The organism is Clostridium thermopalmarium DSM 5974, assembly GCF_002995795.1.
Lineage (GTDB): Bacteria > Bacillota > Clostridia > Clostridiales > Clostridiaceae > Clostridium_H > Clostridium_H thermopalmarium.
On sequence record NZ_PVXN01000069.1, the window covers coordinates 1 to 57,671 of the forward strand.

Genomic DNA, 57,671 nt, shown 5'->3' on the forward strand with positions numbered 1-57,671 from the left:
TTCATTTTTAAACCCTAAATTTTTTCCAGTAAAAATCGGAATTTACATATTTCAATTATTATTCATCTAAACCATTACATATCAAGGGGCTACGCCCTATTTATTTTTTAATCTGCGAAACTTCTGTCTTAGTTTTATAAATAAAAATAATAAGTTTCTTAGATATTCTAAGAAACTTAAATAATGTTATATCCTGTATGTTCAATACATCTTTTAATTTTCTGTGGATTTGCTGGCGGATTATATTCTACCTCAACTGTTCCTCTTGCAATATCTACTGCTACTTCTTGAACTCCTTCTATTTTATCTAAAGCATTGCGCAGCTTTGTTCTACTTTCTGAATTCACAAGTCCTGAAACATTATAATGTACTGTTAACATATATTTTCTCTCCTTTTTACATATACTTTTTAATATTAGTATGGAATGAACATAATTTTTTTATCCAACCTTACTTTATATATTTCATCTCAAATCTCTTATCCATATGTTATAATACATAATGTTATATAAAGTTTCCTGGAGGAATTCTAAATGGAAAGAGTTATAATGCATGTAGATATGGATGCTTTTTTTGCTTCCATTGAAATTGTAGATAACCCAAACCTTAAAGGAAAACCCGTTATAGTAGGTGGAACTTCTGAGCGAGGTGTAGTTGCAACCTGTTCTTATGAAGCAAGAAAATACGGCGTAAGAAGTGCTATGCCCATTTACATGGCTAAATCCAAATGTCCTCATGGCATATTTTTACCTACAAGAATGTCTAGATATAAAGAGGTTTCGAAAGAAATATTTAAAATATTTTACACTTTAACCCCTTATGTAGAACCTGTCAGCATAGATGAAGCTTATTTAGATATTACACACTCTAAAATTCAGCCTCTAAAGGCAGCTAAATACATAAAAGAAGAAGTTAAAAGAACTACCCGTCTCACTTTATCTGTAGGTATATCTTTTAACAAATTTCTAGCTAAGATAGCTTCAGATTGGAATAAACCTAATGGACTTAAGATTATAACTAAAGATATGATACCAAAAATTCTATTTCCTTTACCTATTGATAAAGTTTATGGTCTTGGAAAAAAATCTGTAAAAAAACTTAATAATATAGGCGTATTTACTGTTGAAGAACTTTACAATCTTCCTCTTGATATTTTAGTTCAGTTTTTTGGAAAATACGGTATAGAGATATATGAAAGGATAAGAGGAATTGACAAAAGAAAAGTAGAAATTTCTAGGCAGAGAAAGTCCATAGGAAAAGAAACTACCCTAAAAAGAGATACTGATGATAAAGATGAACTTAAAGAATACATAAAAAACTTTTGTTCTTCTATCTCCAAAGATTTATCAAGCAAAAATGTTAGTGGAAAGACTATAACATTAAAAATAAAAACCTCATCTTTTAAAAATCATACAAAAAGCAGAACTCTATCTTCATACATATCAAGAGATGAGGATATTTATAAAGAAGCATGTGAAATATTGGATAGCATAGAACTAAGTGAACAAATCAGACTTATAGGAGTATCTATTTCTTCTCTAAAAGAAAACAAAATTAAGCAGATGACTCTATTCGATTACTAGATGCTATGAATTATTAATATAATTCTAGATTTACATCCTCTATAAATTCATTAAAATTCATAACCCTAGAAGGTCCAACAATGCTTTTAGCGCTATTTAATAAGCTTTTATCTTCTGTAACCAATATATAATCTTTGTTAGCTTGGCAAGCGTATATGAGGCTATAATCGTTTTTAGATATTTTATTATCATTGACCATATAAATATTTTTATTGGGATAATATTTTATAGCGCTGTTCTTTTCATAATTATAATCTGAGTTTTCTTTATTAGAATATCCTGTAGAAAGCCCATCAATATCTATATCTATTATATTTTCTAATAGCTCTATAAATCTGTTTGTAAGCACTCTATTGCCGTTAAATTCTCCAAATTCTTTTACAGATAATTCCTCCGCTATATATCTTGGAATCTTAAAGTCTACTTTCTCAGATTTATTCATATCATTCAAAAGATTAGGGCATATTTTCCATATCTTTATGACTATATTGGTATCTAATAAATACTTTTTGATTATCATTTTCTTATCTCCTCGTAAAAAATAAACACTTATTATACAACTTTATAGATATTTCATTTATTATTATACAACTTTTCTCAATAATATAGTTAACTAATTCTAAATTTACTATTCTAGAATAACAGAAACGCTCTCATCTCTTAATATAGATGAGAGCATTTTTTATCTCTGCTTAATTAGAATCCATTATTCTTTGATACTTCTTTTATCCAATAACCGCTCTTTTTAATAATTCTCTCTTGAGTTTTTAAATCTAACTGTACAAACCCATATCTATTTTTATAAGCATTAGTCCAAGACCAATTATCTATAAAGGTCCACATATGATATCCTTTCACATTACATCCTTCTTGAATTCCTTTATGAAGCCACTTTAAGTGCTCAGATATAAACTCTATTCTATAGTCATCTTCTATTCTGCCATTTCTTATAAATCTCTCTTCATTTTGAACTCCCATACCATTTTCAGAAACATACCATTCAATGTTTCCATAGTTATCTCTTATGTTTATTGCTATATCATATATTCCCTTTTCATAGATTTCCCATCCTCTATAAGGGTTCATCTTTCTTCCTGGCATTTCATAATTGTCAAAGAAATTGTCTGGCATAAGAGGTGATTCAGGATTTGGCATGCAGGCTTTAGCCTTTATCCTTCTTGGCTGATAGTAGTTTACTCCTAATAAATCTATTTTATTATTCTTTAATAATTCCTTATCTTCTTTTTCTACCTTTGGCATTAAATTATGCTTCTTTATTAATTCTACTAATTCATAAGGATATTCTCCTCTTACAGCAGGGTCTAAGAAACTCCTATTAAATAATAAATCAGCTATATTAGCAGCTTTTAAATCTGCTGGATTATTGCTTCTTGGATAAGAAGGTGTTAAATTTAATATTATCCCTATCTTTCCGTCTTTAATATTTGATTTTTTAAATTCTTCTACAGCTTTTGCATGAGCTATTACAGTATTATAAGCTACCTGAACAGCTCTATTAAAATCTACTACATTAGGATAATGAAAATCATATAAATATCCACCTTCAACTGGAACTACTGGTTCATTAAATGTAAACCACTTCTTAACTCTATCGCCGAATAACCGAAAGCAGATTTTTGCGTAATTAGAGTAAGCATCTACTACTTCTCTGCTCTCCCATCCGCCTTTTTGCTGCATTTCTAAAGGCATATCAAAATGAAACAAAGTTATAAAAGGTTCTATATTGTTTTTTAATAGTTCATTTATTACTTTATTATAGAAATCTATTGCCTTTTCATTTACTTTTCCAACTCCCCCAGGAATTAACCTAGACCAAGATATTGAAAATCTAAAACTATTATGCCCTAATTCCTTCATCATTTTTATATCTTCTTTATATCTATGATAAAAATCCGTTGTAGTATCAGGTCCTACTCCATCAAAAAATCTATTAGGTTCTTTTTCGTACCAATGATCCCATATATTTAATCCTTTTCCATCCTCCCTTGAAGCACCTTCCATTTGTGCGGCTGATGATGCGCTTCCCCACCAAAAGCCTTCTGGAAACCTATATTTAATTGTCATTTTATCTCCCCCCTAATTTTTTATAGAGTTCCACAATTTCTGCCGCTAAATCTCTAACAGTCATTGCTGTCATAAGATGATCTTGTGCATGTACTAGTAATATATTTACAGGATTTGATTTTCCATCTGCTTCTGCTTGTATTAATTGTGTTTGAAAATTATGAGCTTTACCTAATTCCTCTGTAGCTTGTTTAAGAAGTTCTTCAGCCCTTTCAAAATTTCCCTGTTTTGCTTCTTGTATAGCCTCCATAGCACTAGATCTTCCATTTCCTGAGAACAATATTAATTCAAATGCTATATTGTTTGTATCCATACTAATTCCTCCATTATTAGTGTTTTAACAATAACTAAATATTTTTCTATCGTTAATTTGAATATAATTTTATTATATTTAATTCGATGTTATAGTTTTAGAATTTTTATTTGCTCTTACTTCTAAGTTATTCTTTTCTGCTTCTTTTTCTGATTTATGATATTGTCTATCAATCATGATTATGAACGGCATCCATATTATAAGAACTATTGCTAAGTTAACTAATTGTAAAATACCACCTGCTATTGAGTTCGTAGCTAAAATACCACTAAAGAATATTGGTACTGTCCATGGTACATCTACTCCTGTTGTAGGTGGAACAAGGCCTGTTGCCATGGCAAAATAAGTTACTGCTGTTACAACCATTGGTGCTAAAATCCATGGTATTAAAATTGCTGGATTTAAAACTATTGGTAATCCAAAAATTACAGGCTCATTTACATTGAATATACCTGCTGGTCCTGCTAGCTTGCTTAATTCCTTTAATTGTTTGCTCTTTGCTAAAATAATTATTCCAACTATTACAGCTAATGTCATACCAGTTCCGCCCATGCCTACTGTAAATGTATCCATAAATTGTTTAGTTACAATGTGAGGCAACTTTTCAGCACCTGATTGGAAAGCCTGCAAGTTTTCCAAAGATAAAGCTCTCCAAATTGGTTCAAATACTGAATTTATTATAATTTGTCCATGTAATCCAAAGAACCATAGTAATTGTGTAAAGACTATTGCTATTAAAGTTGCTCCTAGTCCAGAACTAAGCTTCATAAGAGGTGCTTGTATTGATTGATATATAAAGTCATGAATATTTCCCCAAGGTGTAAATGTAAATATTATTCTAACAGCAAGGAAGAAAGTTAATGTTATAAATGCTGGAATAAGTGAACTAAAAGACCTTGAAACCGCATCTGGAACTCCTGCTGGCATCTTTATTGTCCAATTTTTTTGAACTATAATTCTATAAATTTCTACCGCTATGATTGATGATATAATTCCGACAAACATTCCTTTTGCACCTAGTCTATCTAAAGCAATTACCCCATCTACAACATCCTGTGCATTTTCTCCATACTGCATTGTAAAAGGAGTAAGTAGTAAAAATGCTGAAACCGCTACTGCAGCTCCATATACAGGTTCTACCTTATACTTCTTGCTTAAACTATATCCAAATCCAAAAACCACAAATAATGTCATAATAGACATTGTAGCATTGGATGCTGCTCCTAATAGATTTTTTAATTGATTTAATCTGCCTTCACCTAAAATTTTTTCCAAATATGGCAAATTAGATATAACTACAAATACCGACCCAAATATGATTAGAGGCAGTGTTAACATAAAGGCATCTCTTAATGCAGATAAGTATTTATTATTATTTAGTTTATCAGCTATAGGCATTAAATGTTTTTCTAAAAAATTCATAAACTTTTCCATAAAACAAATCCCCCTATAATTTTTATTTTCCAAGCATACTCATTGCTGTATTTAAAATGGCATTTCCATCACATCTGCCATAATCTAAAGGTTTAATTACATCAATCTTTACTCCAAACTCACTAGCTTTAGCTTCTAATTTTCCTTTTAAAAATCTCATTTGTGGTCCTATTAATAAGACATCTGCCTTTTTCATTTCTTCTTCAACTACATCTTGAGAAACAGCCCAAATTTTACAATCTATACCTCTTTGTTTAGCTGCTTCTTGCATTTTCTTTACTACTAAACTTGTTGACATTCCTGATGCACATGCTAATAAAATATTCATTAATGATTCCTCCTAAATATATATTTTTTCTCTTTATTTTTTTACACTTATTTGTAAAGCAATACATATGCCAAAACTTCTTCATATTACTTAATTATTTATAATTTTATATTGTTTTTGATAAAAATTCTTTGTAAACATATTCATAAACCTTTGATTTTACTGACTTAAAATATTTTTCTATAATAACAACATTTGTGTAATTTTTTGTATATTATTCCAATAATAAACTACAACCTTCGCAAATAATTTGTACTTTTTTCATACACATCGTTAATTTTTTATACACATTCTACATAATTGTTATGTGTATAAAAATTATTTATACACAATATCTAGTATAATAAATATATTTATACACATATAATCTAATAAATTTTCTCTTTAGATAGATTACCAAAATGAATTTATTACAAAAATAAACACTATTAATTTACTGTTCCATAAGAACAGCAATAATAGTGCTTATATTAATTTCTATATACTAAGAATTATCATCAACATATAAGATAACTCATCATCTGAAAATTTTATACTGTAGAAATTTTCAATTGTTGATAATGCCTCTTTTAACTCTATATATTCCTTTGAAAATGTTTCTATTATTTGATTTTTTCTAGAACACTCTGATGTTTTTTCTTTATTTATTAGTCTTACTATAGCACAAGCTAAATGTAGTATAAATCCTGAAATTTTATATAAATCTAAATCTCTAGTTATATTATTCCTAATGGAATCTATTAAGTTTATACACATAGGTTTAAACTCTGATATACTTATTTCCTTTATCTCATTTTCTAAATTGTCAAATATATCCCTATAAAAATCCTGTAGAGGGGTTACTCTACTTACTATATTTTTTAGCCTTGTATAATTGCTGTCCATAAATAATTCTGAAATTGGTATAAAAGGTATATCATAAATATTAGGATTTACGCTTCCAGCTACTGCAATTATTTTCTTTTTCTTTGACAATGTATTTATTGTATTATACATCTCCTTTTTATCGTTAGCAGATATCGCTATAACCTGTATATCTTTTTCACTTAAATTAATTTTTTCTTCTATCATATTTTTTAATTTAATAGCACTACCTTCGCCAGTTATACAAGTTGTTATTATTATATTATCCTTACTTGGAATATAGTTTTGCGTTAAACTATTGCTATAACTATTTAAAAAGCTTACCGATTGCTTTGCTTCTTCCCATATTTGATCTATATCATTATTAGTTAAGGCCTTTCTTGCACATTCTATAACTAAAAGAGTAGATACCATGCTAATAACCCTTATTTCTATGCCAGTTTCTTCGCTTATAAGTTCTCCAAACATTCCCAATGAACCCATGTCTACTAATAGTATTACTCCTTCATTTTGATGATTAGCAATTATTAAATTTTTAAGTTCGTTATATGCAACCTTTGGCTTTTTATCAAGGTTCATATCATAAGCATAAACATTGTTTGCTCCAACTAGCTTATTTGCTACTTCCGCCATAGAAGAGGCTGTACTTCTTCCATGCATAGCCACAACAATGATTGGTTTATTATTCATGCATCCATCTTCTATATCCTCTACACACAAAAACATAGATAAAAATCCAACTTCATCTGCAGGAATCTTTATATTAAATTCTTCCTCTAACTTATTTGCTAGAATTAAACCTAATCCATACTCCTCTCCATGTTTTTGTATTATCTCATTTAAATTATGATTAATTATTTTCTTACCTTGAAGTATTCTTTCTATACTAGAGCTCACATGAAGGCACAAACCGTAAAATACTTTTGTAGGAAAATTCCTCATAAGTTTTTTTGATGCTGTTTTCAAAAAATCCTCAATTATACAAATAATCTTATTATCCACAATCTTAGATAGCTCGTCCTTATTTATTTCTTGTTCAAATTTACCTATATATTTGTTAAAATAATTTTTTATATCAAAAGACATAATAAAGTTAATATCCGATTCTTCTACTCCTCGATTTTTTAATTCTTTAATCCTTTTTTCAATGATTTCATAAAAATTATCTGGCAATAAATCATATTCTGATTTTTTCTGTAATTTTGCACCCTTATGGTTAAATTTAAGTTTAGTATCTTCTTTAATAATTTCATCTACCTTATAAGAATACTGCTTGTACAGAACTAATCCTTGTCTTACATTGTTGGGAAAATCCGTGCTGTATACCTGCATTTTCTTTTCTCCTCTAGATACAAACTTTAAAAAAGCATTAGCGCACCCAAGCTGTATGTCACTTTTTAATTGACCTATATTACCAGGACAATTATATAACAGAAGACTTCTGATTGTATTTGTGGATACAGTAATCTCTCTTCCAATCCTTTTTGATTCTATTTTAAAAAAATTGCAAATCAATTCAAATCTTTCTTCTAAAGTTCTATCTTTCAACGCAGGTATATTTATAGTCATAGGAATTCTTCTAGTAAAAGTGGTTAACAAGGCACTGTCCACATTTTCTGTAGTAGCACATATTATAAGTACTTTACTAGTTTTCTTTTTTTCTATATCTCCTAGAGGAGTATAAAATCCCTTATCAATTAACATAAATAACATTTCTTGTCCCTCTGGAGGCAATCTGTGTACCTCATCTAAGAATAGAACTCCTCCGTTTGCTTTATCTACAAGTCCAATTCTATCCCTATCAGCTCCTGTAAAAGCTCCCTTTTTGCTCCCAAAGAGATGGGCCATCAAGAGTTGTTGGTTATTCGCATAATCAGCACAGTTAAATGACACAAATGGAGCATCATGAGAAATAACCCCTTTTTCTATTGCAAACCTATACATTAGTTCTGCAAACATAGTCTTTCCAACTCCTGTTGGACCTAACAATAAAGTGTGCAAACCATTAGGAGGATAAAGAATTGCTGCCTTGGCCTGCTGAACGCTCTTTTTCAAGCTTCCATTTACCCCAATTACTGTATCAAGACTAACGCTTGATGATACAATATTTTCATTCGCTTTAGATAAATTATCATTTTCTTTATTGGATAAAATAACTGTATATATTATAGGTTTTCCTTTTATCTTAAAAACCTTTCCCTCTTTGCACAATTTATTTAATATAGAACTTACATTAGTCCTTTGCATTGATAATCCTTCTGCAATTTCTTTAGTAGAAAGCCCTATGCTGTCCTTTTTCTCCAAAGATTTTTGTTCCTGGCACTTATCATATAAATACTTAAAAACCTTTTCTTTTGACTTGCTCACAGCATAATCACCTACCAACTTTTATATCAATAACTTACTAAATAACCTTGGGATTTATTATAACATATTTACTAATGTTTATACACTTATACACATATTGAAATAAAAAAAGATCTGCCATATTATTACTTATTAGCAGACCTCTACTCTATTTATTCATTACTTATTTTGCTATTTATATAATTTAAACTTGATCCTATGAAACCATTCTTCATATTTTTATCAAATAATATCAAGCTTTATTGACAAAAATTGCAAATTACTAAATTTAAGACTACCAGCACACTAATGTGTATACTTTTTCATTATCTGTTTTATCTTTCTTAAATGATTATCATAGTCACTTACAACAGCTTTTACTTCTTTTAATAGACTAGGATTCAAATTTTTATTTTCTTCTACAAACTTCTTTCCTTGATATATCCCCATTTCCATGGCACGCACTGCATGCTGGCATACTTCTAAATCTGTATTAACAGGTATTAACTTTATTTTCTCAAAAAACTCAGAAATAGTTCCCATAAATCCTAAAGTATCTGGAGCATCCTCCCCCATTTCTTCTATTCTATTAGTTATAGCTTCTTCATGTCTTTTAAAAGATTCTATAATCTCTTTTAGTTCCTTTTTTAGCTCTGCATCCTCGGCTTTGGCAAGATAATCCTTAAACGTACTTCCTCCCATATGAACTCCTTTTAAAAATTTGTTCATTTCCTTTGCATTACATTTTATATTTTCACTCATGATTCTCACCTCTAATTTATTATTTGCAGCGAATCTTTAATTATGTGAATATAAAATAGTTGCCCCATTGGATATGCTAATGCTCAACATTATTACGTATCAATTTCATGAACATTTCAGGAGTTACTATCCTTACTTTTGGATTCTGACTTAACCTGCTTACAACATCTTCAACATTATTAACATCTTTGCTCCAAACATGAACATAGACGAAAGTATATGCACTAGGTTTTTTTACATCTATTTCTCCCAAAGCAATTCTATCATTGATTGTTTTTATCAATTCATCTTCACTCTCAAAATTATTCCACAATAAATCCCTGCAAGAAACGACAGGCTTATTATTAGACCATATAATTTCTCCTTGAAATTTATCATGTCTGCTATAATCAAGGTAAAACAATCCATCTATGTTTGATTTTTCAGTAAACTTATCCCATAGCTTTACATCATGAAATGAATAATCATCAATTATTGACACATACTTTTCATTTACTTTTCCCATGTAATTATTTAGTTCATTAATGAATGGGCCCAGTTTACTTTTATCAAATTTGCTTGGAAAATATATCCATTTCCTGATGGTGGTACAATAAAATTGTTCTCTACTTTTTCATTGCTTATACTTTGGTAATACATTTGAAATACAGTAGGTGCTAAATAATATAATGATGGACTCATAGACCACCCTAATTTAAGCCCATCCCTATTAGGATTTCCAAACCATTTATAGTTAGAATAATTATTGCCTAGATTCCACTGCTGATTATCCCCATCTGACATTAAAAATGTCACATAATGCACATTGTCTTCTTTTTTAATAGATGGTAATGCTTTCTTTGGTATAGATTTTAAAGGGAATGCACTTAATGTGGTCAGATTATATGACCAATCTGCTGCAACTACAGATACGCCATATTTTGAAGCTGTACTAACATTAATAAATTCATCCGGTCCCCATCCTAAACATGCAGCATTGCCATTCATTGATGAAAATACCTTACTTCTGAAATCAGTTTTATTTACAATGTTTTCATAAAACACTAAAGATTTTGTCATAATAGCATAATCTCTTAAGGGAGCCGCCTTGTCAGGAGAAAGCTGAATGACCATGGAGTGATTTAACCCTTTGTTCCACAGATTTTCATATGCCCAGCTTTCGTCAGTATTTCTACAATCTCCTATGATTTTTTTTTATACCATAAAGTTTCACTTTATCCTCAATTGATTCTTCAACTACTATAGCATTGTTTAATGAAGCAAGAGAACAAGCATTATTTATTGAAGGATCTCTTGGTGATTTTCTCTTATAAAGGACATATCCATTTATATAGTTTTTGTAAATTCTGATTAACTCCCAAGGATCCGAAATCATTGTGTACGAGACATTATAATTATTTTTTAAATCCTCTAACCATATTTTATAATCTGGATGCGAATAGCTTATGGTGTATATTTGAGAAGAAGAGCGTCCATTCACTATTCCCTGAAGGCTTGAAATTAAGGTCTTTTCACTAGATTTCATAGAATCTAGTGAAACAACATATAGACTTTTTGGCATTACTGGATTTTTTATATAGCTAAAAGAAGTATTAGAGCTATTAATACGAAAAGCTGCTGAGTTGTCAGCAGCTTTTGTCCATTGGCTCCATTTTGTATCGAAATTATCTCCATTTGCTTTGCAATACTCATAGAATTTATTCAAGAAACCTATTCTTTCTTTGTTGTAGAATGATTGTACAGTACTTTCCTTATAATTTGCCAATGCTAGCTGTCTCTTTATAATATCCTCTGCACTAAGAGACTTGTAATTTTTCATCATGTCATACATGATCATAAAAGTAGAAGTTCTTCCTATGCCCTCTTTACAGTGAAAATGAAGCCAAGAGTCTTTTGGTTGATTTTTAATTATATCTACAAAGTAATCAACCATGTCATCCGTTGGTATTCCTCCATCTCTTACAGTTACCCTTTTATAAGATAAATCTTTTGACTTTACAAGCTTATCCTCATCTTGAACTTTTGTAGGCATTACAGTTAATTTAGGATGATTGTAAAAAGTAATAGGTTTATTTAATTTAATGCTGTTTAATTGTTGTGCTTCCTTTTTTAAAACCTGTTCTCTAGTTAGTCCCGCATTAGCATTATTTTTTTCATCTGCCCAACTCACTGCATATTCATTAATAAACCCATGTGACTCCTGCCTTAGATCTATTACTGTTATTGGCAATGAAGTTCCAATAGCATCAATCAACATAGGAAGGTTGTTTACCGAGAATTGCGAACTGCCTGAAATATTTAATTTATCAAGTCCTGTTAAATTTATGTCTTTATTGTTTTCTATAACCGCTAAGTTTGTAGTTTTGCGAAAATTCTTTGGCAGCGCATTTACATCATGTACTAAATCCACTACAAGATGTACATCTTTTTGAGTATCTACAGCTTGAGCTTCAATAGCTGCATTTGGCAAGAGTGATAATGAAATTGTCATTATCATAAGTAAAAATAATGCCACTTTTTTGATACTTTTACGCAAAATAATCCCTTCTTTCTATGCAAAAATAATTAAAGTGATTAATTATAGTATGACGTAACAAAATCGCATCTATTCAGGTTATCTATGGAATTACTTCCACATAGTTAAACTTTTCCCTAATAAAATGTTGACTTATAATAAAAATTAGTATTCCTAATTTCTATTTTCATTGCCAACTTCATGGTATATAAGTTTATCTTATGTTTTGTAGTATTTCTTAATAATAAGAAACTTGTCGATATTACCATATTAACTAATATCTATTGTTTGCAATGTTTTTGACTATAGCTTTTAATAAGAGTATAATTTCATTTCATCAAACATACAAAGGAGAGATGTCATATATGTTAAATAAAAAGGAAACAGCATTACTAGTAATTGATATGCAATACGGAGGTGGTGCTCCTGACGGTTCTCTGGTAAAAATGCTAAACGTTGATGTAACCAAACAAGAAGATATAGTAACTCCAATAATAAAATTAAAGGACTACTTTAATGAGAATGGAATGTTAGTTGTCAATATTAAAACCGAATATGAAGAAGACTTTAGTGACTGGAAAATGCTAGCTGAAAGATTTGAAGTAAAGAAGTACAAACACTTTGTTAAAGGCTCACTTGACGCAGAAATTATTCCTCCTTTAGCTCCGAGAGAAGGTGAAGAACTGGTAATCAAGCATAGATGGAATGCTTTTTTCAACACTAATCTAGATGAGTTACTTAAAAGTAAAAACATTAAAAATCTGATACTTGTTGGAGCTGCAACAGATGTTTGTGTATTTGAAACTTGCAGTTATGCTTTTTCTTTAAATTATAATTGTATCGTACCAATTGAGACCACGGCATCTTTTAATGCTGAAAGAAAGCAAATGGGACTTAAAATGCTTAAATTTGGAAGAGCACAGGTTGTCAACGTAGAAGAAGTATATAAGATGTTTGAATAGAATTTCACCATATAAAAACCAAGGCTAATTGATTAATCAGCCTTGGTTTTACTTTCTTAAAGATATAGGATAGAATTTATTAAACTATCTATCCTATATCTCATTTTTACTATATTTAAAATAATTGACCTACAATTTTTATATCACAGCAGTACTATACATGTGTTCTTCTTTTAATACCCCATTTTCCATAGATACGATTCTATCTGCTACTTGCTTTGCAAAAGCCATATCATGTGTAATAATTAAAACTGTCATAGACTTTTCAAAACTTAGCTTTTTTATAAGATTTGCAACTTCTCCACTTAACCCAGGATCTAAAGCAGAAGTAGGTTCATCAAAACATATAAGCTTTGGCTCCATAGCAAGAGCTCTTCCTATAGCAACTCTCTGCTTTTGTCCTCCTGATAATTCAAAAGGATAGTTTTTCTCCTTATCACTAAGTCCTAAAAATCCTAATATTTCTCTTCCTCTTTTTTCTGCTCTTTCTTTTTCAATACCTAATACCACCCTTGGTGCTTCTGTAATATTTTCTAAAACACTCATATGAGGAAATAAATTGAAGTTCTGAAATACTAGTCCAATATTTTTTCTTATCTCTATTTCTTCCTTCTTTGACACAACTTTTCCATTCTTGTATAGGTATTTACCATCTATCATAATAGAACCCTTATCAGGAGTAGTGAGGCCAGTTATGCATCTTAAAAGTGTTGTTTTTCCTCCACCAGAAGGACCAACTATAACAGTAATTTCTCCATTTTTAAGTTCAAGATTTACTCCCTTTAATACTTTATTATTATTAAAACTTTTTTCTAATCCTTCTACCTTAAGCATTATCATCCCTCCTAATCTCCTATTGATAATAACTATACCTATTTTCTATAAGTTTAAACAGTTGTGTAAATACTCCAATTAAAAGCAGATATACAACTCCTACTACAACTAGCGGTATCAAAGACGCCTGCGTATTTGATGCTATTTTACCAATCTTTAAAAGCTCGTCCAATCCTAAAACATAAACTAAAGCAGTGTCCTTTACCAAAGTTATAACTTCATTAGCCATAGCTGGCAATATTCTTTTAAAAGCCTGTGGAAGTATTATTCTAAAAAATGTATACTTCTGAGAAAATCCAAGGACCTTTGCTCCCTCATACTGCCCTTCATCTATTGAGGATATTCCTGCTCTGAATATCTCTGCAAAATAAGCTGCATAATTTAGAGTAAAAGCTATTATTGCCGCTGGAAATCTATCAAAGCTTATATTTATATTAGGTAATCCGAAGAATATAAATACTATTTGTAAAAGAAGAGGAGTTCCTCTCATAATCAATATATAAACCCCAGTTACCTTATTTAGTATTTTGTTTTTAGATAATCTTCCTATAGAAACCACTATTCCAAGAGGTATTGAAAACACTAAAGTTAGTATAAATACCTGTAAAGTTACTTTAAGTCCTTCAAAAACTTGGGGTAATAAGCTAATTATATTGTCCATGAAAATCCTCCTCTATAAAACTACTATTTAAAAATATCTTCCCCAAACCATTTTTCAGAAATAGCCTTAGCAGTGCCATCCTTTTTCATATCATCAAAAGCTTTATTAATGCTCTCTAATAGTTCCTTATCATCTTTTCTTAAACCAACACCATAAGCTTCGCTTCCAAAATCATCTTTTAATATTTTATATTTTTCTTTACCTTTTTTGTTTATATAGTATTTTGCTAAAATTTCATCTGCAACTACTGCATCAATTCTTTCTGCCTCTAAATCCATTAAAGCATCATTATTTGTGTCAAAAGTATAAATTTTTCCATCCTTAAAGCTTTTTAAAACCTCTGGCTCCTTATTTATAGCATCCACAGCACTTGATTGATTCTGAGCTCCAACCTTTGCTCCTTTTAACTCATCTTTGCTGTTTATTTTTGAATCTGCAAGAGTTATTATGATTTGTTTATTGTCTAAATAAGGTCTTGTAAAAGCTACCTTTTCTTTTCTTTCATCAGTTATGCTATACCCGTTCCATATCATATCTATTTTGCCTGAGTTAAGCTCTGATTCCTTCATAGACCAATCAATAGGCTGAAAAGTTATCTCTTTACCTATTCTTTTAGATACTTCTTTTGCAAGATCAATATCAAAGCCTGTAATCTCTCCATTCTCATCCTTAAATCCCATAGGAACAAAGGTATCATCAAATCCTAAAACCAGCTTTTCTTTTTCTGCTGCTGTGCTTGATTTATCTGTTTTGCTTCCACATCCTGTAAAACCTAACATTATTGCTCCAATAATTGATAATGTTATTATATTTTTAAATCCTTTTTTCATATTTAACTCCCCTTTTTAATTTCGTATTCTTCTTATTTCATACTTTAACACACTAAATCAATAAAGTCAATACATTTTGCTAAATCTTTTATAATAAAAATTTATCCTTTCTTTAAACTAAATATAGATATTGAAAACTGCTGAAGAATTTTCTCATACTATTCCCTTTTTGTTACTGTTATGCGTTATACTAATATAATAGATGTATTAAATAATTTTATTAAGAGGTGAAGACATGATTGAGCTTATAAATGTAAATAAAAGTTATAATAAAGTTTCAAAAGCAGTGGATAATGCTAACCTCTCAATTAATGATGGAGAGATTTTTGGATTCTTAGGTCCTAACGGTGCAGGTAAAACAACTACAATTAAAATGATTACTGGAATTTTAAAACCAGACTCTGGAAGTATAACTATCAACGGAATAAATATACAAGAAGAGCCTTTAAAAGCAAAGGAGCAATTCGGTTTTGTACCTGATAGTCCAGACATGTTTCTACGGTTAAAAGGGATAGAATATCTGAATTTTATGGCAGATGTCTACAATGTACCAAAGGAAGTAAGAAAAGATAGAATTGAAAGTTTATGTGAAAGATTTGAAATGACGTCAGCCCTTGGAGACCAGATTCAGACCTATTCTCACGGAATGAGACAGAAAATAGTCATAATGGGGGTTATGATTCACCAGCCACCTGTATGGATATTAGATGAACCTATGACAGGCCTTGATCCTAAATCATCCTATATACTAAAGCAGATGATGAGAGAACATGCGGACAGCGGTAAAACTGTTTTCTTTTCAACTCATGTTCTTGAAGTCGCAGAAAAACTATGTGATAGAGTTGCTATTATTAATAAAGGAAAAATTTTATTTTGTGGAAGCCTTGACGAACTTAAAGAACATGCTAAAGAAAATGAGTCCTTAGAAAAAATATTCTTGGAGATGACTGAAAATGAGTAAATTTATAGCTTTAACAAGAGTTCTATTAAAAAACAATGTAGAATCCTTTGGCAAAGGCGGTGGCAAATTCAAATTAAAAGGCATAGCTCTTATCATCTTTTTAATCTTGTGCTTCGCTCCATTATCTATATCTTTAGGGGCTTTTGTAAACACACTTTATGACATGTTATCACAAATAGATCAGCAGGGAGTTATCTTAGGACTTGGTTTTTCTATGTCCTGTTTAGCTATATTTTTCCTTGGAATATTCTATGTAATAGGTACATTCTATTTCTCCATGGATATAAATTATTTGCTGCCTCTTCCCCTTAGGCCATCAGAAATACTTTCTTCAAAGTTAGTAGTAGTACTTATTTATGAGTATCTAACACAAATTGTGATATTAGCTCCAATTATTATAGCCTATGGGATTAAAGATGGTGCAGGAATTTTGTACTATATATTTAGTATATTGATATTCTTAACCATACCTATAATACCTTTAATAATATCCTCCATACTGGTTATGGTAATTATGAGATTTACAAACCTAGCTAAGAATAAAGATAGATTTAATATGATTGGAGGAATAATTGCAATATTCATCGGTATTGGAATAAACATATTCATGCAAAGAACTGCATCGAATTTTACAAATCCAGAAAATATGCAAAGATTGTTTGAAGAAGGAAATAATTCTTTCATAGGCCTTGCTACGAAGTTGTTTCCAAGTGCAAAATTAGCTGCTGCAGCTTTAGCTGAAAACATTTCGAGCAGAGGATTTATAAATTTAGGACTATTCATTGTAATGACTGTGATTTCTTTAATAGTATTTATCCTTGTTGGAGAAGGTTTATATTTCAAAGGAGTTATAGGAACTTCTGAGGCTGCCTCTAAAAGAAAACAATTAAGTAATGATGAATTATACAAAGCAACAAAGCAAAATTCCATTCTTAAAGCTTATACAATAAAAGAACTTAAAATATTGTTCCGAACTCCAGCTTATTTTTTAAATTGCGTAGTTATAAACTTCTTTTGGCCTATAATTATAATTCTTCCTCTTGTTATTAATTCAGATAATATGGAAAGTTTAGAAATGATAAAAAGCTTTTTGAATACTCCTGACTACTTTTCAATTATCTTAGCTGGCTCTTCCCTTTTATTAGGTTTTGTTAGTAGTACCAATGGAGTTGCTTCTACTTCCATATCAAGGGAAGGGAAAAGCTTTTTTGTTAATAAATTTTTACCTATAAGCTATAAAAATCAAATAATAGCAAAGGTTTTATCAGGAATAATTATAAGTATAATTGGAATGGTTACTTTAATTTTTACAATTATAATAATAGCAAAACCATCTCCTTTGCTAATTATACTTATAACTATTATAGGTATGCTTGTAATATCCTTTGCAAATTTTATAGGTGTATTAATAGACTTATTCAATCCTAAATTAAATTGGGATAATGAACAAAAGGCAGTAAAACAAAATTTAAACTTGATCATAAGTTGGCCATTAATCTTAATACTGCCTGGAATTATTACATTAGTAGTATATAAACTGCATTTACCTATATCTGTAACAACTGTACTTTTAATATTAGTTTATATGGCTGCTAATGTAATTCTATATGAAGTTTTAATTAGTAAGGGAGCAAATCTATACAAAAATATAAAATAATTAATAAAAAGGCCAGAATAGCTCTATGCTCTAGAACTACTGGCCTTTAAAACTAGTCCTTTTCTATTTTAAAACATATTCAGCTAAAACGCTTTGCAGTTCATATATATTTAAACTCTTATTAAACTGCTTTTCTATAGGAACCTGAGAACCTGAAATCCATATCTTAAGTTCAGCATCCAAATCAAAATTTCCAGCTGTTTCTATACTAAAATGAGTAATATTTTTATATGGAATTGAATGATATTCTATCTTCTTACCTGTAACTCCTTGCTTATCTACTAATATAAGTCTCTTATTAGTGAATATGAACATATCACGAATAAGTTTATATGCCTTTTCAACTGATTCTGTTGAACTTAATATATTAGAATATTCCTTTTGCACTTCCTGAGTACTAACTTCTGAAGCATTACCCATTAATCCATCAAATAGTCCCATAAAAATCCTCCTAATTATTATTTTTTATTATGTGTATATTATACACATATAAGAAAACTGCATGCAATTTTATTAATCTGTTTGCCTGTGGTATTATATTAGAAATATTTTGCTCCATAAAATATTTCTATCTTGTAACATTATCCCCTCTCCATTATAATTAATAGGAGTAGACAGGGGGACTTTTGAATATGAAAATGATATTTTTTGATACAGAAACAACAGGCATAAGGCCAGGAAGCATATGTCAGCTTAGTTATATTCTAGTTGATACAAGTATAAAACCAACAAAAACCATTGGTAAAAATATATTCTTTACTGTAGAATATATAGAGCCAGAAGCAGAGCAGATTCACGGCTTTAGTGTTGAAAAACTATATGAGCTAAGTAATGGTAAATATTTTGAAGACCGTTTAGAGGAATTTTTAGATGATTTTCAAAATGCAGATATCTTAATTGGCCATAATGTTAATTTTGATATAAAATTTTTAAAATGTGAATTAGAGGGCTGCGGAGAATTTATAGAACCTAAGAATGTATTTTGTACTATGAATTATTACAGAAATATATGCAATCTAAAAAATAGCCGAAATGAAACTAAAGCTCCTAAACTTAAAGAAGCCATAGAATTTCTTAATATAAAAGAGTCTCATATAGATGCCTTGACCAAAAAGCTTTTTAATGAAACAGGAAACTTTCATGATGCTAGATTTGACACTACTGCTACATACTTACTTGTTACAGAAGGAATAAAAAAGGGATATATTCCTCCAAGATATTTTTCTAATATGGTTAATAAAAATCAATAAAAAATAGTCTTAAGTAATATGTATAAATGTTAATGACCACTGCACTTATTAAACAATGTAGTGGTCATTTTTACTTCATGTTTAAATTTAGTATTATGCTTTAAGTATCTTAATTTCTTAATCAAAATCAAAATCTCTTTCAACTTTTAATATACGCCCTGTAATTGCATCAACATGAACTTCATATACTCCTAATGAAGTACGTATATCAATTTCATAAACTAATATACCATTTTCATAGTCCAATTCCACTTTGATAACCTGACCAGGCACTCGCTGCAGAGCAATTTGAATAGCTGCCTCGCTGTTAATTCGATAACTTCTCCAGTAATTATCCCAAAAGCCATAATACAAATTATTGTAACTATTAAACATTAAGTAAACTCCTTATAAATATTAGTTCTACATTGTTACTATATTCATAAGTTACTAATATGTTACTAAATAATTATATTGATAATTTATACTTTAAACTCCGCTCTACTTCCTTTATTTGTAGTTCTTATTTCTAATCTTGTTTGTATTCTTTCTTTTAACTCTGCTACATGGGATATTATTCCAACCAATCTTCCATCATTTTGAAGCTCCATCAAACATTCAATAGCATTGTCTAAGGATTCTGGATCTAAAGTTCCAAAACCTTCATCTATAAACATAGTATCTAACTGTATTCCTCCTGTATTAGCTTGAACAACATCTGCAAGTCCTAGTGCCATAGATAAAGAAGCTTTAAAACTTTCTCCTCCAGACAAGGTTCCTATATCTCTTACCTTTCCTGTATAGTTATCAAAAACTTCTAATTCAAGACCTTGTCCTTTTCTCTTATCTCCCATATCTTCTTTTCTTAAAAGCTCAAACCTTCCTGAAGTCATCTTATTAAATCTTAAATTTGCTGCATCAATTATTCTTTCAAAATAAGAAGCTAATACATATCTTTCAAAACTTATTTTTTTAGAATTATCTCCATTGATTATATTTGAAAGTCTTCCAACTATCTTATACTTTTCCTCATCTTCTTTTATGCTCTTATTATGCTTATTACAATCTTCTAAAACCGTTTTATTATTTTTTATTCTTGCAAAGATTTCTTTTGCTTCTTTATCCAAGTTAGCCTTTACTTCATTCTCCTTTTTTAATTTTTCATTGATTTCAGATAAATCAATCCTGCTTAATCCTTCCACATCCTTTAATAAGGTCTCATATAAATTTCTACAGCTTAATAGATCAGAGTTAAATTTGTTTATCTCTTCTTCTAGTGCTTCAATTTTCTCCTCAGATAAAACACTATGTTTATAATCTAGATAATCCGTAAATCCTAAATCTAATACTCTTCTTTTGAACATCTCTAATGCCTCATTGCGTTCACTCTCTGCCCTTTCCTTCATCTCTCTTGTACTTTTTTCTATTCCTTTTGCATTATCTAATTTGCTCTTCGACGCATTAAAAATCTTTTCTGCATTTTCATACTCTTTTTTAATCAAAGACAACTTATTGTTTAAGCTTATAATCATGTCTTCTAGCTCTTTTGAAGTTTTTATCTCTCCATTAAACTCATTTTTTATTAAAGTTAGTGTACTATTGACTGCACTTAATTTTCCTTCTTCAACTACTAATTCCTCATTTTTTAGCTGTAGTTCTCTTCTAAGTTCCTCAGCATTTTTATATAAACTATTTTTCTCTTCCAATATATCTTTTTCTTTATTAATAAAAATATCTAATTCTCTTATCCTATTTTCTATGTCAATTAATGCATCTTTATTCTGTCTATATAAGTTCTTAACTTCATTATTAATCTTATCTAAATCTTCTTCACAAACTTCAATATTCAGTAATTCTCTTGAAAGAGGCCCTATGGAATTCTCCATAACAATCTTTAAAGAACTGTTTATCTCAGTAAGCCTAGATAAACATTTATCTCTTTTTTCTCTCCAAACTTCTAGAGTTTCTTTTTCTTTTTTTACCTTTTCTTCTCTAATATCATTATCTTCTATCTTAGCAAGTTTCGGATGATGAGTTGAACCACATACTGGACAAGGAGTTCCTTCTTCTAAATTTAATGCTAAAATTCCGGCTTGACTTTTTCTAAAAATATCTTCTAATTTTTCATAATTATTCTTTACTGATATAAATATTTTGTCTAATTCTTCAAAAGTTTTAACTTTTTCATCATGTTTATTTTTATATTTTATCCATCTACTAATGGAGTTATATAGTTCCTTTAGATTATTAAGCTTATTAAAAGTTTCTACTTTTTTAACCTCTAGTTTTCTTTTTTCATCCTTAGCTAAATTTATATTTTCTAAATTTTTATCTATTATTTTTAATCTTTCTTCATTTTTCAAAATATTAATATTTATATTTTCAATTCTTTCTTTTACTGCTTTAACCTTATTATTAAAGAACTCTACTTGTTTTTTAGTTTTCTCATACTCAGAAACCTTTTCTTTTAATTTTAACTTTTCATCTATATTCTTTATAATTTTATTCTTTTCTTCTTCTCTGCTTTGCTGTTTTACAAACTCCTGCTTTGCTTTCTCATAACTTTTTGTATACAATTCTAAATTCTTTTCTAACTCTTCAAGTCTTGACTTTAAATTTTTTAATTCCTCATTTTTTTCCTCATACTTTTCTTCAAAATTTCTTACAGTTATAGCCTTTTTTGCTCTATCTAACTGATTCTTTTTACTTTTATATTCTTCAATTTTTACTTCTAATTTATCTAATTCTTTTTTAACATTTTCAAGTTTATCAAACTTGCTATTAATAGCTTCTCCAAGATTTATCTCCTTTTGAAACTTTTTTATGTTTTGTGTGGTCTTTTCAATGTTTTCTTCTAAAACTTTTTGACTATGTATATCCCTCTCTATAGATTTTTTAAAGCTCTCCATAATAGTATCTATATTTATATTGTCAGCATTTATTATTCTAAACAGCTCATCATCCTCTTCTCCACATATAAAACTTCTTATTTTATTTAACCTATCTCTTTGTACTCTTTCAATAGAATTTTTTAATGCTTTTGCCTCTTCTCTTATTTCTCTTTGAATTCTCTCAAAAACTTCTGTTCCAAAAATTTTTCTAAATATTTCTTCTTTCTCATCACTCTTCGCATTTAAAAGTTTTTTAAATTCTCCTTGTGGTATCATGACCAACTGTTTAAACTGCTCAGTGGTTATTCCAAGTATATTTTCTACCTCTCTAGTCACTTCTTTAAACCCTGTTATAGTTTTATCTTTCGAAATTCTAATTTCAGCCATAGGCTTGCTTTCCACAAAGCCTTCCCCTCTTTGCTTCGGTCTTAAATAGCTTGGCGATCTTTTAACATAATAGTCCTTTCCCCTTAAACTAAACCAAAGTTCCACCTCTGTTGGAGTTTTAGAGTCTGCAAAATGACTTCTTAAAGACTTCCCTTCCCTATCACTGCCGTTTGCCTCTCCATATAGAGCGAAATTTATAGCGTCAAAAATTGTGGTTTTTCCAGCACCAGTATTACCGCATATAACAAACATATTTTTATCCTTCAAATTCTCTTCAAAATCCAATTCCTGTCTCTCCGCATATGGGCCAAAACCGCTTATTATAAGCTTTTTAACCTTCATTCTTCTTTTCCTCCTCTCTCTGCTTTTTCTATTATTTTTTTCATAAATTCTATCTCTTCTTCAGAGGATTTCTCCCCCATAATATCTTCATAAAAATCCTTAAATAAATCCAATTTAGATTTTTCCTTAATATTACTAGCAGCGGTTTTAGTATGAGATACATCTCTTATCCTTTCTTCTCTTGAAAGTTCCATAACATTAGGATACACGCTTCTCAATTTTGCCATAGGGTCTAAAAGTTCTCCCTTATCTGTAAGTATAACTTTTATATAATCTTCATTATTTTCTGGGCTGCAAGATCCATAATCTATAAGTTCTTTTAATTCTCCTTTTATTACTCTAAAATCTCTTTTAGGATTAAATTTATAAAAATCTATATGTACTTTCCCTTCTCCATCTAAATTTATAATAGTTATACCTTTCTTCTGCCTAGTCTCAGAAAAGGAGTATTTTAATAGAGAACCTGCATACCTTATCTTATCGCTTCCTACCTTTTGAGGTCCATGCAAATGTCCAAGGGCAGTATAGTTAAAATCTTCAAAATAGGCTGCATTTATTACTGCTGTACCTCCAATGGATAAAGGTTTTTCTGATTCACTTTCTTCTAAATCCATTGCTGCTTCATTTTCGCTGTTTATATATGTAACATATCCATGAGCAATTGCTACATTCCTTTCATTCTGATTAAAGTCTTCTTTAATATGTTCTAATATCACTCTCATGGCATCATCATGAGTTTTTATGTTTTTATCTCCATATAAATCTCTTGCTATAGGTGGGTCTATATATGGTATAGGATAGAAATTCACAGATCCATATTCATCATTTAAGGTAATCTTTTCTATATTCCTTTTTAATGTTCCTCTTATATAAAGCCCACTTTTCCTAAGGAGTTCACTTCCAAAATCTATCCTTTCATTGCTGTCATGATTTCCAGCTAAGGCTATAACTGGAGTTTTTAGCTCCATAACTATTTTATATAAAGCTTTATTAAGAAGCTCAATAGCTTGTATCGGAGGTACAGACCTATCATATAAATCTCCAGCTATTATAAGAACATCCGGCTTTTCCTCTTCAATCTTTTCATAAAGCTGCTCCATAACAAATTCTTGATCCTCAGTCATATAAAATCCATTAACTAATTTACCTATATGCCAATCTGCTGTATGAAAAATCTTCATATTATCCACCTCCAAATCCTTATTATGTCTATTTTATCATACCTAATTTATGCAAAACAGCCTTGCTCCATCTCCTCTTTATCATTCTAATTTAGTATACATAAAAAACGTAGATAGATTTCAATTTACAAAATCTATCTACGTTCTCTGTTTTTTGCTAAAAGTCCTCTCTTACAGCCTCTATCAAGTTTTCTCTTTTCATTCTTCTAAGTGGTGCCTGCACTGAGATATAGCCTATAATCATAGTGCCTGCTACTGTGATGAGTATTGAATCCAAAGGCAGCCTATAGCTTTGTTCCCTTACATAGTTCATATTCTTATAAATTGCATATGATAAAAATGTTCCTATTATAGAACCATATATACTTCCCTTAATACCATAAAGCATTCCCTCAAGGGTTATGATTTTTCTAAGCCCCTTTTGAGTAAGTCCAATACACTTTAAGGCTGCAAATTCTCTTCTTCTTAATATTATATTGGTAGTTAAAGTATTAATAATATTTACACTTCCTATTAAAGATACTACAATAACAAAGCCATATAATAAAATTTTTATCATTAATATAGAAGATTTTGATGTTCTGTTTTCTTCTATAATATTTATAAGCTGTAAGTCTTCTGAACTACTTATTATGGACTCAATATTCTTTTTAGCTGAATTCTCTAAATTTGTATCTTTTATCTTTATGTCTACTCTTGAAGGTATTATATCTTTAGAAGTTAATTTTTCAGCTACCTCTTTTGTAGTTATCATCTTAATTGCATTTCCGTATCCATTAAAATCAAAAGGATCGCCTTCAAGAACAGCTAAAACTTTCACCTTTTTTACTTGTCTCTTGCCAAACTCAATCTTCTCTTCTAAGCCTAATCCATCATCGTAACTCTGAATTGGTATTTCATCTCCAACCTTTAAATTTGCTATAGGTCCATAATAATATTTCTTAGTCTTTCTATTAAATATCTCATTTTTTCCTATTATAATTACTCCATTTTTATTATTTAAATCTTCAACATTTATGCTTCCTTCCTTCAAATACTTCTTTGCAACTTTAAGGGAGTTTTCATCATAAACTGATAATGAAGCATCTAAAAGTGTTTTATTTTCTCCATTATAGTTTGTATCTTCATATACATTCCCTATATCTTTTATTTTCTTTAATTCTTTACTCTTATCTATAACTGACTGAAAAAGATATTGATTATATACCTTATACACAGCCTCTGTTTCAGGCATATCTTCTATATTCTTTATAATCTCCTCATTAATCTTCTTTGGCTCAGTGCTGAAATCTCCATTTAATATTATTGAAAAATGTATATCTCTTGATTCATTCATTTTATCATAAACATTTAAAGACATATCCATAAAAGCCTTAAAGGTTATAAATAAAGTTACACTTATTATTATTGAAAATACTGTGGTTCTATACCTTTTTCTGTTTCTTTTTATATTCTTAGAAGCTAAAGCTCCTTCAAAACCAAAAATTTTCTCTATAATTAAACTCTTTCTTTTCTTTAACTTTTCCTTTGATATAGAATTTCTACTGCTAATGGCAACTAATGGGGATATTCTCCCTGCAAAAGTGGCTGGAAGTAAAGCAGATATATAAATGGAAAGCAATCCAATAACAGTGCTGATGATTAAAACATCTATGGTTATTGTTGGTTCTATAAACACTACTTCTCTCGTGCTTATGATTTTAAAGGCTAAATCTATTCCATATAAAGCAATAATTCCAAAACAAAGTCCTATAGGAATACCTATAATAGCAAGGAAAGTAGCCTCTCTTAGTATAATCTTTCTTATCTGTTTTTGAGTAGCTCCCACTGCCCTTAAAAGCCCAAACTGCTTAACTCTTTCCACTACACTTATCTGAAAAGCATTATATATTACCGCTATGGTTGCCACCATGACAATTGTAGTTATTATAACAAGTATGCCTAATAATCCTTTAGGCATTTCCTCCCCTAACATTGACAGCAAATAATCATTTCTCATTACAAATTTTTTATCTGATAGCTTTTCAAGTTCATCAATGTTTTTTCCTAAGTTTCTATTAACATTTAATTCTGCTAATAAAATTCTATCATTATCATTTATATTAGAACTATTTGTTATTATCTCTCCTGTTTTTGTAACTTGACTCTTATATGTATCTTTCAATATTCCAACCAAAGTATATTCTTTATTTAATATTTTTATACTATCTCCAAGCTTTCCATCCTTTTTAATCTTATCAAGAAACCAACCTTCTAAAACTAACTCTGTATCTTTTTCTGGAAATCTACCCTCTTTTAGAGAATAAGGTAAAAGCTCTGCCCCCTGACTTGTTATAAATACTTCTTTAGCTTTAAGATTGTCATTTATATCAATTTCTTTTCCTTCTGCATAGACACCACTTCTTAAAACATTAGGGTTGCTCTTAATTTTAGTGATAAGAGCATCATCAACCTTAGAATAAGCGATATGCCAGGATCCATAAGCATTTTTCATGTCCTCTATCTTTGCTTTCTGCATACTCTTCAAAAAGAATCCTATGGAGGATATTAAAGCTACTGATAATATAATTCCAATTAAGGTTAATATAGTTCTTTTTTTATTTCCTTTTATATACTTCCACGTTATGTGTTTATAGCTATTAATCATTATTCTCACCTCTAACCTACTTCAAGTATTTATCCGAAACTATGCTTCCGTCCTTAATCGTTATTATCCTGTCTGCACTAGAAGCTATGTTTACATCATGAGTAATCAATATTAATGTTTGGTTATATTTCTTTGCTGAAAACTTTAAAAGCTCGATAACTTCCTTTGAATTGCTACTATCTAAGTTTCCAGTTGGCTCATCTGCAAGTATTATAGAAGGCTTGTTAAGAAGTGCCCTTCCTATAGCTACTCTCTGCTGCTGTCCTCCTGAAAGTTCCGAAGGCAAATGATTCTTTCTATCTTCCAACCCTAAAATCTTTATTATCTCCTCTAAATACTTCCTATCCACTTTGTCATTATCAAGTAAAGCTGGTAAAGCTATATTCTCCTGCACATCTAATACAGGGAGCAGATTAAAAAACTGAAAAATAAATCCAATTTTTCTTCTTCTGAATATAGCAAGCTTTTCTTCCTTATATTGATAAATATCTTCCCCATCTATAATAACCTTTCCCTCTGTAGGTCTATCCAAACCTCCTAAAATATGGAGAAGAGTGCTCTTTCCAGAGCCTGAAGCTCCTACTACAGCTACAAATTCTCCTTTATTTACACTTAAGTCTATACCCTTTAGCGCCTCTACTTTATTTTCCTCTTTTCCATAAATCTTTTTTAAACCTTGAACTTTTAATATTTCCATTTTTCTACCTCCTAATACTATTCCTTATATTTAAGAAATTTATCTTATCAGTTCTTAACACTTATTCACTCATTCTTAATGGCCCCATTGCCGATAATAATATTCTAAGCCTCTTAAAACCAACTTTCCATGACAGTATCCTTACAAAGAAAAAACCTATCTTACAATTTAGTAAGATAGGTTTTTTATATTCTAAGTTAATATTTTAAAAAAGTTATTTTAAAAACCGTTCCTTCAGTAGCATTGCTGCTAACTTCAATATATCCTCCATGCCTTTCGATTATAGACTTAGCTAGGGATAATCCTATTCCAACAGAATCACTTTTTTGAGACTTTTTACCTTTGTAAAATCTTTTAAATATATAAGGTAAATCTTCTTCTGGAATAGTTTCTCCTGTATTGGATATAAATATTCTCGTGTATATAGGATTATCTTCTATATTAATCTCAACTTTTCCATCTTCACCAGCATGCTCTATTCCATTTTTAACTATATTAATTAAGGCTTCCTGCATCCATAAACTATCATGCTTTAAATATACTTCACCCTTTTGATAAAAATTCACATTAACCTTTGACTCTGATGCCCTACTTTGCAGTGCTTCAAGAGTTTCTTCTATAGTTTCATTTAAGCTCTGATTTTCTATTTCAAGTTCTATAGCATTAGCATCTATTTTAGCCATTTTTAACAAGTTTAAAATAAGCCAGCTCATACGATTAAGCTGATTTTCATTATTTCTTAAAAAGGTAACTTGCTGTTCCTTAGTTAATTTCTTATTCAAAAGAATTTCATTATATAAAATCATAGTAGATAGTGGTGTTTTTAATTGATGCGAAATATCCGATAATAAATCCACTAAAAAGCTTTTTTCCTTTTTAAGAGCAAAGATATTTCCTCTAATAACCTCTCCCATAGAGTTAAAGGCTATGCTTAATTTTGATAAATCTCCTTCTCTTTCTTCACTAAGCTTTAAATTATAGTCTCCCTCTACAATTCTCTTTGCGGCTGAACTAAAGCTTCTCATTTTTTCATAATAGTAACCATGCTGAAGATAGTTAAGAATAAAAAGCAGCACTGTAAGAATAATTCCACCACCTAATAGATTTAGCTTTATTTTCTTAAAGCTGCTCTTTATATAAGGAACTAGACTGGTATCCAGCTTTTCACTCAATCCATATTCTCTTAAAATTTCTCTTCCTGCTTTTTCTTCAGCTGCACTTACTTCTCTTGTTAAAAGAGGTACTATTTCTTTTTCAAGCTTAGGGTCTTTTTCCACAATTTTAGCTGTAACCTTAGAGAAAATCTCTATATAATCTTCCTTCAATCTTTCATTGTAACTTTTAACAGCAACATAATTATATAATAAAAAAATAAACATTATAAAAATAAGAACAGCAGAACTTTTCTTTATTTCTGGATTATTAAAATATCTTTTCATGATACTACTCCTTAACTACTTCTTTATTCCATTTGTAGCCCAGGCCCCGAACAGTTACAATGTATTCTGGATTTTTAGAATTATCTTCTATCTTTTCTCTTATCCTCTTTATATATACTGAAAGGGTATTTTCATCAAAGAAAACTTCCTTACTCTCTATTAGTTCTTTCAGTATTTCTTCTCTCTTTATCACAGCATTTCCTTTTGACATGAATATTAAAAGCAGCCTATATTCTTGTGCTGTAAGAGAAACTTCCTGTCCTTTCTTTTTAACCAAAGCCATAGAGGTATCTACGATAATATCTCCACTTATAAGCTTATTTCCAGAAGCTTCAGCCTTAGAGTTTCTTCTTAAAATCGCCCTTATTCGCAGCAGCAGCTCTTTTACTCTAAATGGTTTAGTTATATAGTCATCTCCACCCATTTCAAAACCAAGTACCACATTCACTTCTTCATCTAAGGCAGTTAAAAATATTACAGGAATATCGCTTTTGCTTCTTATATGTTTACAAAGATTGTATCCGCTGCCATCTGGCAGATTTACGTCTAATATTACTAAATCAAATTTATCTTTATTAAACATATATATGCCTTCTTCTAAAGTATAAGCAGTTATAACTTCATATCCTTCATCTTTTAAAGTAAATTCTATTCCCATTGATAAAGCCTTATCGTCTTCAACTAATAATAATCTATACATAATACCAAACCCTTATCTTATTTTTATAAAACCAATATTTCTTCTTATTTAATATAACATTAGCTTCAACATTTACGCTACTATTTATGATACCATTAGAGCGCCTATATTACGAGTGTGGTATACATATCTTCCTATAAATTTTTCACATGCTACTATAATTAATAAGACTTATCAACAAACTACTAAATATTATTTTCTTTACTCTATACTATACCCTTTTTTATATTTAATTACTGCATTATAATAATTATCAGAAGAGCATCCAAAGAAACCTACTATCGCCATTAAATAAAACTTTGGGTTCTCTGCTTAACTATATTTATTGAGGTGCAAATGATGAATAAGACAATAGGAATATTAGCTCATGTAGATGCTGGTAAAACAACCTTTGCAGAACAACTTTTATATCATACTAAAAGCATTAAAAATAGAGGAAGAGTTGACCATAAGACTTCCTTTTTAGACAGCCATAATATAGAAAAATCAAGAGGAATTACGGTCTTTTCAGATCAGGCTGTATTTGAATATAACTCTTCAACCTATTATTTAATAGATACACCTGGTCATGCAGACTTTTCTTCAGAGATGGAAAGAGCTCTTATAGTTATGGACTATGCCATTGTTATCATAAGCGGTGTTGAAGGAATTCAAGGTCATACAGAGACAGTATGGGAGCTTCTTGCAAAACACAAAATTCCAACTTTTTTCTTTATTAATAAAATAGACAGAGTTGGCGCGAATATAGATAGAGTTCTTGAAGAAATTAAAACTGATTTAACTAAAAATGTATGTTTTATTGCTGGATCTTTAAATAAAGAAGAAATGGACAGCGATCTTATAGAATTTCTAGCCGAAAGAGATAATATTCTCCTAGAAAAATATTTAGAAGAAGATTATGAAAAAGAGCTTTGGCTAAATTGTATGAAAAAAATGATTAAAGAAAATAAGATTTTTCCGTGTTTTAGTGGTTCAGCTCTTCAAGACATAGGTATAGATGAGTTTCTAGAAAATTTAGATACTCTCACTTATACAGAATACAATGATAAAGGAGATTTTTCCGGGGAAATATATAAGATACGTCACGATGAAAATAATAATAGAATAACCTATATAAAAGCATTAAGTGGTTCTCTAAAGGTTAAAGATGAACTTTCTTTAGGAGAAAACTCCGAGAAGATAAATCAAATAAGAATTTATAATGGAACTAAATTTACTACTGTAAGCAAAGTCTGTGCAGGACAGCTTTTTGCAGTTACAGGACTATCAAGCGCATCCATTGGTGATGGAGTTGGAACACTTAGAAAAAAATCAAAATATGATATGGTTCCAACCTTAAAGTCTAAAGTTATATTTGATACTTCTTTAAATACAAAAGAGGTTTTAAACTATTTTAAAATTTTAGAAGCAGAAGATCCTACATTAAATGTAATATGGGATGAAGCTCTCCAAGAAATACAAGTTCACATTATGGGTATTATTCAGCTTGAAGTTCTAAAGGAACTTGTAAAAGAAAGATTTAATTTATCTGTAGACTTCGGTCCTTGTGAAATTCTTTATAAAGAAACTATTTTAAAAGAGACTATTGGATATGGCCATTTTGAACCTCTAAAACACTATGCTGAAGTCCATCTAAAATTAGAGCCTGGTGAGAGAAACAGTGGAATTACTTTTGAAAGCATTTGCCATACTGATGATCTTCCTATTGGAACTCAAAATCTCATTAAAACTCATATTTTCGAAAGAGAGCATCATGGTATACTAACAGGTTCTCCTATAACAGATTTGAAAATTATTTTATTAACAGGCAGATACCACAATAAACACACCAGCGGTGGAGATTTTAGAGAAGCAACTTTTAGAGCTTTAAGACAAGGTCTAGAAAGCACGAAAAATATACTCCTTGAACCATATTATCGTTTCAAAATAGAAGTAGATCTAGATTCTATGGGACGTGTTTTATCCGATATACAAAGATTAAATGGTTCCTTTGATCCACCAGAAACAATTGATAATAAAGTTATTATAACTGGAAGAGGCCCTGTAGCAACCTTTATGAATTACAGTATGGAATTCGTATATTTTACTAAAGGCAAGGGGAAGCTTAACTTTGTTTTTGATGGATATGATAAATGTCACAATGAAGAGGATGTTATTAAAAAAATAGGATATAATAAAGATGCTGATATAGAATACACCTCTACTTCAATTTTCTGCTCAAAAGGACAATCCTTTTTAGTAAGTGGTGAAAACGCAGCTGCATATATGCATTGTTTAAAATAGTAACTTAAATAAAAATAAATTTCTTACCAATTCTTTAAATATTAAAGCCCCATGATGGATAAAAGAGTTTTTATCGCTCATTAGCCAAACATGGAGCTTTTTCTTTATTTTATATTATTTCATCAACTTACAAATATCATTAGTAAATTCTACAGGATCCTGTATAGATAATCCTTCAATAAGAAGTGCTTGGTTATATAATAAATTAGTATATAACTTTAATTTTTCCTTGTCATTTTCATAAGCATCTCTTAAAGATTTAAATACAGGATGATTTGGATTTATTTCCAAAATCTTATCCACCTTTATATTTCCATTGTTAGGGAAAGAATTTAATATCTTTTCCATTTCAATTGAAAGCTCACCGTCACTTGATAGACATACAGGATGATTCTTTAATTTTTTTGACACCCTAACTTCTTTAACCTTATCTGATAAAATATCTTTCATAGCATCAAATAAATCTTTGTTTTCCTTATTCTGTTCATCAGAATTTTTACTTTCTTCCGTTTCTATACCTAAATCACCGCTTGATACAGACTTAAATTCCTTTTCTTTATAATCCATAAGCATTTTTATTGCAAACTCATCCACGTCATCAGTGAAATATAGTATTTCATATCCCTTATCTAATAAAAGCTCTGTTTGTGGTAACTTTTCTATTCTCTCAATGGATTCTCCAACTGCATAATAAATATACTTCTGGTCCTCAGCCATTCTAGAAACATATTCTGCTAGAGTGACCATCTTCTTTTCCTTTGATGAATAGAACATCAATAAATCTTGAAGCACATCCTTATTTGCTCCAAAATCATTATAAACTCCAAACTTTAGTTGTCTTCCAAAAGCTTTATAGAAAGTTTCGTATTTATCTCTTTCATTTTTCAACATGTTTTCCAGTTCATTTTTTATCTTAGTTTTTATGTTCTTAGCTATGAGCTTAAGTTGTCTATCATGCTGCAATATTTCTCTAGATATATTAAGAGATAAATCTTCAGAATCTACTATACCTTTTACAAAGCTAAAATAGTCAGGTAATAAATCTCCACATTTATTCATAATTAGGACTCCGTTTGAATAAAGCTCTAATCCTTTTTCATATTCTTTTGTATAGAAGTTATATGGAGTTTTTTCTGGAATAAATAAGATAGCCTTATAGCTTATATTACCCTCTACACTAGTGTGGATATATTTTAATGGTTTATCAAATCCATAATGCTTTTCTGAGTAAAATTTATGATAGTCTTCCTCAGTAAGCTCATTTTTATTTTTTCTCCATATTGGAACCATGCTATTTATAACTTGTTCTTCTATGTACTCTTCATATTCATTTTCAGTGCCTTCTTTGAGCTTTGTTCCTTTTACATTCATCTTAATTGGATATCTAATGAAATCAGAGTACTTTTTGATTAAAGATTTTAATCTATATTCTTCTAAATATTCATCATAATTTTCGTCTTCTGTGTTTTCTTTAATTTTTAATATAATTTCTGTACCAAAGGAATCCTTTGTACAAGGTTCTATGGTATAGCCGTCTACCCCTTGAGATTCCCATTTATATGCTTCATCACTACCAAAAGACCTACTTATAACAGTAACAGTATCAGCTACCATAAATGCAGAATAAAAACCTACACCAAATTGTCCGATTATATCATATCCATCTTTAAGTTCATTTTCTTGCTTGAACTGTAAAGAACCACTCTTTGCTATAACTCCAAGATTATTCTCAAGTTCTTCCTTTGACATTCCAATACCTGTATCTATAATCTTTAATGTCCTACTTTCTTTATCAGGAACTATTTTAATGTAATAATCATCCTTATTAAAAGTTATAGATTCTTCTGTTAATGCCTTGTAATACATCTTATCAATAGCATCACTAGCATTAGAGATAAGCTCTCTTAAAAATATCTCTTTATGAGTGTAAATTGAGTTAATCATAAGGTCTAAAAGTCTTTTGGATTCAGCCTTAAATTCCTTCTTCTCCATGTAAACCGCTCCCCTTAAAATGAAAATTATTGTTAGCACTCTCATATTATGAGTGCTAACCCATAATTTTTATATAGCACATTTCAAATATTATGTCAACATCCTGTATCTTACTATTCAACGACTTCCAGAGCTTATTATCTTTTTCTTATGCCTTATTTTAGCAATTAATAATTATCGCTTATAGAATTATATTTTATAAGCGATAATATATTTTACCTTTTTTTATATGCTATATTTCTTTTGTCGCTTCCTTTAAGTATTCTAATTCTTCTCCATCTACATATGGGGAAAGCTTTTCAAATACATTTTTGTGATAACTATTTAACCAAGCTTTCTCTTCCTCAGTTAACAATTCAACCTTTATAGGTTCCTTATCTATAGGGCATAATGTTAGAGTTTCAAATTTCATGAACTGTCCACCGTATTCTGTGCTTTCATCCTCTTGAACAACAACAAGATTTTCTGTTCTTATACCGTGTTTACCAGCTTTATAAACTCCTGGCTCATTAGAAATAATCATTCCTTTTTCAAGCCTTACATTATTAGGAACACTAGATATTCTCTGAGGTCCTTCATGAACATTTAGGAAGAAACCTATTCCATGTCCTGTTCCATGTTTAAAGTCCATTCCTGCATTCCATAAAGGAATTCTAGCTATAATGTCTATATTAGAACCAGTAGTTCCATATAAAAATCTCTGCATAGTCAAATCTATCATTCCTTTAAGAACAAGAGTATAATCTAGCTTTTCTTCTTCACTTAAAGGTCCTACTGCTATAGTTCTTGTTATATCTGTTGTACCATCTAAGTATTGAGCTCCTGAATCCACTAGATAAAATCCCTTTGGCTCTATAGTTGCTTGATTTTCTTCTGTGGCACTATAATGAGGCATAGATGCATTAGCTCCATAAGCTGATATAGTTGAGAAGCTTAAATCAAAGAAGTTCTCTCCAGCTCTTCTTAATTCCTCTAGTTTATCTGCAGCCTCTATTTCTTTAATATTGCGTGATTTTATAGTCTTCTTTAACCAGTTTATAAATTTAACCATGGCTACGCCGTCTCTAACCATGGCCTTTTTTACATTTTCTATTTCTATATCATTTTTTATAGCCTTAAGCTTTGTAGTTATATCCATGTCTTCTATAGTCTTAACCTTTATAGAATTATATATCCATGTGTTAGTCTTTGACGGATCAAATAATATAGTTCCTTCTGTAATACCTTCTAAAAATTCAGTAACACTTTCATAAGGCCTTATTTCAACTTTCGCTTTCTCTATCTCAGCTCTAACATTTGAATCTATTTTATCTTCATCTATAAATAGATAGCACTTTCCTTTTGAAATTATTGAATAAGCAATTGTAAGAGGATTACATTCTACATCTCTTCCTCTTATATTTAAAAGCCATGCTATATCATCCAAACCAGATATAACATAGTGAGCTGCTCCCATAGATTTCATCTCATTAATTACTTCTTGAAGCTTATCTTCTCTTGATTTACCTGCATACTTTAAATCATGAACTATGACTTTAGTATGTGGCTTTTCAGGCCTATTTTCCCATATTATATTTATTAAATCCTCACCAGTTTCAAAAGAAATTCCACTGCCTTCCAATTCCTTTTTCAAACTTCTAAAATATTGTACTGATACTACTTTTCCATCAAAGCCTACTTTAGCTCCAAAAGGAAGGTTTTCCCTTAAAAACTTCTCAATAGTAGGAACACCTTTTTCGCCCATTCTAAACAAAGTAACTCCTGTATCTTTTAATTGATTTTCAGCTTGAATAAAATATCTTCCATCTGTCCATAGTCCAGCATCCTTTAAAGTTATAACCGCAGTTCCAGCAGAACCAGTAAAGCCAGTTATAAAAGCCCTAGCAGTATAATGCTCTGCCACATATTCACTTTGATGCGGATCCGAACTTGGTACTATGTACGCATCTATTCCTCTTTCTTTCATAAGACTTCTTAATTTTTCTATTCTTTCTCTTACTTCTATGATAATCACCCCATTTATTTATTCATTTATTTTATTATAGCACAATATGACAAATATAAACTTTGTTTTCTGATAAATAAAATTTATATCCATCATTATACATCTGCAAACTATCTACAATAAATACAACTAGTTTTCCATGTCTTTTACCAACATTTATAGCCGTTTCTACATCAGATGATAAATGTACATACTGTCTGCACTAAAGTTTAATTCAGTCAGAGTAATTTTTAATTAAGTTAGGAGCTCTATCCATTTTTTTAACATATAAATAAAACTAAGTAAATTGATGAAAATATATCAACTTACTCAGCTTTACTATATTTTGACTCACTTTATTATGCAGAGATTGGCTAAGTCTTAATTTAATATGTTTCATAATGCACAATTTCTTCTAAAGGCTTTCTATTTTTATCTACCTTCGTATTATCATCAGTTTCATATCCTATAGCCAATATATTTATAGCTTCTACATTATCTGGAAGATTAAATTCTCTTTTTATCATATCTGGATCAAAGGAACCTATCCACACTGAAGCAAGGCCAAGATCTGCTGCTTCAAGCATCATATGGTCTGTTACAATACTCACATCTATATCTAAAAAGTCCTTATTATCTTGTCTTCTCTTCCAAACCACATTGTGATCTCCACAAACAATGATAACAAGAGGTGCTCCATAAGTAGAAGCATTACATTTTTTTAACTTTTCCATACCTTCTTCTTTTTGTACAACTATTAATCTTTGAGGTTGAAAATTCACTGCCGTTGGAGCAAGTCTCCCTGCTTCAAGAATTTTAAGCAGCTTTTCTTCCTCCACCTTTCTAGTACTATACTTACGAACTGAGTGTCTTTTTCTTACTAACTCTAAAAATTCCATAATACCAATCCTCTCCTATTCTTTTTTAAATTTATTTCTATATATTCTCTAGCTCATTTATACTAATATTAGGATTTTTATATCTTCCTTTATTATGAGTACCTTTACCATATTCAATAGCTCTAACTGGACAAAGATTAATACATGCTAAACATTGAGTACAATCCTTTCCCCATATAGGCTTTTTATCAATCTTTATAGTTTTTGTATTACATACCCTTTCACATATGCCACAGCCAGTACATTTATCATTAACATAAAATTTTTTAGTATTGATTCCATACTTATTAAACATAGGATTTACAATGGAAGTTAGCACTCCTGGCATAAATCCCTTAACAACTTGAAATACTCCGACTTTTCTTTCCTTCACAATGTTATTTATATTTTTTAGGGTTTCTTCTGCTTCTAAAAGCTTTTTTTCTTCCACAGATTTTGAATCCACATCTCCAATAATAATGTAATTATTAGGCATCCTTAACGAAAACCCGCTGTCCAACTTCATATTCTTCTTTATCAAGTGCTTTTGGAGAATCCCTATGGTATTGCCAATGTTTTCTCCACAGGTTACTACGGCAAAAGTATAATTATTTTTATAATTATCAATTTTTAACCTTTCAATAAATTTTAAGACCATTTTAGGAGGTCCCCAAGCATACACTGGAAAAATAAAGCCTATAGTTTCATCTTCTCCTAAAGTATAGCTAAATTCTCCGTCTAGCTTATTCATTTCCTTAGCAATAGAAATCAATCTTTCATTGTTATACTCTCCAATACTTTTAGCTGCATCTAATGAATTGCCAGTTCCAGAAAAATAAAATATCATATTAGTTTCTCCTCCGCCCATTTATAAGCAAATTTTAAAATTAATATTTAACCTATATATTTTATGCCTTTTTTGAGCTTTATATTCTATGCTTTTTCTCTAAGACTTATTTTTAGCTTATATGGTTCCGTAAACATATCGTATGTAGAATTTTCGATTATGCAGTGCTTAACTGTAAATAAAAATCCATTATTAACTGGATAATCTACTTCTTTGCTGTTCAATATTACTAGGATTTCATCATTGGTTAGTTCTTTTTCCACATTATTCTCCGGACTCACTTTCCCATTTATGTCCTTAAATTCAAATATCACCTTCATTAGTTTTTCTCCCTCCATTAATCAACACAAATAATATTTTAAGAAACTTTCTTCTTATATTTCTTCATTCTTTTAATATCTCCTGCATTGAAATAGAATAACTTCGTTATACTTTTGCTGTAAAAAAAGCTGGCAAAATATGCACTACCCTGTTTTGCTGTTATAAAGAAATACTTCTGTAAGGCTTGTGTTTAAAAAAATTTTGGAATAGAATTTAATTGGAAAACAATAGAAACATGATAAAAAATTAGGGATGCTGTATATCTATGAATAATTATATTGTTATGCATATTTATTGCAGCATTTTCCATCTATTTTATATACAGTAGCTGTAAGATGATAAGGGGATGATAAAATGAGAAAAAAGATTGGTACATGGCTTGAATTGGCGTTTGTATATATAACAGCTTTAATTATTGCTGGATTTAGTAGAGCCATTGTATCGCTGGGAAAAGATATACCAACAAAAATGATAATTACATTACTTATATATATAGTTATGACGGCAATTCCGTTTCTAATTATTATTTTAAGAAAAATCCCTTTCACGCAATTAGGATATACAAAAGACAATATTGGAAAGCAGTTGAGGATTGGTTTTTTAATCTTTTGTATAACTATTTCCTTTGTTGTAATGCCGTTGTTTTTTGGAGTTAGCAATGAGGAGGTATTGAGTATTAAATATTCCTCTATTTTGGTATTGCTATTCTATTTTATTTATGATTTTTTATTTGTAGGGTTTGGAGAAGAATTTATCTTTAGAGGTTATTTTATACAAAGGTTAGCAACAGCAGAATCTGATTTATTTGCCATAATTTTTTCGTCATTATTATTTGGATTATGGCACTTTCCAAACGGACATGATGTTTTTCAAGTGATAATGACAACAATATTAGGACTGTTTTATGGATTTTCAAAATATAAAATAAAGAATTGCTCAACCATATCCGTATCGGTAGCCCACGGCTTACATGATGCGGCAATTGCATTGTTGAGTTATTTTCTCTTATGAAGATGAGATTTGCATTGTAGAAAGCGTTGAACAAGTATTAGAAGCTTTCCTAAATGCAAATCCTTTGCGGAATGTTTCATATAATAAAAATGCTGCGCATTTTTATACATAGTCTTTACTTAATAATGCCCTTACATAGCCCCTATCTTTTGTAGTGGAATCAATATAAAAATCATGTTTATAATAACAATAAATCAGCGATGAAGCCTTTGCCGCAGTATGGAGAAATAATTTTTTAACCCCAGCTTTTTTCATGGCTTCATCAACTGCATTCAGCATAACATTTCCAATTCCACGATTTTGAAATTTAGGTGATACTGCAAATCTGCTTAAATATGCAGTTTTATCTGGCAGAATATTAATTCTGACACTTCCTACAATCATTCCGTTTAAAGAAGCCACGAATACCTCTTTTGTTTGAATATCCATCTCTATATCTTTATAAGTTTCCTTAAGTGCTTCCAGGTTATCATTCTTAATTACATATTTACTATATTGTTTAAAAGCTTCTTTTGTTATTCTACTTATATCTTCAATATCTTCTAAACTAGCTTTTCTAACTTCTATGGACAACAGTACATTATCTTTTTTTGGTATATTGAATCCAGAATCATCAAATAGATCTAAAATTTTTATTTCTCTCGAAGAACAGTTCAAGTTTTTATTTCTTAAATTTTGCATAATGCCCCTCCCCCTATTTATTTACCCATAAATACATATTGATTTTACGAATATAAGGAAAGAATAAAATTAGTTATAATATGAATTCCATGAAAAATTGTATCTTCTGAAGCATTAAACTCTGAAGAATGCAGAGGATGTATCCCTTTATTATCCCCTTCAATACCAAGTCTAAAGTGCACAGATGGAACTTTTTCTGCAAAGAAAGAAAAATCTTCAGCAGCAAAAGTTTTCTCTGGAGTAATGACATTCTCCTCTCCAATAAGCGCTTTTGTGGTATCTATAAACCTCTTAGTAAAAGCTTCATCACTTACTAGTGGAGGATACTGAAAACTATAATTTACCTCAGAAGTACATCCATATTTTCTTGCGCATAAATATGCTGCTGATTTTATATTCTCGTAAATTTTATTTCTTAGATTGTTATCAAAAGTTCTTATAGTTCCTAGTACTTCGCAGTTATCTGCTATTACATTTGGAGCAGTTCCGCATTGTACTGAAGTAAAAGCAATAGTGTACGCTTCTAATGGATTAACTTCCATTTGAGACTTGAAATTTACAGTTTGAATAAAGTCCACAGCAGGATAAAGAGGATTCTTACAAAGAAAAGGCATAGCTGCATGCCCTCCTTTGCCTTTAAATGTTATTCTAAAATCATCTACTGAAGCCATAGACGCACCAGAAGAAACTTCTATAGTGCCACTCTTAACATTTGGCCACACATGAAATCCAATCATATTCTTAACTTTAGGATTTTCTAGTACACCTTCTTTAATCATAGGCAATGCCCCACCTTCATCCTCTTCCCCAGGCTGAAATATAAACTTTATACATTTATCAAAGCCTAATTTTTTAAGGACCAAAGCAGTTCCAGCAACTATAGCCATGTGATAATCATGACCGCAGACGTGAGACACTCCATTTACAGGCAGTGCGTCCATGTCAGCTCTAAGAGCTATACACTCATCCCCTTTATTAAAAACTGCAACCACACCAGTCTTTGCCATAACTTCAGTATGAATATCTAAATTCTTAAAAAAGTTCAGTATAATTTCTTGTGTTTTAAACTCTTTAAATGACAGCTCTGCATTATCATGAAGGTTTTCTCTAAGATTCTTTATTTCCTCCATATTTTCTTCAATTGCCTTTTTTATATTCAAGCTAACACCACCTTAGATAAGGAAAACCATCCTGTTAACCTCATTTATCACAACAGATTAATAGCTAAATTTATTTAAACATGCATTTCCTTCATAATATCCTCTAATATATTTAATGCGGCATTCATATCCTCTTTTGTTACATTAAGTGGAGGAAGAATTCTAACAACATCTTCTCCAGCAGTAACTACTAAAAGACCTTTTTTAAAGCACGCATTCATAAAAGCTTTAGGATCATCAACACTAATGCCTAAAAGCAGCCCCATACCTTTTATTTCATTTATTACTTTGTATTTCTCTTTTAGTGCTGATAATTTTTCTTTTAAATATTGACCTTTCTTTTTAACTGAAGCAACTATGCCTCCTTCAATCAGTTCATTTAATACAGCTATACCAACCGCACATGCAAGAGGATTTCCTCCAAAGGTGCTTCCATGGTCTCCAGGAACTAAAACATTCTCAGCTTTCTCATTTACTATAAAAGCTCCTATTGGGAAACCACCACCTAAGCCTTTAGCTATAGTAATTACATCAGGTACAACTCCAAATTCTTTATAAGCAAAAAGGCTGCCTAGTCTTCCAATGCCGCATTGTATTTCATCAAAAATTAATAACGCATCATGTTTATTACATAAATCTCTAGCTTCTTTTAAAAACTCATCACTAGCTCTTATAATTCCACCTTCCCCTTGAATTGGTTCAATTATAATTCCGCATACATTTTCATCAAAACTTCTTTTTAAATCTTCAATATTGTTGAATTCAACTCGTTTTACGCCACCAATTAATGGCATAAAGTCCTTTTGATATTTTTCTTGGCCAGTAACTGATAAAGCTCCCATACTTCGACCATGAAAAGAATTATTCATGTATAATATAATATTTTTATTTATACCGCCTTTTAATTTTCCATACTTTCTTGCTACTTTCAAAGCACCTTCAACTGCTTCTGTACCGCTGTTGCAAAAAAATACTTTACTGTGATCGCAGTTTTTAATTAGTTTATCAGCAAGTTCTGTATGTTTTGTATTCCAATAATAATTTGATATATGAATAAGTTTTTTACTTTGTTCTGTTATTGCATTGATTATTGTAGGATGGCTATGTCCCAAGCAGTTTACCGCAACTCCTGACACAAAGTCTATATATTCTTTTCCATTTACATCATAAAGCCTGCTGCCAAAACCTTTTTCAAAAGTAACATCAAATCTTCCATAGGTATTCATTACACTATTTTTTGACATAAATTATCACTCCTCTTTGTTACAATTTGGGTTCCAATATGATTAGTTATATTAAATAATAAATTGTGTTCTTTGTTTCCATTAATTAAATGAACACTCTTAGTACCCTTATTAAGGGCATTAATACAACATTCAAGTTTTGGAATCATGCCTCCAGTTACAATATCAGAATTTATATATTCTTTAATTTCATCAATATCAATACAAGGTAAAATACTCGATGGATCCTTTGTGTCCATATATATTCCATCTACATCGGTCATAATAAGAAATTTTTCTGCCTTAAGAGTTCCACTTATAAAAGAAGCTGCATAATCAGCATTTATGTTGTAACTATTTCCATCATCATCACAACCAATAGGAGATATTACAGGAATTACATTATTGTCTAACAAATTTAAAAGCAACTCCTTATTTATGCCTGTAATCTCTCCAACAAAGCCTATATCTACTTTATCTTTACCATCATATACATATTTTTTCTTTGCCTTAATTAAACCGCTGTCTTTCCCACTTAATCCTATAGCCGTCAAACCTTTTCTGCTCAAGTTTGATGAAAGCTTTTTATTTATATTGCCTGATAAGACCATTTCTACAATCTCCATTGTAGATTTATCTGTAACCCTTAAACCTTTTACAAACCTATTTTCTCCACCAGTCTTTTTTATCCACTTCGAAATTTCTGGTCCGCCTCCATGTACAATAACTATTTTTATTCCTATGCTTGTTAGCAATAGTAAGTCATCAATAAATGTATGCTGAGCTTCTTTATTGTCCATAATACTTCCGCCATATTTTATTACAAAAATCTTTCCTTTAAACTTATTGATTTCTAGAAAGGTTTCTACATTTAAGTAATTAGCTTTACTTTCCATGTCCCGCCTCCCACTTAATATAATTTTAGAATAATTATACATCTATATTTATAATTATTCAATACTCATATTGATTTTTTTGTAAATATGTAGCATAATTATTTATATCACATATTATAAAAATAATTAAAAATCGGGGTGAAATTATGATTAAAGCAGGAATTATAGGGGCTACAGGCTACGCAGGAGAACAATTGGTATGGATACTCAATAAACATCCAAATGCGTCTATAGAATTTTATTGTTCTCATAATTATACAAATGTTTCTTTCGATAATGTATATTTGAATTTTTATAGTTTTATTGAAGATAAATGTATTGATATAAATGAAGCAATAAATAGATTAAAGGATATAGAGGTTTTGTTTATTTCATTACCTTCTGGCAATGCTTTTGATATAGCCGAAAAGGCTTTAAACTTAGGAATAAATGTAATAGACTTAGGAGCAGATTTTAGATTAGATTCTAAAGAAGTTTATGAGGATTGGTATGTAACTAAGCATAAAGCAGCATCTTTAATAAAAAATTCTATTTATGGACTTACAGAATTAAATAGAGATAAAATAAAAGAATGTAATCTCTTAGCTAATCCTGGCTGCTATCCAACTGCTACCATATTAGCTTTAGCACCTCTCTTAAAGAATGACTTAGTAAACCTAAACAGCATAATAGTAGATGCAAAATCAGGAGTTTCTGGAGCAGGAAGAGGAGCAAATATAGCTAATCTTTTCACAGAATGTAACGAGTCTATAAAAGCTTACGGAGCTCCAACACATAGGCATACTCCAGAGATTGAACAAGAACTTTCAAAAATTGCCAAAAAAGATTTAGTAATTTCATTTACTCCTCATCTAGTTCCAATGAGTAGAGGAATACTTGCAACATGCTATGCAAATTTAAACATAGATACAAATACAGAAGAACTTTTAAACCTGTATAGAGAATTTTATAAAGATGAATACTTTATAAAAATTTTAGATACTTTGCCTGAAACAAGGTGGGTTAAGGGTTCAAATTTTTGTCACATAGGTATAAGAGTAGACAAACGTACCAACAGAGTAATGGTATTATCTTCTATAGATAATTTAGTAAAAGGTGCAGCTGGCCAAGCTGTTCAAAATATGAATATTATGTTTGGATTAGAAGAAACCGAAGGTTTAGAATTTATATCTATGGTTCCATAGATAATCATAGCATACAAATTTGATGGCACTATAAATATTGGTTATAATAATATTATCTTCGGAAGGCCTATAGATGGAGAGGAGTGCTAATATGAATAACAATTTTTTAGAAAAATATGCAAAACTCATAGTAAAATCAGGCATTAACATTCAAAAGAATCAAATCCTTGTTATATCAAGTCCAATAGAATGTGCTTTTTTTACTAGAAAAATAGCTGAAATAGCTTACAAAGAAGGTGCAAAAGATGTAGTTATAAACTGGATAGATGAATTATTCTCAAAAATTAGATTTTTAAATGCTCCAGAAGAGGTTTTTGAAGAATTTCCAGATTGGCAAAAGGAATTTTTCTTATCCTATGACAGAAAAGGAGCAGCTTTTTTAAGTATATCCGCATCGGATCCGGAACTTATGAAAGATGTAGACCCAGAAAGAATATTGAAGTCCACAAGAACTCGCAGTGCTGCCCTAGCGGAACATAGAGAAAGAATGATGAGCAACAAAAATGTATGGAGCGTTATATCCGTTCCTACAAAAGCTTGGGCAAAAAAAGTATTTCCAAATCTCTCTGAAGATGAAGCTGTAGATAAGCTTTGGGAATACATATTTAAAGCTGTAAGAGCTGATAAAGAAGACCCTGTAGCTGCTTGGGAAGAACATAAAAATAACTTAAAGAACCGTATGGACTTTTTAAACAAGAATAACTTTAAATATTTAAAGTATAAAAATTCCTTAGGTACAGATTTAAAAATAGAGCTTCCTGAAGGTCATATATGGCTTGGTGGATCTGATTATACTCCAGAAGGACTAGAATTTATCGCAAACATTCCAACAGAAGAAGTATTTACCTTGCCTAAGAAAAATGGAGTAAATGGAACAGTAGTAAGTTCTATGCCTTTAAATGAAAATGGAAGCTTAGTTGAAAACTTCTCTCTTACATTTAAAGATGGTAAAGTAGTTGATTTTAAAGCTGAAAAAGGGTATGACACCCTTAAAAATATAATAGAAACCGATGAAGGTTCTTGCTATCTTGGTGAAGTAGCTCTAGTTCCTTATGATTCACCTATTTCAAACTTAAAAACAATATTCTTTAATACTCTTTTTGATGAAAATGCTTCATGCCACTTAGCTCTTGGAAATGCCTACCCTGTATGCATAAAAGGTGGGGAGAATATGAGCAAAGAAGAGCTAGAAGAAAAAGGAGTAAATTCTTCTTTTTCTCATGTAGACTTTATGATTGGAACAGAAGACCTTGAAATCATAGGCATTACATCAGAAGGCAAGGAAATTCCAGTGTTTAAAAACGGAAATTTTGCATTTTAAAAATATTAAGGTTAAGTGCCGTGCACTTAACCTTAATATTAGCATTTCTTATATCTAACAATTCTATCTTCTATTACTAACTTCACTTTCCCTATCTCAGTTAAATATTCAACATAAGATCTCAGCATTCTTTCTATTATTATATATTTTTGAACGCTTTTCACTCCGATATCAAAACTCTTAATAACAACTTTTAAAATTTCTTCAAGTGTCATATTATCTTCCATAAGTTCGTAGATGCTTTCAGCTCTTTGCTTATAAAATTTTATATTATCAGATATGAGTTTTGTAATATCATCATATATTCCTTTGTGTGCTATAACATATTTGCTGCATTTTAAATTATAAAGCTTCTCCTTGCTCTTTAAATCTTCTCTAAGTATAAAAGCGTATGGCATTTTTGCCCCTTCCATGACTTCATAGCTTATAAGTGCATCTGCTACATAAGCCACATTATCTGGAGTTATAATGGATATATGGGCTGGGCTGTGCCCTGGTGTATGAACAATATCAAATTTAACACCGCATACACATATCTTGTTTTGTTCATCAGAAATCATAATATCAGTTTCACATACCATATGCCCAAGATGCTGTTCTACCTCAGATAAACTTTGTGTACTGTAATATGATTTTAAATTTATTGCAGAACTGCAAATATGTGCTTCATGAACTGACATAGCTATAACACAGTTATACTTCTCCTTGAAGTATGCACTATTCCCTATATGGTCTATATGAGCATGGCTGCATATTATAGCAGCTACCTTAAATTTATTTTTTTCTAAGAGACTTTCTATTCCTTCTCTTTCCCCTTCTTTCCATCCTGAATCCAACATAATAATTTCTTCATCATTAAGTTTATAAAATGGTATATATGTCATTCCAGTATCTATGCAAAATGTATTGCCTTTTATCTCTTTTATTTTCATATGAGTTTCTCCTTAGATTATATTTAATTTTTACCACATTATAGTATACTTCATTATAAACTGATTGTCATTATTCATGTTTTGCTTTAAATACTTGTTTTTCCTTAATCCAACTTTCAATATTCTCCGCTGCCTGCTCTATATCTTCTACATAAACTATATGTTTATAATCATATTTTTTATCAGAAGCAGCATAAAGAGGATCATAGTATTTTACCATCAATTGCTTAGACAATTCCCTATAATCTTCATCTAGTGCCATTTGAATATATCTTTTAGAGTTCTCTTCGCTCATATATCTTCTCAAAAGCTCTAGAGATAAAAGAATTTCCTCCTTAGCATTTTCTTTTTTCATATATTCTTCTAAAATCAGCTCAGCTCTAAAATCTAGTGAAGCCTTAACTAATACATGAATACCTTGTTCCATCTTATCCCAGATACATGAAGGAATCACTATATTACCTATTCTTCTGCTCTCTCCTTCTATAAAGACAATGTCACTTTTTCTTCTTCTCAACGTGTCATATACAATAGACTCAAACTGCTTTTGGCTTCTTGGCTTTCCAAGGCCCACGCTTCCAAGCAAAGACCCACGATGATTAGCAGCATTCTCTAAATCTAAAACATCATACCCCTTCTCATATAATTCCTTTAAAATCTTTGTTTTTCCTACTCCTGTATTTCCATGAAGTACTACATAAGTTATGCCTTCATTTAAAATAGGAAGCTCCTCATTTACTATTTTTCGATATGATTTATATCCACCTCTTAATCTAAAAGTGTTGATTCCTAAAGAATCCATAAGTGCAGCAATACTAGAACTTCTAAAACCTCCTCTTGCACAGAAAAAAACCAGGTTTTTATGCTCCTTTTCTAATTTTCTAAATCTATCATAAAGATAAGGAAGTTTTTTACTAACAAATTCCAATCCTATTTTTTTAGCTTTATCCACACTTTCCTGAACATAGACCGTACCTACAACTTTTCTTTCCTCATTATCAAGCAGAGGCACATTAACTGCCCCAGGAATAGTTGCATATTCGTATTCTCCAGGACTTCTTACATCAACAAGTACAAATTCTCCCTGAAGTTCCCTATAGTCTATAGTTTTAACCACTCTATCCCTCCATAACTCTTCTGCTTATGTTTCTACCTTTTAATTTTACATCTTTTCATAGCATTTACCAAGAAATAGCCTTTAAATCTTCTAATCTTAATAAATATATAAAAAAACAGATTGCTCTTAAATATTCTAAGAGCAATCTGCCTTTACTTATATACCTCTATACATTAACCTTATTAGATTTTAAAGTTTTACTTCTTTCAAATGTCTTGCCTTTCAACGCTCCATACCCTATTCCCATTAGCGCCCCCACTAATGCTGGAACTATCCATCCAAGACCTTTTGAATAAAGCGGTAAATAATTAAGCATACCAAACTTTAATCCGAATTGTGATAATGCATCTAAAATACTTACAAATGAAGTACATACCATAGTAAATAAATATACATAGGTATTTCCTTTTATAAAATCATCTGCAAAAGCAAGTATCATAAGAACAATTGCCATTGGATATATTGCAGTTAATGCTGGAACTGAAAACTTTAGTATATTTGTTAATCCAACATTAGCAAATACTGTACTAGATACAACAAGTATTGTAACCCATGCTTTATAAGAAACTTTAGGCATTAACTTTGCAAAATACTGACTGCAAGAAGTTAAAAGCCCTACAGAAGTCGTTAGACAAGCAAGGGAGAATATTAGCCCCAATAAAACTGAACCCTTGTGTCCAAACAAGTAGAATACTACATTTGTAAGTGTTTGAGCCCCATTTTCAGTTATTCCGAATCTTACCTTAGATACAGCCCCTAAATATGCTAACATACCATATATTATAATTAAGAATAGCCCCGCTATTGCCCCCGATTTTATTGAATTAGATATAAGTGCCTTCTCTTCTTTTATCCCCATTTGTTTTAATGCTACAGTGATTACTATACCAAAGTTTAGCGCTGCTATAGCATCCATTGTCATATAGCCCTCTAAAAATCCTTTAAGCAGAGGAGATTGTGCATAATCTCCGATTGGAGATGAAAATGCTCCTATAGGTTTAAACAAACTACAAACAAATACGCTTATTATTAAAATCAATAAAGATGGTGTTAAAATCTTCCCAAATCTGCTTACTAGTTTTGTCGGAGTCATGCATAACCAAAATGCAATTCCAAAGAATACTAGCGTATATATAAATAATGGTAATCTGCTGCCTGCAAATGACGACGGCATAAATGGAGAAATTCCCATTTCAAAAGCTAAACTTGCTGCCCTTGGTATTCCTAAAAATGGTCCTATTGATAGATAAATTAATACAGTAAATGCAAATGCAAACTTCCCGTGAACTCGACTTGCTAATATATGAAGCCCCCCAGCCTTAGCTACTACCACAATAGCAAGCACAGGAAGTCCTACTGCTGAAATTAAAAATCCCCCTAGTGCTACTATCATATTTGTTCCTGATAATTGTCCAAGTTGTGGTGGAAATATTAAATTGCCTGCTCCAAAAAACATTGAAAATATCATTAAGCTTACCAATAACAACTTCTTTCTATCCATCTTTTCCATTTTAAAGCCCCCTTATTTCTGTTCTTATGATTATAAAGTACAATATTAATGCCAATGTCACTTTCCATAATCATCATACCCCCTCTTTATTTTTATATATAAAAAACTCGTCCCTTAAATAAGGGACGAGCTATAACCCGCGATACCACCCTAATTTTGTAAATAAACATGAAGTTTAATTTACAACACTCAGCAACGTACATTATAATACGCGTTCCTTTTAAAGGTGGACTACCTGCATTGCTTACTCATAAAGTTCAGCTTTGCTTCTCAGAGATGATTTTCAACTATCAATTGAACATTGGCTTTCAGCATAACACCAACTCTCTGTAGAACAATATAATAGTTTACTCTTTCTCTTCATAGAATTTATACATATTTATTAAACACACCAGATTCTCTTCGTTAAACGATTCTCTGGAGCGGATGAAGGGAATCGAACCCTCGTAACTAGCTTGGGAAGCTAGCACTCTACCATTGAGTTACACCCGCAAAGTTTTGGTGCAGGTGAAGGGAGTCGAACCCCCACGCCAAAGGCGCTAGATCCTAAGTCTAGTGCGTCTGCCAATTCCGCCACACCTGCATATATTTTATATATGCTTAAATTACCACTTTATAACATAATTGTCTTTATTAATTGAGATATTTATTTTAAAATAAATCACTATTTCTTTAAATTTATCGATTAATCTTTAAATTACACATATTGATACACTAGGAACAGTTTATTACATTGCAATATATATTACAACAATATGGCAATTATATTTTAAATGCTATAAATTATGTCTTTTTATTGAATTATATGTAATAATTTGTTAATATAAACTAGTAGTATTTTAGTTCCAACTTTAGTATAATTATAATTTTATTAACTTATAAATATTAACTTATGCTATTATAAATTACACAACTTTATATAAATTTTGATTTTTAAGGGGGAAGCTACTTGATTAATTTTGATTTAGAGATAAAAAACGCACAGCCTATAAATATAAAAAATATGCAATTACCACATTCTCAAATTAGTAATAATGTTATAAAGTCTATTATCCTATACAATAAAGCCATTGCAGAGATAAAAGCAAATGATTTTAATTTAGCTGTAAAGGATTTAAAAAAAGCATTATCTTACAATCGAGGTTTCGCCGAAGCAATAAAGCTCCTAGGATTATGTTATGTTAAAAATAATGAATATAGAAAAGCAAAAAAAGCTTTCAAGAATATGATTAAAAATGAAATGCATAAGGATTTAGCAAATGAATATTTGAGGAGCCTTATTACTAAAACAACTGTACCTAAAAATAATAATCAATTAAGCAGAAAAATTATTATAGGCTTTTCACTTTCAGTCATTATTGCAGCTGGCTTTACTATAACTTATCACATTGTATCAAATTCCAAATATACTTCTAAAAAAAGTGAAGCTGGAAATAAATTAATTACTTCTGAAAAAAGTACAGATAAAAATTCTGAACAAGCTAAAATCTTAATAGAAGAAAATGCTAAGCTACATGAGAATTATAAAAATATAGAGATGGAATTAAATAACACCAAATCCCAACTAAACTACTATAAGAATAAACATGATATTTTATCACTGCTAAATGAAACTGAAACACTTTATAAGAATAGAAATTACGAGAAAGCTGCCAGTAATCTAATACGTATGAAAAATATGAAACTTGATGATGAACTAAAAACAGAATTTGATAAACTATGGTCTGAGGTAAAAGCAAAAGGCTTATGGATTATATATAATGATGGAAATAAATTATATAAACAGGGCAAATATAAAGAAGCTTTGCCAAAATTAATAATAACTTCTGAACTTGATTCGAGTTTAGATATTATGCCATGGATTACTTATCAGATAGCCAAATGCTATAAGGCAACTAATGATAATACTAATGCTCTTATATTTTTTAAAAAAGTAAAAAATAATTATCCAAACTCTGAATATGCTTCCTATTCTGAAGGAATGATAAGAGAAATAGAAAGTAAAAAAATTAATAATAAATAGCACTATATATAACAGTTTAAGTACTGTCAATTGCTCTCCACAACCTTTTCAAACTCTTTGCTCCCTTTTAGCAAGTTATTTAAATTTAGTTAAAAATTAATTGATTTACTTTAAGATTTATTTTATAATTTTTTCTAAACTTACTTTAAATAATAAATAATTAGGGGGCGACATTAAAATGTTGTATTACAAAATGAGATACGGTAATGGGGAGCTTACCGTACCTACAGATGAAAAAAATCTACTAGGGGTTTTAGAAAGTAGTAATGAAGTGGTTCATGACAGAACTGAAGAACAAATAATTTTAGATGCACTTAGAAAACCTATTGCTAGTGCACCTTTAAAGGAGCTTGTAAAGCCTGGAGATACAATATGTATAATTGTATCCGACACAACTAGAGCGTGGCAAAAAATGAGTTTTTACTTGCCTTATATAGTTGATGAATTAACTGCTGCTGGCATTAAAGATAGTGATATTACTTTCTTATGTGCCACAGGATCACACAGGGCACAAACACCAGAAGAACATAAGGAATTGCTTGGAGAAGATCTTTATAAAAGATTTAAAGTTATCGATCACAATTGCTTTGATGAAGAAAATTTAGTTTATGTTGGAACAACCACCTTTGGAACTCCTGTAAAATTAAATAAAATCGCATTGAATTCAACTCATGTTATTCTTACAGGAGCCATTGTATATCATTTTCTTGCTGGTTGGGGCGGCGGAAAAAAATCTATTCTGCCTGGAATATCTGGTTATGAGACAATTATGAAGAATCATGCCCTATCTTTAAATCCTGAGATGGGCAGTGGTTCAAACCCAGAAGTAAAGAGTGGCAAACTAATTAATAATCCTGTTCATGAAGATATGCTAGAAGCTGCTAGCTTTATAAATCCTACTTTTTTATTTAATGTAATAGTTGATTCAGATGGGAAGATTATTGAAGCTGTAGCTGGAAATTATGTTAAAGCCCATGAAGAAGGTTGTAAGCTCATAGATAAACTGGAAAGAGTACAAATTAAAGAAAAAGCAGATTTAGTCATTGCATCTCAAGGCGGATTTCCAAAGGATATAAATTTATATCAGACTATTAAAGTTATAGTAAACGCCAGAGAAGCAACTAAAGAAGGCGGCACTATTATAATTTTAAGCGAATGCAGTGAAGGCTTTGGTAATGATGAAGTAAAAGAAGTAATTCAAAATTACGATAATATGTATGATAGAGAAAAGGCTTTAAGAGCAAATTACTCTATTGCAAAATATGTTGGATATTATATTGCAGAAACTGCTGAAAAATATAATTTTATTATAGTTACAAGCATTCCTGCTAAAGAATTTTCTACTTCTAAAGTACATGCAGTTAAAACCATAGATGAAGCACTTTTATTATTATACTCTAAACTAAAAGAAGATAATCCAAAAACTTATTTTATGCCTCATGGAGCATCTACTTTACCTCAACTATAGTTATATGACAAATTTCTATTATTAGAATACAAAAAAATATTATAAAATATTATTAAGATAGAGAAAGGGACAGCCTCTTAGTTTTATTCTAAGTTGGCTATCCCTTTTTTAAACTTATTACTTATTTTTTATTATTTCATGAATCTTGACGCTATAATCTCCTTGAGGTGAATTTACAATAACTGTATCTCCAACCTTTCTTTTATATATAGCTGCTCCTAGTGGAGACTCTACCCCAATAAACCATTTAGTAGGATCGCTCTTTAATGTAGAAGTTAAAGTTATCTCTGCTTTCTCATTATCTTCTACAAATTCTATAAGTATTTTATCTCCAATATTACATCTGTCTTCACCAACATCTTCCACAAGCTTAGCCGTTTTTATCATCTTTCGTAAGTAAGCCAGTCTGCGATTATTTTCATAATATCGCTGCTTAGCTGCTATATACTCTGCATTTTCTGACCTATCTCCATGAGCTGCTGCTTCCATTTTTTCACGTGCAATTTCTGCTCTTAAAGTTACATTTCTATAATCATATTCCTTTTGTAAGGCTTCCAGGTCCTCTTTTGTCAAGATATTATGCATATCACTCACTCTTTCAATTAAATAATTTAATTAATAAATCTTACAATAATATTATATATTGTTAATTTGTTGGTGTAAATGAATTTATATTATAAATTTCATCTCCTAAAGTTTCTGCCTCCTTAATATCGTGAGTTACTAATATAACCGTTCTCTTATCTTTATTGTGGATTCTTAAAAATTCCTCTATAATTTCATTTTTTAGCTTTTCATCCAAGCCTTTAAAAGGTTCATCCATTAATAAAATTCTGCTTTTATATGCAAAAGCTCTGGCAATAGCAACTCTTCTTTTCATACCTCCACTTAAACTTTTAGGAAGCATGTCCTTATATTCTGTTAGTTTCACAAGGCTTAAATATTTATTTGTTATCTTTTCAACTTCTTCCTTGTTTATTGTAGACTTTAGCACAAAAGCTATATTTTCAAAAACTGTGAGATTCGGTATAAGTCTATCTTCTTGAAATATGTAAGAGATGGTGCTCTCCCTTACCTTTACTTCTCCCTTATACTTTTTATCAATACCGCTTATAATATTCAATAGAGTAGTTTTGCCACAGCCTGAAGGTCCTAAAATAACATTAATTTTATTCTTTTTAAAGTTTATGTTCAAATCATTGAAAACCATATGAGATCCATAAGACTTATATAAATTTCTTATCTCTACTTCGTACTCTTCTTTAAATTTCATAATATCATTCCAACCTCTATTAATTCCTTTTATCTATTTTTTCTATATAGCTTTTAAATGTTCTTTCAAAAATAAAGCTAAATAAAATCACAACAATAGTCCATGCGAAAAGCTCAGATGTATCTAGCATGGATTTAGAATTTAATAAATTTAATCCTATAGAATATTTAGGAGTGCTTAAAACTTCGGAGCTTACTGTCACCTTAAATCCTAAGCCTAAGCACATCAATACACCCGAAACTATATAAGGCCTTATGCTTGGAAGATAAATGTCCTTTATTATATATTTCTTTTTTACTTTATATATCTGCGCCATTTCAATTAACTTTATATCTACATTCTTTATACCTTCTACTACATTTGTGTATACTATAGGAAAACATGTTAATATTGCTGTAAATACAGATACATAATAAGATTTAAACCAAACAAGAGCTAGAATTATTATAGACATTACAGGGATAGCTCTAATGCCCAGTATTAATGGATTTAAGATTTCTTCTATAAATTTATTAAGCCCAGATGCAACTCCTGCTATTATTCCTATAACTATAGATAAAAAAAGTCCTATTATGACTCTTGAAATACTGCTAAAAACACTTTTCCAAAAATAAGTTTCTGTAATAAGAGTTAGTAGAACTTTTAAAACTTCTAAAGGAGAAGGAAGAAAAAGAGATTGATTAACAAAAAGGGAGCAAAGCTCCCAAATTAATAACCAAAATATTAATATAGTTATTTTTCTACTTTTCTTTATAATAGAAATTTTCATCTGGAAGCTTTCCCCCAATGGATTTAGGATCACTATTCTTCAAAACAGTGTAGAATTCATTTAAAGATTTCTTTGCATCCTGAGCCTTAATAAGCACTATATTGCATTTTGGAATTGCCATCTCTGCTACCTTAGCTTTTGCTATTATTCCATTCTTCTCCATAAGTTTTCCTGCTTCAGCTGCATTATTGTTTACAAAATCTACAGATTCCTTATACTTAGTTAAAAATTCATTTATTTCTGATTCTCTCTTGTCTAAAAAGTCTTTTCTAAACACCATAGCTCCCATTATCAATTGACTTTTGTTATTTGATACCTTTTCCCATTCTTTAGTTAAGTCAACAGCTACTCTTAAATCCTTGTCCTTCATTTGAGTAGTTGTTACAAATGGTTCAGGTAAAACAGCAATAGAAGCCTCTTTTGATGCTAGTAATGAAGCTACATCAGCATGCTGTCCCTTAAATTCAATTTTAACATCCTTGTTTGGGTCTAACCCATTCTTCTCTAATATATAATTTAGAACAAATTCTGGAGTAGCCCCTTTTCCACTTATATAAATTGTTTTACCTTTTAAATCTTCTACATTCTTTATAGTATTACCATTTTCAACAATGTGCAAAACTCCTAAGGTGTTAACTCCAACTAATTGAACTTCTCCATTAGTTTTATTATATAAAATTGGTGCTAAATTAGAAGCTATTGCTGCTCCATCCACATCTCCATTTACAATTTTTGACACTATCTGATCTGGTGAATCATATAAGGAAATATCATACTTGTCCTTATTCTCCTCCATAAGCTTTACTATTCCCATGCCCGTAGGACCTTTTAATACAGCAATTTTAATCTTTTCTTTTGCATTTTTCTCTGAAGTTTTTTCATTTGCTGTGTTTACATGCTCTTTAGTATTCTCTGCCTTATTTGAACAACCAGCAGTAAACAGTGCAGAAACTACAAACATTAATACAATAATTAATGTACTTAATTTTCTTTTCATAATACCATCTCCATATAATATAAATTGTATATTATGTAACCGTTTATTATTATATCATATTCCACCAAAACTTGTATTTTTATTAGACTATTCTAAATAAAAAAAGCCTTAGCAATCTATGATGAAAATTGCTAAGGCAATTCTTATAATCCTCTAAGTATAAAATACCTTACCACTGTCAGTAAAGGCTTTAACTTTTTCTAAAATATACTTCAGTAATCTTTCCTTACTCTTCCACCTATAAGCATATCCCTTTGGGTCTGGAGCATAAGCTTTTATTATACTTTTAAGTTCTTGGTTAGAAAAATAGTTTAGCTTTTCTCTTAATCTTTTTTCTCCTTCTTTCATATAGAAAGCAATAGGATTAAAAAAAGGACCTTCTTCTATTATTTCTTCATTTTTCTTTGTCTCTGAACTATCCCAATCAATTATAAATTTAACTTTAAAACTCCTTATATTGGCTATGTTTTTTTTAATATTTTTTATAAAATTTTCTACCTCTTCTATATTTAATAAAATTCTCTCTTCATTTTTACTTTTTTCTCTATCTTTATCTACAATCTCATCAAACATTATCTTAAGTTTATCTATTTCAAACTGCATGTCCTTTATATTCTCATATATAGCAGTAAATTCATTGTTCTTGGATAAGCTTTTTTCTTTTGCTTTTTTATCTACATTCTTACTATATTTTCTTATAACTTCTTTTATATACTTTAAATTAAATTGTGTTCTATCTCTGATCTCTTCTGCACTAAACCCTTCTTTAAACAGCCTAATAATTTCTTCCTTTTTACTCATACTCCTCATCCCATTCCTTATAATTTAAATAGCTCTATCTATAAATTCCTTTGCAATATTTTTTAAGGAATCATAGATTTCATTATCGTAGCCATACTTTTGTTTTAAATTTATATAGCTTGTATTTAAATCAGCAATTCGGGAAACCCTACTTGTTTCTTTGATTTTATTATTAAACACCTTAGGCAGAGCACCGTTTTGTCCTTTTTCTATCAAATATTTTAATATAGTTCTATGCATTTCATCTTGTACTCTATACTTGGTAATAAGCATTCCTAAAGGCTTTATATTAAATCTTCTATTTAGTCTTTTTATGTCTAAAGCACATTTATTTATCCTGTCTATTATTTGATCAATTCCATAAGTTGAAAGAATATCCGGTATTACTGGTATTAAATAATAATCGCTTATATATATTCCATTTAAAGTTATTGTTCCTAAATTAGGTGGACAGTCAATTAATATATAATCATAAAAATTCACTATATCTTCCGTCAAATTGGAAGCAAGTACCATTATGGAAGTTTCCGGAAATTCAGCTTTTTCCCCTATAGATGGTAACTTATCTTGTATTGATATAAGATCAACACTAGATGGCAATAAATCCAACCTTTCTATTCCATTTCCTATGTTTGAAACATTTCTTATTGTAGATGACTTAATATCAAATTTTTTCTCTTTATTAAGTTTATCTAAGAACATTTGCTTTAATGTCTTATTGCTATCATTTGCAATTTTCCATCTGTCTTGTTTTATAAGCATTACTGTAGCATTTGTCTGTGGATCTAAGTCAATAACCAAAACCTTTTTATTATATTCTAAAGAGAGAAACTCTGCCAATAATACAGTAGTTGTTGTTTTACCTACTCCTCCTTTAAGATTAATTATACTAACAACTTTAGCCATGAAATCCTCCAATATTATTACTTTCATTATTATTTATATATATTGTGTTCACCACTAAACTATAACCTCTGAATATTAAAAAAAGGACATAGATTATAATTCTATATCCTTACTCAGCTTATTGATCATTAAACTCTCTAAACTTATCCACTTAGCTATTTAGTTTAGAGCTTATCTTCTTAAAATATCTACTGTATGAGCGCTTGCTCCTAATAGTTCTGGTCTTTCACAGGTAGAAAAGTGATATTTAAGGAAAAGTTGAAATGTATCTTCATCCATAGCGTTCAAAACAGGACGCATATAATTAGCTGGTCCATCTGCTGCAATTATTTTTATTCTCTGCAACCCAGCAGCTTCATTTAACTTATTAATATCTTCAATTCTTACATAATCATATAAATCTTTTGGTTCTGATATAACGTGAAAATCATCAGTAAGTCTTCCAT

General features: G+C 30.1%; 49 protein-coding genes, 2 tRNA genes, 2 pseudogenes and 1 other annotated feature (1 of these 54 running past the window's edge). Of the genes and pseudogenes, 11 read left to right on the top strand and 42 right to left on the bottom strand.

The features are described from left to right. Positions 1 to 176: 176 nt before the first annotated feature. Complete coding sequence (locus tag CPAL_RS13285) at positions 177 to 380, bottom strand: heavy-metal-associated domain-containing protein (protein WP_061858865.1); 204 nt, start codon at positions 378 to 380, stop codon at positions 177 to 179. Between the two features lie 153 nt (positions 381 to 533). On the opposite strand from CPAL_RS13285, the gene CPAL_RS13290 reads away from it, so the two are divergent. Then, positions 534 to 1,583, top strand: a complete 1,050-nt coding sequence (locus CPAL_RS13290) for a DNA polymerase IV (protein WP_061858866.1) — start codon at positions 534 to 536, stop codon at positions 1,581 to 1,583. A 13-nt stretch (positions 1,584 to 1,596) separates the two neighbouring features. Here the strand turns inward: CPAL_RS13290 and CPAL_RS13295 are convergent, their stop codons facing one another. The 8 genes and pseudogenes from CPAL_RS13295 to CPAL_RS13330 all read right to left on the bottom strand — a co-directional run bounded on the left by CPAL_RS13295 (position 1,597) and on the right by CPAL_RS13330 (position 12,212). After that, positions 1,597 to 2,103 carry a PIN domain-containing protein gene (locus CPAL_RS13295; RefSeq protein ID WP_061858867.1) on the bottom strand — a complete coding sequence of 169 codons (507 nt, stop codon included), beginning with the start codon at positions 2,101 to 2,103 and terminating at the stop codon, positions 1,597 to 1,599. 176 nt (positions 2,104 to 2,279) lie between these two features. After that, positions 2,280 to 3,668 carry a glycoside hydrolase family 1 protein gene (locus tag CPAL_RS13300; protein ID WP_061858868.1) on the bottom strand — a complete coding sequence of 463 codons (1,389 nt, stop codon included), beginning with the start codon at positions 3,666 to 3,668 and terminating at the stop codon, positions 2,280 to 2,282. Between the two features lies 1 nt (position 3,669). Then, positions 3,670 to 3,981 (bottom strand): PTS lactose/cellobiose transporter subunit IIA, encoded by a 312-nt coding sequence (locus tag CPAL_RS13305; protein WP_061858869.1) that lies wholly within the window; start codon positions 3,979 to 3,981, stop codon positions 3,670 to 3,672. Positions 3,982 to 4,059: 78 nt separating this feature from the next. After that, positions 4,060 to 5,415 (bottom strand): PTS cellobiose transporter subunit IIC, encoded by a 1,356-nt coding sequence (celB, locus tag CPAL_RS13310; RefSeq protein WP_106024832.1) that lies wholly within the window; start codon positions 5,413 to 5,415, stop codon positions 4,060 to 4,062. Between the two features lie 22 nt (positions 5,416 to 5,437). Continuing rightward, positions 5,438 to 5,743, bottom strand: coding sequence for a PTS sugar transporter subunit IIB (locus CPAL_RS13315; protein WP_061858871.1), 306 nt, complete (start codon positions 5,741 to 5,743; stop codon positions 5,438 to 5,440). Between the two features lie 477 nt (positions 5,744 to 6,220). Further along, positions 6,221 to 8,974, bottom strand: coding sequence for a sigma-54-dependent transcriptional regulator (locus tag CPAL_RS13320; RefSeq protein ID WP_061858872.1), 2,754 nt, complete (start codon positions 8,972 to 8,974; stop codon positions 6,221 to 6,223). A gap of 285 nt (positions 8,975 to 9,259) precedes the next feature. Next, complete coding sequence (locus CPAL_RS13325) at positions 9,260 to 9,715, bottom strand: DUF2383 domain-containing protein (RefSeq protein ID WP_061858873.1); 456 nt, start codon at positions 9,713 to 9,715, stop codon at positions 9,260 to 9,262. 76 nt (positions 9,716 to 9,791) lie between these two features. Continuing rightward, positions 9,792 to 12,212 (bottom strand): annotated as a pseudogene (locus CPAL_RS13330) (GxGYxYP domain-containing protein). 374 nt (positions 12,213 to 12,586) lie between these two features. Here CPAL_RS13330 and CPAL_RS13335 point away from each other — a divergent pair. After that, complete coding sequence (locus CPAL_RS13335) at positions 12,587 to 13,192, top strand: cysteine hydrolase family protein (protein ID WP_165815373.1); 606 nt, start codon at positions 12,587 to 12,589, stop codon at positions 13,190 to 13,192. 138 nt (positions 13,193 to 13,330) lie between these two features. On the opposite strand, the gene CPAL_RS13340 is transcribed toward CPAL_RS13335, so the two are convergent. From CPAL_RS13340 to CPAL_RS13350, 3 genes are read right to left on the bottom strand one after another with little or no spacing between them, the layout of a single operon-like run. Then, the gene (locus CPAL_RS13340) at positions 13,331 to 14,026 is read right to left on the bottom strand and encodes an amino acid ABC transporter ATP-binding protein (protein WP_061858875.1); all 696 of its coding nucleotides are present in this window, start codon (positions 14,024 to 14,026) and stop codon (positions 13,331 to 13,333) included. A 19-nt stretch (positions 14,027 to 14,045) separates the two neighbouring features. Next, a complete protein-coding gene (locus CPAL_RS13345; protein WP_061858876.1) occupies positions 14,046 to 14,687 on the bottom strand; it encodes an amino acid ABC transporter permease in 642 nt (213 codons plus the stop codon). A 23-nt stretch (positions 14,688 to 14,710) separates the two neighbouring features. Next, positions 14,711 to 15,517 (bottom strand): amino acid ABC transporter substrate-binding protein, encoded by an 807-nt coding sequence (locus tag CPAL_RS13350; protein ID WP_061858877.1) that lies wholly within the window; start codon positions 15,515 to 15,517, stop codon positions 14,711 to 14,713. Positions 15,518 to 15,752: 235 nt separating this feature from the next. Here CPAL_RS13350 and CPAL_RS13355 point away from each other — a divergent pair, with 235 nt between their 5' ends. Together CPAL_RS13355 and CPAL_RS13360 are read left to right on the top strand one after the other, a co-directional pair. Beyond that, the gene (locus CPAL_RS13355) at positions 15,753 to 16,478 is read left to right on the top strand and encodes an ABC transporter ATP-binding protein (RefSeq protein ID WP_061858878.1); all 726 of its coding nucleotides are present in this window, start codon (positions 15,753 to 15,755) and stop codon (positions 16,476 to 16,478) included. Then, positions 16,471 to 18,135 carry a putative ABC transporter permease subunit gene (locus tag CPAL_RS13360; RefSeq protein WP_061858879.1) on the top strand — a complete coding sequence of 555 codons (1,665 nt, stop codon included), beginning with the start codon at positions 16,471 to 16,473 and terminating at the stop codon, positions 18,133 to 18,135. Before CPAL_RS13355 ends, CPAL_RS13360 begins: the two co-directional genes overlap by 8 nt. 63 nt (positions 18,136 to 18,198) lie before the next feature. Here the strand turns inward: CPAL_RS13360 and CPAL_RS13365 are convergent, their stop codons facing one another. Then, positions 18,199 to 18,576, bottom strand: a complete 378-nt coding sequence (locus tag CPAL_RS13365; protein WP_061858880.1) for a PH domain-containing protein — start codon at positions 18,574 to 18,576, stop codon at positions 18,199 to 18,201. Positions 18,577 to 18,767: 191 nt separating this feature from the next. Between CPAL_RS13365 and CPAL_RS13370 the strand changes: the two genes are divergently transcribed. Continuing rightward, a complete protein-coding gene (locus CPAL_RS13370; RefSeq protein ID WP_061858881.1) occupies positions 18,768 to 19,385 on the top strand; it encodes a 3'-5' exonuclease in 618 nt (205 codons plus the stop codon). 117 nt (positions 19,386 to 19,502) lie between these two features. On the opposite strand, the gene CPAL_RS13375 is transcribed toward CPAL_RS13370, so the two are convergent. The 7 genes from CPAL_RS13375 to CPAL_RS13405 form a co-directional block, all read right to left on the bottom strand. Next, on the bottom strand, positions 19,503 to 19,760 hold the full coding sequence (locus tag CPAL_RS13375) for a PepSY domain-containing protein (protein WP_106024833.1): 258 nt from the start codon (positions 19,758 to 19,760) through the stop codon (positions 19,503 to 19,505). An 86-nt stretch (positions 19,761 to 19,846) separates the two neighbouring features. Then, positions 19,847 to 22,984, bottom strand: a complete 3,138-nt coding sequence (locus CPAL_RS13380; protein WP_106024834.1) for an SbcC/MukB-like Walker B domain-containing protein — start codon at positions 22,982 to 22,984, stop codon at positions 19,847 to 19,849. Then, positions 22,981 to 24,165, bottom strand: coding sequence for an exonuclease SbcCD subunit D (locus CPAL_RS13385; protein ID WP_106024835.1), 1,185 nt, complete (start codon positions 24,163 to 24,165; stop codon positions 22,981 to 22,983). Before CPAL_RS13385 ends, CPAL_RS13380 begins: the two co-directional genes overlap by 4 nt. 157 nt (positions 24,166 to 24,322) lie before the next feature. Then, positions 24,323 to 26,812, bottom strand: a complete 2,490-nt coding sequence (locus CPAL_RS13390) for an ABC transporter permease (RefSeq protein ID WP_061858884.1) — start codon at positions 26,810 to 26,812, stop codon at positions 24,323 to 24,325. A 16-nt stretch (positions 26,813 to 26,828) separates the two neighbouring features. Further along, positions 26,829 to 27,509 carry an ABC transporter ATP-binding protein gene (locus CPAL_RS13395; RefSeq protein WP_061858885.1) on the bottom strand — a complete coding sequence of 227 codons (681 nt, stop codon included), beginning with the start codon at positions 27,507 to 27,509 and terminating at the stop codon, positions 26,829 to 26,831. Positions 27,510 to 27,706: 197 nt separating this feature from the next. Beyond that, positions 27,707 to 28,948 (bottom strand): sensor histidine kinase, encoded by a 1,242-nt coding sequence (locus CPAL_RS13400; RefSeq protein ID WP_061858886.1) that lies wholly within the window; start codon positions 28,946 to 28,948, stop codon positions 27,707 to 27,709. Between the two features lie 4 nt (positions 28,949 to 28,952). Next, a complete protein-coding gene (locus tag CPAL_RS13405; RefSeq protein ID WP_061858887.1) occupies positions 28,953 to 29,648 on the bottom strand; it encodes a response regulator transcription factor in 696 nt (231 codons plus the stop codon). 339 nt (positions 29,649 to 29,987) lie between these two features. Here CPAL_RS13405 and CPAL_RS13410 point away from each other — a divergent pair, with 339 nt between their 5' ends. After that, a complete protein-coding gene (locus CPAL_RS13410) occupies positions 29,988 to 31,931 on the top strand; it encodes a GTP-binding protein (protein WP_061858888.1) in 1,944 nt (647 codons plus the stop codon). 114 nt (positions 31,932 to 32,045) lie between these two features. Here the strand turns inward: CPAL_RS13410 and htpG are convergent, their stop codons facing one another. The 6 genes and pseudogenes from htpG to CPAL_RS13440 form a co-directional block, all read right to left on the bottom strand. Further along, positions 32,046 to 33,923, bottom strand: a complete 1,878-nt coding sequence (gene htpG, locus CPAL_RS13415; RefSeq protein ID WP_061858889.1) for a molecular chaperone HtpG — start codon at positions 33,921 to 33,923, stop codon at positions 32,046 to 32,048. Positions 33,924 to 34,155: 232 nt separating this feature from the next. Further along, positions 34,156 to 35,928 carry an aminopeptidase P family protein gene (locus CPAL_RS13420; RefSeq protein ID WP_106024852.1) on the bottom strand — a complete coding sequence of 591 codons (1,773 nt, stop codon included), beginning with the start codon at positions 35,926 to 35,928 and terminating at the stop codon, positions 34,156 to 34,158. A gap of 34 nt (positions 35,929 to 35,962) precedes the next feature. After that, positions 35,963 to 36,127, bottom strand: a pseudogene (locus CPAL_RS13425) (RNA 2'-phosphotransferase); the annotation flags it as partial. 166 nt (positions 36,128 to 36,293) lie between these two features. Beyond that, positions 36,294 to 36,806, bottom strand: a complete 513-nt coding sequence (locus tag CPAL_RS13430; protein WP_106024836.1) for a nitroreductase family protein — start codon at positions 36,804 to 36,806, stop codon at positions 36,294 to 36,296. Between the two features lie 37 nt (positions 36,807 to 36,843). After that, on the bottom strand, positions 36,844 to 37,632 hold the full coding sequence (locus CPAL_RS13435) for an EFR1 family ferrodoxin (protein ID WP_061858891.1): 789 nt from the start codon (positions 37,630 to 37,632) through the stop codon (positions 36,844 to 36,846). 86 nt (positions 37,633 to 37,718) lie between these two features. Then, positions 37,719 to 37,952 carry a hypothetical protein gene (locus CPAL_RS13440; protein ID WP_061858892.1) on the bottom strand — a complete coding sequence of 78 codons (234 nt, stop codon included), beginning with the start codon at positions 37,950 to 37,952 and terminating at the stop codon, positions 37,719 to 37,721. A gap of 355 nt (positions 37,953 to 38,307) precedes the next feature. Here CPAL_RS13440 and CPAL_RS13445 point away from each other — a divergent pair, with 355 nt between their 5' ends. Beyond that, the gene (locus CPAL_RS13445) at positions 38,308 to 38,964 is read left to right on the top strand and encodes a CPBP family intramembrane glutamic endopeptidase (RefSeq protein ID WP_106024837.1); all 657 of its coding nucleotides are present in this window, start codon (positions 38,308 to 38,310) and stop codon (positions 38,962 to 38,964) included. Positions 38,965 to 39,066: 102 nt separating this feature from the next. Here CPAL_RS13445 and CPAL_RS13450 read toward each other — a convergent pair whose 3' ends face one another. From CPAL_RS13450 to argB, 4 genes are all read right to left on the bottom strand, one after another. Further along, positions 39,067 to 39,645, bottom strand: coding sequence for a GNAT family N-acetyltransferase (locus tag CPAL_RS13450; protein ID WP_082787894.1), 579 nt, complete (start codon positions 39,643 to 39,645; stop codon positions 39,067 to 39,069). Between the two features lie 44 nt (positions 39,646 to 39,689). Next, a complete protein-coding gene (locus tag CPAL_RS13455) occupies positions 39,690 to 40,805 on the bottom strand; it encodes a M20 metallopeptidase family protein (RefSeq protein ID WP_106024838.1) in 1,116 nt (371 codons plus the stop codon). A gap of 74 nt (positions 40,806 to 40,879) precedes the next feature. Further along, a complete protein-coding gene (locus CPAL_RS13460) occupies positions 40,880 to 42,049 on the bottom strand; it encodes an aspartate aminotransferase family protein (RefSeq protein WP_061858895.1) in 1,170 nt (389 codons plus the stop codon). Continuing rightward, the gene (gene argB, locus CPAL_RS13465; RefSeq protein WP_061858896.1) at positions 42,031 to 42,924 is read right to left on the bottom strand and encodes an acetylglutamate kinase; all 894 of its coding nucleotides are present in this window, start codon (positions 42,922 to 42,924) and stop codon (positions 42,031 to 42,033) included. The genes CPAL_RS13460 and argB overlap by 19 nt, the downstream gene beginning before the upstream one ends. 146 nt (positions 42,925 to 43,070) lie before the next feature. Between argB and argC the strand changes: the two genes are divergently transcribed. Continuing rightward, positions 43,071 to 44,108, top strand: coding sequence for an N-acetyl-gamma-glutamyl-phosphate reductase (gene argC, locus CPAL_RS13470; RefSeq protein WP_061858897.1), 1,038 nt, complete (start codon positions 43,071 to 43,073; stop codon positions 44,106 to 44,108). A 91-nt stretch (positions 44,109 to 44,199) separates the two neighbouring features. After that, a complete protein-coding gene (locus CPAL_RS13475; protein WP_106024854.1) occupies positions 44,200 to 45,429 on the top strand; it encodes an aminopeptidase in 1,230 nt (409 codons plus the stop codon). A gap of 38 nt (positions 45,430 to 45,467) precedes the next feature. Here the strand turns inward: CPAL_RS13475 and CPAL_RS13480 are convergent, their stop codons facing one another. The 5 genes from CPAL_RS13480 to CPAL_RS13500 form a co-directional block, all read right to left on the bottom strand. Then, positions 45,468 to 46,361: an MBL fold metallo-hydrolase gene (locus tag CPAL_RS13480; RefSeq protein WP_106024839.1), complete on the bottom strand. Its 894-nt coding sequence runs from the start codon at positions 46,359 to 46,361 to the stop codon at positions 45,468 to 45,470. A 70-nt stretch (positions 46,362 to 46,431) separates the two neighbouring features. Further along, positions 46,432 to 47,478 (bottom strand): tRNA 2-selenouridine(34) synthase MnmH, encoded by a 1,047-nt coding sequence (gene mnmH, locus CPAL_RS13485; protein ID WP_106024840.1) that lies wholly within the window; start codon positions 47,476 to 47,478, stop codon positions 46,432 to 46,434. 166 nt (positions 47,479 to 47,644) lie between these two features. Continuing rightward, entirely contained in the window at positions 47,645 to 48,988 is a 1,344-nt protein-coding gene (gene brnQ / locus CPAL_RS13490; RefSeq protein WP_106024841.1) for a branched-chain amino acid transport system II carrier protein, read from the bottom strand. A gap of 118 nt (positions 48,989 to 49,106) precedes the next feature. Next, positions 49,107 to 49,361, bottom strand: a binding site (T-box leader). A gap of 45 nt (positions 49,362 to 49,406) precedes the next feature. Next, positions 49,407 to 49,480, bottom strand: a tRNA-Gly gene (locus tag CPAL_RS13495). Positions 49,481 to 49,487: 7 nt separating this feature from the next. Further along, a tRNA-Leu gene (locus CPAL_RS13500) sits at positions 49,488 to 49,571 on the bottom strand. A gap of 366 nt (positions 49,572 to 49,937) precedes the next feature. Here CPAL_RS13500 and CPAL_RS13505 point away from each other — a divergent pair. Together CPAL_RS13505 and CPAL_RS13510 are read left to right on the top strand one after the other, a co-directional pair. After that, complete coding sequence (locus CPAL_RS13505) at positions 49,938 to 51,011, top strand: tetratricopeptide repeat protein (RefSeq protein WP_106024842.1); 1,074 nt, start codon at positions 49,938 to 49,940, stop codon at positions 51,009 to 51,011. A 178-nt stretch (positions 51,012 to 51,189) separates the two neighbouring features. Further along, positions 51,190 to 52,479: a lactate racemase domain-containing protein gene (locus CPAL_RS13510; protein WP_061858903.1), complete on the top strand. Its 1,290-nt coding sequence runs from the start codon at positions 51,190 to 51,192 to the stop codon at positions 52,477 to 52,479. 117 nt (positions 52,480 to 52,596) lie between these two features. Here the strand turns inward: CPAL_RS13510 and CPAL_RS13515 are convergent, their stop codons facing one another. The 7 genes from CPAL_RS13515 to CPAL_RS13545 form a co-directional block, all read right to left on the bottom strand. Continuing rightward, a complete protein-coding gene (locus CPAL_RS13515) occupies positions 52,597 to 53,064 on the bottom strand; it encodes a GreA/GreB family elongation factor (RefSeq protein WP_106024843.1) in 468 nt (155 codons plus the stop codon). 61 nt (positions 53,065 to 53,125) lie between these two features. Continuing rightward, on the bottom strand, positions 53,126 to 53,752 hold the full coding sequence (locus CPAL_RS13520; RefSeq protein WP_061858905.1) for an ABC transporter ATP-binding protein: 627 nt from the start codon (positions 53,750 to 53,752) through the stop codon (positions 53,126 to 53,128). A 19-nt stretch (positions 53,753 to 53,771) separates the two neighbouring features. Continuing rightward, a complete protein-coding gene (locus tag CPAL_RS13525) occupies positions 53,772 to 54,521 on the bottom strand; it encodes an ABC transporter permease (RefSeq protein WP_061858906.1) in 750 nt (249 codons plus the stop codon). Beyond that, positions 54,493 to 55,518 carry an ABC transporter substrate-binding protein gene (locus CPAL_RS13530; protein WP_061858907.1) on the bottom strand — a complete coding sequence of 342 codons (1,026 nt, stop codon included), beginning with the start codon at positions 55,516 to 55,518 and terminating at the stop codon, positions 54,493 to 54,495. The genes CPAL_RS13525 and CPAL_RS13530 overlap by 29 nt, the downstream gene beginning before the upstream one ends. A gap of 153 nt (positions 55,519 to 55,671) precedes the next feature. Beyond that, positions 55,672 to 56,319 carry a hypothetical protein gene (locus tag CPAL_RS13535; RefSeq protein ID WP_061858908.1) on the bottom strand — a complete coding sequence of 216 codons (648 nt, stop codon included), beginning with the start codon at positions 56,317 to 56,319 and terminating at the stop codon, positions 55,672 to 55,674. A 24-nt stretch (positions 56,320 to 56,343) separates the two neighbouring features. Beyond that, the gene (locus CPAL_RS13540; RefSeq protein ID WP_061858909.1) at positions 56,344 to 57,225 is read right to left on the bottom strand and encodes a ParA family protein; all 882 of its coding nucleotides are present in this window, start codon (positions 57,223 to 57,225) and stop codon (positions 56,344 to 56,346) included. Positions 57,226 to 57,396: 171 nt separating this feature from the next. Further along, positions 57,397 to 57,671 carry the end of a class I SAM-dependent methyltransferase gene (locus CPAL_RS13545; protein ID WP_106024844.1) on the bottom strand. The gene runs 499 nt beyond the window's last position, so the window shows 275 of its 774 coding nt (coding positions 500-774); the start codon falls outside the window, past its right edge; its stop codon occupies positions 57,397 to 57,399.

Excerpts from the sequence above, each read along its gene's own strand:
- argC (WP_061858897.1), top strand. The coding sequence starts at position 43,071 with ATGATTAAAGCAGGAATTATAGGGGCTACAGGCTACGCAGGAGAACAA.
- CPAL_RS13460 (WP_061858895.1), bottom strand. The coding sequence starts at position 42,049 with ATGTCAAAAAATAGTGTAATGAATACCTATGGAAGATTTGATGTTACT.
- CPAL_RS13395 (WP_061858885.1), bottom strand. The coding sequence starts at position 27,509 with ATGGAAATATTAAAAGTTCAAGGTTTAAAAAAGATTTATGGAAAAGAG.
- CPAL_RS13285 (WP_061858865.1), bottom strand. The coding sequence starts at position 380 with ATGTTAACAGTACATTATAATGTTTCAGGACTTGTGAATTCAGAAAGT.
- CPAL_RS13435 (WP_061858891.1), bottom strand. The coding sequence starts at position 37,632 with ATGATATTTTATTTTTCTGGAACTGGCAATTCATTAGATGCAGCTAAA.
- CPAL_RS13525 (WP_061858906.1), bottom strand. The coding sequence starts at position 54,521 with ATGAAAATTTCTATTATAAAGAAAAGTAGAAAAATAACTATATTAATA.
- brnQ (WP_106024841.1), bottom strand. The coding sequence starts at position 48,988 with ATGGAAAAGATGGATAGAAAGAAGTTGTTATTGGTAAGCTTAATGATA.
- CPAL_RS13345 (WP_061858876.1), bottom strand. The coding sequence starts at position 14,687 with ATGGACAATATAATTAGCTTATTACCCCAAGTTTTTGAAGGACTTAAA.
- CPAL_RS13445 (WP_106024837.1), top strand. The coding sequence starts at position 38,308 with ATGAGAAAAAAGATTGGTACATGGCTTGAATTGGCGTTTGTATATATA.
- CPAL_RS13480 (WP_106024839.1), bottom strand. The coding sequence starts at position 46,361 with ATGAAAATAAAAGAGATAAAAGGCAATACATTTTGCATAGATACTGGA.
- CPAL_RS13370 (WP_061858881.1), top strand. The coding sequence starts at position 18,768 with ATGAAAATGATATTTTTTGATACAGAAACAACAGGCATAAGGCCAGGA.
- CPAL_RS13440 (WP_061858892.1), bottom strand. The coding sequence starts at position 37,952 with ATGAAGGTGATATTTGAATTTAAGGACATAAATGGGAAAGTGAGTCCG.
- CPAL_RS13405 (WP_061858887.1), bottom strand. The coding sequence starts at position 29,648 with ATGTATAGATTATTATTAGTTGAAGACGATAAGGCTTTATCAATGGGA.
- CPAL_RS13430 (WP_106024836.1), bottom strand. The coding sequence starts at position 36,806 with ATGGAATTTTTAGAGTTAGTAAGAAAAAGACACTCAGTTCGTAAGTAT.
- CPAL_RS13385 (WP_106024835.1), bottom strand. The coding sequence starts at position 24,165 with ATGAAGATTTTTCATACAGCAGATTGGCATATAGGTAAATTAGTTAAT.
- CPAL_RS13475 (WP_106024854.1), top strand. The coding sequence starts at position 44,200 with ATGAATAACAATTTTTTAGAAAAATATGCAAAACTCATAGTAAAATCA.
- CPAL_RS13295 (WP_061858867.1), bottom strand. The coding sequence starts at position 2,103 with ATGATAATCAAAAAGTATTTATTAGATACCAATATAGTCATAAAGATA.
- CPAL_RS13315 (WP_061858871.1), bottom strand. The coding sequence starts at position 5,743 with ATGAATATTTTATTAGCATGTGCATCAGGAATGTCAACAAGTTTAGTA.
- CPAL_RS13365 (WP_061858880.1), bottom strand. The coding sequence starts at position 18,576 with ATGGGACTATTTGATGGATTAATGGGTAATGCTTCAGAAGTTAGTACT.
- CPAL_RS13360 (WP_061858879.1), top strand. The coding sequence starts at position 16,471 with ATGAGTAAATTTATAGCTTTAACAAGAGTTCTATTAAAAAACAATGTA.
- CPAL_RS13450 (WP_082787894.1), bottom strand. The coding sequence starts at position 39,645 with ATGCAAAATTTAAGAAATAAAAACTTGAACTGTTCTTCGAGAGAAATA.
- CPAL_RS13535 (WP_061858908.1), bottom strand. The coding sequence starts at position 56,319 with ATGAGTAAAAAGGAAGAAATTATTAGGCTGTTTAAAGAAGGGTTTAGT.
- CPAL_RS13520 (WP_061858905.1), bottom strand. The coding sequence starts at position 53,752 with ATGAAATTTAAAGAAGAGTACGAAGTAGAGATAAGAAATTTATATAAG.
- CPAL_RS13390 (WP_061858884.1), bottom strand. The coding sequence starts at position 26,812 with ATGATTAATAGCTATAAACACATAACGTGGAAGTATATAAAAGGAAAT.
- CPAL_RS13375 (WP_106024833.1), bottom strand. The coding sequence starts at position 19,760 with ATGTTTAATAGTTACAATAATTTGTATTATGGCTTTTGGGATAATTAC.
- CPAL_RS13335 (WP_165815373.1), top strand. The coding sequence starts at position 12,587 with ATGTCATATATGTTAAATAAAAAGGAAACAGCATTACTAGTAATTGAT.
- CPAL_RS13340 (WP_061858875.1), bottom strand. The coding sequence starts at position 14,026 with ATGCTTAAGGTAGAAGGATTAGAAAAAAGTTTTAATAATAATAAAGTA.
- CPAL_RS13510 (WP_061858903.1), top strand. The coding sequence starts at position 51,190 with ATGTTGTATTACAAAATGAGATACGGTAATGGGGAGCTTACCGTACCT.
- htpG (WP_061858889.1), bottom strand. The coding sequence starts at position 33,923 with ATGGAGAAGAAGGAATTTAAGGCTGAATCCAAAAGACTTTTAGACCTT.
- CPAL_RS13325 (WP_061858873.1), bottom strand. The coding sequence starts at position 9,715 with ATGAGTGAAAATATAAAATGTAATGCAAAGGAAATGAACAAATTTTTA.
- CPAL_RS13515 (WP_106024843.1), bottom strand. The coding sequence starts at position 53,064 with ATGCATAATATCTTGACAAAAGAGGACCTGGAAGCCTTACAAAAGGAA.
- CPAL_RS13540 (WP_061858909.1), bottom strand. The coding sequence starts at position 57,225 with ATGGCTAAAGTTGTTAGTATAATTAATCTTAAAGGAGGAGTAGGTAAA.
- celB (WP_106024832.1), bottom strand. The coding sequence starts at position 5,415 with ATGGAAAAGTTTATGAATTTTTTAGAAAAACATTTAATGCCTATAGCT.
- CPAL_RS13410 (WP_061858888.1), top strand. The coding sequence starts at position 29,988 with ATGAATAAGACAATAGGAATATTAGCTCATGTAGATGCTGGTAAAACA.
- CPAL_RS13300 (WP_061858868.1), bottom strand. The coding sequence starts at position 3,668 with ATGACAATTAAATATAGGTTTCCAGAAGGCTTTTGGTGGGGAAGCGCA.
- CPAL_RS13290 (WP_061858866.1), top strand. The coding sequence starts at position 534 with ATGGAAAGAGTTATAATGCATGTAGATATGGATGCTTTTTTTGCTTCC.
- CPAL_RS13355 (WP_061858878.1), top strand. The coding sequence starts at position 15,753 with ATGATTGAGCTTATAAATGTAAATAAAAGTTATAATAAAGTTTCAAAA.
- CPAL_RS13305 (WP_061858869.1), bottom strand. The coding sequence starts at position 3,981 with ATGGATACAAACAATATAGCATTTGAATTAATATTGTTCTCAGGAAAT.
- argB (WP_061858896.1), bottom strand. The coding sequence starts at position 42,924 with ATGGAAAGTAAAGCTAATTACTTAAATGTAGAAACCTTTCTAGAAATC.
- CPAL_RS13350 (WP_061858877.1), bottom strand. The coding sequence starts at position 15,517 with ATGAAAAAAGGATTTAAAAATATAATAACATTATCAATTATTGGAGCA.
- CPAL_RS13400 (WP_061858886.1), bottom strand. The coding sequence starts at position 28,948 with ATGAAAAGATATTTTAATAATCCAGAAATAAAGAAAAGTTCTGCTGTT.
- CPAL_RS13380 (WP_106024834.1), bottom strand. The coding sequence starts at position 22,984 with ATGAAGGTTAAAAAGCTTATAATAAGCGGTTTTGGCCCATATGCGGAG.
- CPAL_RS13530 (WP_061858907.1), bottom strand. The coding sequence starts at position 55,518 with ATGAAAAGAAAATTAAGTACATTAATTATTGTATTAATGTTTGTAGTT.